This is a genomic window from Verrucomicrobiales bacterium (assembly GCA_016793885.1).
GTDB lineage: Bacteria > Verrucomicrobiota > Verrucomicrobiia > Limisphaerales > UBA11320 > UBA11320.
In genome coordinates, this window is sequence record JAEUHE010000093.1 from 1 (window position 1) to 57671 (window position 57671).

46 protein-coding genes and 1 tRNA gene (1 of these 47 running past the window's edge) are annotated in these 57671 nt (G+C 59.3%); 15 read left to right on the plus strand and 32 right to left on the minus strand.

Annotation, left to right across the window (positions count from 1 at the left end):
• Window positions 1-499 precede the first annotated feature (499 nt).
• The 4 genes from JNN07_10795 to JNN07_10810 are packed head-to-tail and all read right to left on the minus strand — an operon-like array spanning window position 500 to window position 2714.
• Entirely contained in the window at window positions 500-850 is a 351-nt protein-coding gene (locus tag JNN07_10795; GenBank protein MBL9168218.1) for a hypothetical protein, read from the minus strand.
• A 4-nt stretch (window positions 851-854) separates the two neighbouring features.
• Entirely contained in the window at window positions 855-1445 is a 591-nt protein-coding gene (locus tag JNN07_10800) for a PEP-CTERM sorting domain-containing protein (protein ID MBL9168219.1), read from the minus strand.
• Window positions 1446-1474: 29 nt separating this feature from the next.
• Window positions 1475-2110 (minus strand): hypothetical protein, encoded by a 636-nt coding sequence (locus JNN07_10805; GenBank protein MBL9168220.1) that lies wholly within the window; start codon window positions 2108-2110, stop codon window positions 1475-1477.
• 4 nt (window positions 2111-2114) lie between these two features.
• Window positions 2115-2714 carry a hypothetical protein gene (locus tag JNN07_10810; GenBank protein MBL9168221.1) on the minus strand — a complete coding sequence of 200 codons (600 nt, stop codon included), beginning with the start codon at window positions 2712-2714 and terminating at the stop codon, window positions 2115-2117.
• 426 nt (window positions 2715-3140) lie between these two features.
• Between JNN07_10810 and JNN07_10815 the strand changes: the two genes are divergently transcribed.
• Entirely contained in the window at window positions 3141-3284 is a 144-nt protein-coding gene (locus tag JNN07_10815) for a hypothetical protein (GenBank protein ID MBL9168222.1), read from the plus strand.
• A gap of 465 nt (window positions 3285-3749) precedes the next feature.
• Here JNN07_10815 and JNN07_10820 read toward each other — a convergent pair whose 3' ends face one another.
• Both JNN07_10820 and JNN07_10825 read right to left on the minus strand, forming a co-directional pair.
• The gene (locus JNN07_10820; GenBank protein MBL9168223.1) at window positions 3750-4466 is read right to left on the minus strand and encodes a hypothetical protein; all 717 of its coding nucleotides are present in this window, start codon (window positions 4464-4466) and stop codon (window positions 3750-3752) included.
• 84 nt (window positions 4467-4550) lie between these two features.
• Window positions 4551-7292 carry a LamG domain-containing protein gene (locus JNN07_10825; protein MBL9168224.1) on the minus strand — a complete coding sequence of 914 codons (2742 nt, stop codon included), beginning with the start codon at window positions 7290-7292 and terminating at the stop codon, window positions 4551-4553.
• A 566-nt stretch (window positions 7293-7858) separates the two neighbouring features.
• Here JNN07_10825 and JNN07_10830 point away from each other — a divergent pair.
• A complete protein-coding gene (locus tag JNN07_10830) occupies window positions 7859-8080 on the plus strand; it encodes a hypothetical protein (GenBank protein MBL9168225.1) in 222 nt (73 codons plus the stop codon).
• Between the two features lie 52 nt (window positions 8081-8132).
• Here JNN07_10830 and JNN07_10835 read toward each other — a convergent pair.
• Window positions 8133-8207: transfer RNA gene (locus JNN07_10835), tRNA-Met, on the minus strand.
• 502 nt (window positions 8208-8709) lie between these two features.
• Here JNN07_10835 and JNN07_10840 point away from each other — a divergent pair.
• Window positions 8710-10842, plus strand: coding sequence for an SEC-C domain-containing protein (locus JNN07_10840; protein MBL9168226.1), 2133 nt, complete (start codon window positions 8710-8712; stop codon window positions 10840-10842).
• 3 nt (window positions 10843-10845) lie between these two features.
• Here JNN07_10840 and JNN07_10845 read toward each other — a convergent pair whose 3' ends face one another.
• Together JNN07_10845 and JNN07_10850 are read right to left on the minus strand one after the other, a co-directional pair.
• Window positions 10846-12219 carry a tetratricopeptide repeat protein gene (locus tag JNN07_10845; protein MBL9168227.1) on the minus strand — a complete coding sequence of 458 codons (1374 nt, stop codon included), beginning with the start codon at window positions 12217-12219 and terminating at the stop codon, window positions 10846-10848.
• A 153-nt stretch (window positions 12220-12372) separates the two neighbouring features.
• Window positions 12373-15396 (minus strand): hypothetical protein, encoded by a 3024-nt coding sequence (locus JNN07_10850; GenBank protein ID MBL9168228.1) that lies wholly within the window; start codon window positions 15394-15396, stop codon window positions 12373-12375.
• Window positions 15397-15555: 159 nt separating this feature from the next.
• Here JNN07_10850 and JNN07_10855 point away from each other — a divergent pair, with 159 nt between their 5' ends.
• Window positions 15556-17352: a CRTAC1 family protein gene (locus JNN07_10855; protein MBL9168229.1), complete on the plus strand. Its 1797-nt coding sequence runs from the start codon at window positions 15556-15558 to the stop codon at window positions 17350-17352.
• Window positions 17353-17462: 110 nt separating this feature from the next.
• On the opposite strand, the gene JNN07_10860 is transcribed toward JNN07_10855, so the two are convergent.
• The 3 genes from JNN07_10860 to JNN07_10870 are packed head-to-tail and all read right to left on the minus strand — an operon-like array spanning window position 17463 to window position 25049.
• Entirely contained in the window at window positions 17463-20750 is a 3288-nt protein-coding gene (locus JNN07_10860) for a HEAT repeat domain-containing protein (GenBank protein MBL9168230.1), read from the minus strand.
• Window positions 20751-20781: 31 nt separating this feature from the next.
• Window positions 20782-22146, minus strand: a complete 1365-nt coding sequence (locus tag JNN07_10865) for an amidohydrolase family protein (protein MBL9168231.1) — start codon at window positions 22144-22146, stop codon at window positions 20782-20784.
• A gap of 2 nt (window positions 22147-22148) precedes the next feature.
• A complete protein-coding gene (locus JNN07_10870; protein ID MBL9168232.1) occupies window positions 22149-25049 on the minus strand; it encodes an amidohydrolase family protein in 2901 nt (966 codons plus the stop codon).
• Window positions 25050-25203: 154 nt separating this feature from the next.
• On the opposite strand from JNN07_10870, the gene JNN07_10875 reads away from it, so the two are divergent.
• Window positions 25204-25833 (plus strand): hypothetical protein, encoded by a 630-nt coding sequence (locus JNN07_10875; protein MBL9168233.1) that lies wholly within the window; start codon window positions 25204-25206, stop codon window positions 25831-25833.
• 12 nt (window positions 25834-25845) lie between these two features.
• Here JNN07_10875 and JNN07_10880 read toward each other — a convergent pair whose 3' ends face one another.
• Window positions 25846-26568, minus strand: a complete 723-nt coding sequence (locus JNN07_10880) for a translation initiation factor IF-3 (protein MBL9168234.1) — start codon at window positions 26566-26568, stop codon at window positions 25846-25848.
• 330 nt (window positions 26569-26898) lie between these two features.
• Between JNN07_10880 and JNN07_10885 the strand changes: the two genes are divergently transcribed.
• From JNN07_10885 to JNN07_10905, 5 genes are all read left to right on the plus strand, one after another.
• Window positions 26899-27585, plus strand: coding sequence for a CAAX prenyl protease-related protein (locus JNN07_10885; GenBank protein ID MBL9168235.1), 687 nt, complete (start codon window positions 26899-26901; stop codon window positions 27583-27585).
• A gap of 401 nt (window positions 27586-27986) precedes the next feature.
• A complete protein-coding gene (locus JNN07_10890; GenBank protein MBL9168236.1) occupies window positions 27987-29195 on the plus strand; it encodes a type II secretion system F family protein in 1209 nt (402 codons plus the stop codon).
• A 172-nt stretch (window positions 29196-29367) separates the two neighbouring features.
• Window positions 29368-30333: a ketose-bisphosphate aldolase gene (locus JNN07_10895; GenBank protein MBL9168237.1), complete on the plus strand. Its 966-nt coding sequence runs from the start codon at window positions 29368-29370 to the stop codon at window positions 30331-30333.
• Window positions 30334-30490: 157 nt separating this feature from the next.
• Window positions 30491-31756 carry an NAD(P)/FAD-dependent oxidoreductase gene (locus JNN07_10900; GenBank protein ID MBL9168238.1) on the plus strand — a complete coding sequence of 422 codons (1266 nt, stop codon included), beginning with the start codon at window positions 30491-30493 and terminating at the stop codon, window positions 31754-31756.
• A gap of 81 nt (window positions 31757-31837) precedes the next feature.
• Window positions 31838-32281 carry a hypothetical protein gene (locus JNN07_10905; GenBank protein MBL9168239.1) on the plus strand — a complete coding sequence of 148 codons (444 nt, stop codon included), beginning with the start codon at window positions 31838-31840 and terminating at the stop codon, window positions 32279-32281.
• Here JNN07_10905 and JNN07_10910 read toward each other — a convergent pair.
• Both JNN07_10910 and JNN07_10915 read right to left on the minus strand, forming a co-directional pair.
• Complete coding sequence (locus JNN07_10910; protein MBL9168240.1) at window positions 32262-33161, minus strand: TraB/GumN family protein; 900 nt, start codon at window positions 33159-33161, stop codon at window positions 32262-32264. The two genes, JNN07_10905 and JNN07_10910, sit on opposite strands and share 20 nt — an antisense overlap.
• A 21-nt stretch (window positions 33162-33182) precedes the next feature.
• Window positions 33183-34430 (minus strand): LL-diaminopimelate aminotransferase, encoded by a 1248-nt coding sequence (locus JNN07_10915; GenBank protein MBL9168241.1) that lies wholly within the window; start codon window positions 34428-34430, stop codon window positions 33183-33185.
• 247 nt (window positions 34431-34677) lie between these two features.
• On the opposite strand from JNN07_10915, the gene deoC reads away from it, so the two are divergent.
• From deoC to JNN07_10935, 4 genes are all read left to right on the plus strand, one after another.
• The gene (deoC, locus tag JNN07_10920) at window positions 34678-35367 is read left to right on the plus strand and encodes a deoxyribose-phosphate aldolase (GenBank protein ID MBL9168242.1); all 690 of its coding nucleotides are present in this window, start codon (window positions 34678-34680) and stop codon (window positions 35365-35367) included.
• Window positions 35368-35429: 62 nt separating this feature from the next.
• Complete coding sequence (locus JNN07_10925; protein MBL9168243.1) at window positions 35430-37772, plus strand: VCBS repeat-containing protein; 2343 nt, start codon at window positions 35430-35432, stop codon at window positions 37770-37772.
• Window positions 37773-37779: 7 nt separating this feature from the next.
• Window positions 37780-38181 carry a YkgJ family cysteine cluster protein gene (locus JNN07_10930; GenBank protein ID MBL9168244.1) on the plus strand — a complete coding sequence of 134 codons (402 nt, stop codon included), beginning with the start codon at window positions 37780-37782 and terminating at the stop codon, window positions 38179-38181.
• Between the two features lie 31 nt (window positions 38182-38212).
• Window positions 38213-39823, plus strand: coding sequence for a fused MFS/spermidine synthase (locus JNN07_10935; GenBank protein ID MBL9168245.1), 1611 nt, complete (start codon window positions 38213-38215; stop codon window positions 39821-39823).
• 59 nt (window positions 39824-39882) lie between these two features.
• Here the strand turns inward: JNN07_10935 and JNN07_10940 are convergent, their stop codons facing one another.
• From JNN07_10940 to JNN07_10980, 9 genes are all read right to left on the minus strand, one after another.
• A complete protein-coding gene (locus JNN07_10940) occupies window positions 39883-40347 on the minus strand; it encodes a transcriptional repressor (protein ID MBL9168246.1) in 465 nt (154 codons plus the stop codon).
• Window positions 40344-41186 (minus strand): metal ABC transporter permease, encoded by an 843-nt coding sequence (locus JNN07_10945; protein ID MBL9168247.1) that lies wholly within the window; start codon window positions 41184-41186, stop codon window positions 40344-40346. The genes JNN07_10940 and JNN07_10945 overlap by 4 nt, the downstream gene beginning before the upstream one ends.
• Window positions 41179-41973 (minus strand): metal ABC transporter ATP-binding protein, encoded by a 795-nt coding sequence (locus JNN07_10950; GenBank protein MBL9168248.1) that lies wholly within the window; start codon window positions 41971-41973, stop codon window positions 41179-41181. The genes JNN07_10945 and JNN07_10950 overlap by 8 nt, the downstream gene beginning before the upstream one ends.
• On the minus strand, window positions 41974-42996 hold the full coding sequence (locus JNN07_10955) for a zinc ABC transporter substrate-binding protein (GenBank protein ID MBL9168249.1): 1023 nt from the start codon (window positions 42994-42996) through the stop codon (window positions 41974-41976).
• Between the two features lie 198 nt (window positions 42997-43194).
• The gene (gene rpsR / locus JNN07_10960; GenBank protein ID MBL9168250.1) at window positions 43195-43458 is read right to left on the minus strand and encodes a 30S ribosomal protein S18; all 264 of its coding nucleotides are present in this window, start codon (window positions 43456-43458) and stop codon (window positions 43195-43197) included.
• Between the two features lie 5 nt (window positions 43459-43463).
• Window positions 43464-43631, minus strand: a complete 168-nt coding sequence (rpmG, locus tag JNN07_10965) for a 50S ribosomal protein L33 (GenBank protein ID MBL9168251.1) — start codon at window positions 43629-43631, stop codon at window positions 43464-43466.
• A gap of 20 nt (window positions 43632-43651) precedes the next feature.
• Window positions 43652-44245 carry a TraR/DksA C4-type zinc finger protein gene (locus JNN07_10970; protein MBL9168252.1) on the minus strand — a complete coding sequence of 198 codons (594 nt, stop codon included), beginning with the start codon at window positions 44243-44245 and terminating at the stop codon, window positions 43652-43654.
• A gap of 294 nt (window positions 44246-44539) precedes the next feature.
• A complete protein-coding gene (locus JNN07_10975) occupies window positions 44540-45595 on the minus strand; it encodes a hypothetical protein (protein ID MBL9168253.1) in 1056 nt (351 codons plus the stop codon).
• A 107-nt stretch (window positions 45596-45702) separates the two neighbouring features.
• The gene (locus JNN07_10980; GenBank protein ID MBL9168254.1) at window positions 45703-46773 is read right to left on the minus strand and encodes a 3-deoxy-7-phosphoheptulonate synthase; all 1071 of its coding nucleotides are present in this window, start codon (window positions 46771-46773) and stop codon (window positions 45703-45705) included.
• A gap of 169 nt (window positions 46774-46942) precedes the next feature.
• On the opposite strand from JNN07_10980, the gene JNN07_10985 reads away from it, so the two are divergent.
• Complete coding sequence (locus JNN07_10985; GenBank protein ID MBL9168255.1) at window positions 46943-47794, plus strand: amidohydrolase family protein; 852 nt, start codon at window positions 46943-46945, stop codon at window positions 47792-47794.
• On the opposite strand, the gene cheB is transcribed toward JNN07_10985, so the two are convergent.
• The 8 genes from cheB to secA form a co-directional block, all read right to left on the minus strand.
• Entirely contained in the window at window positions 47791-48966 is a 1176-nt protein-coding gene (gene cheB, locus JNN07_10990; protein ID MBL9168256.1) for a chemotaxis-specific protein-glutamate methyltransferase CheB, read from the minus strand. The two genes, JNN07_10985 and cheB, sit on opposite strands and share 4 nt — an antisense overlap.
• Before the next feature lie 78 nt (window positions 48967-49044).
• Window positions 49045-49659 (minus strand): sel1 repeat family protein, encoded by a 615-nt coding sequence (locus JNN07_10995; protein ID MBL9168257.1) that lies wholly within the window; start codon window positions 49657-49659, stop codon window positions 49045-49047.
• Between the two features lie 47 nt (window positions 49660-49706).
• Window positions 49707-51971, minus strand: coding sequence for a methyl-accepting chemotaxis protein (locus tag JNN07_11000; GenBank protein ID MBL9168258.1), 2265 nt, complete (start codon window positions 51969-51971; stop codon window positions 49707-49709).
• A 142-nt stretch (window positions 51972-52113) separates the two neighbouring features.
• On the minus strand, window positions 52114-52623 hold the full coding sequence (locus tag JNN07_11005) for a purine-binding chemotaxis protein CheW (GenBank protein ID MBL9168259.1): 510 nt from the start codon (window positions 52621-52623) through the stop codon (window positions 52114-52116).
• 167 nt (window positions 52624-52790) lie between these two features.
• Window positions 52791-53570, minus strand: coding sequence for a 16S rRNA (uracil(1498)-N(3))-methyltransferase (locus JNN07_11010; protein ID MBL9168260.1), 780 nt, complete (start codon window positions 53568-53570; stop codon window positions 52791-52793).
• Window positions 53571-53582: 12 nt separating this feature from the next.
• Window positions 53583-54707, minus strand: a complete 1125-nt coding sequence (dnaJ, locus tag JNN07_11015; protein MBL9168261.1) for a molecular chaperone DnaJ — start codon at window positions 54705-54707, stop codon at window positions 53583-53585.
• Window positions 54708-54713: 6 nt separating this feature from the next.
• On the minus strand, window positions 54714-55277 hold the full coding sequence (gene grpE / locus JNN07_11020) for a nucleotide exchange factor GrpE (GenBank protein MBL9168262.1): 564 nt from the start codon (window positions 55275-55277) through the stop codon (window positions 54714-54716).
• Window positions 55278-55323: 46 nt separating this feature from the next.
• Window positions 55324-57671, minus strand: partial view of a preprotein translocase subunit SecA gene (gene secA, locus JNN07_11025; protein ID MBL9168263.1) — the 3' portion only. Its footprint extends 742 nt past the window's final position; 2348 of the gene's 3090 nt are visible here — the last part of the coding sequence; its start codon lies beyond the right edge, outside the window; it ends in the stop codon at window positions 55324-55326.

Consider the following 57671-nt stretch of genomic DNA (forward strand, 5'->3'; position numbering starts at 1 on the left):
CCCAGTTGCACCCGGCCGAATCGAGTTTACGTGCGGATCCCTCGTGGGATTCTATTGTTACGGACTGGCAGTTCACTTCCAGTTGCTCTCCACGGACACATTACTGCGCCGCAGTTACTTTCAGTCACAGGCCTGGTGAACATAGGCCTGACAGGGACTCTCACCCTGCTATGTTGGTGCGCTTCACAGTCGCACTAGTGTCGTCCGTCCCTGGACGATTCCCCGCCCTTCCTTCCTTCTACACCCCTAAGGGCCCGCTGGCCCGCGCGCCAACTGGTAGGGCGAGACTTGATCGAAGATCGATCCCATCGAGTTTATAGTTCTGATTTCGCTCGAGCCCTGACCTGCCCAAGGCTTTCAAACTGTGTAGAAATCTACCCCCGATGTGCCGGCACGGCCCACACTACATTGTCATGTCGTCCATGCTGGACGATTCCCCCGCCCCCCTCAGGAGAGCTTAGCGAGCTTCGTGCCTTTGTGAGAGGAACTCGGCTGTCCCCTACTTCATTCTCCTCAAACGAACCGCAAACAACCCAACGGCCACCCCAGCGAGCAGCATTCCCGAAGGCTCCGGAATCGCCAGGCTGAAGTAGGTCAACCCGTTGTAGGTGGATCCAGTCCCCAGATGGGGGGAGCCATCCGCCGCAACCCCCGCCAACTCATGGTTGAACGCTCGAGATTTGCCGCGTTCGCTCGCCTGCTGCCAATCGGAAATCGTCCCCCCTTCGTTGTTGAATACGTATTTCTCCTTACTCACCCCCAGAGGAGTATTGGAGTAGGCCAGCCACCCTTGGGCATGGCTACCGATGGCGGTTAAAGTGAGGAGGAACAAAAGCAGGATGACCTTCATAATCTCACGACCGCCGCCGCGCCATCAGCACAGAACCCAGTCCCAACAAGCCCAGCGCCACCACCGACGGTTCGGGAACGCAGATAACAAAGAAACCGAGGCCATTGGCGATACTGCCAGTGCCCAATTTGGGAGAACCGCTCGCGTCCACTCCTGATAACTCATGGGTGAACAGGTTACTCAGGCCTTTCTCAAACGCTTTATCCCAAGTGGTAACACTTCCGCCCTCGTTGTTCCAAACGCGCAGCTGCAAAGTAACCTTGTCTCCACCGTAGGTGCCCGCGATATCGAGTTTCGACTTACCGTTGATGAGACCCGCGGTGGACCCCGTGCGAAATCCAACCTGCGAGCCGGGAACCGCAGTCAAGCTGCTCTCGGCTGCGCCTTCGCCCATGGCATACCAAAGCTCCGCTGTAAACCCAGCGCCTTCCAGCTTGATGCCGGGATAGAGGCTTCCAAAAGGGAGCGACGGATCGCATCGAAAGATGTACTTCTCCTTCCCCACCCCCAATGTAGTTTGATACGTCAGCGATCCTTGGGCGTGGCTGGCAATGGCAGCGAGGGCGAAGAAACAAGTGAGAGCGAATGATTTCATAGGGTTGGTGGTGGTTGAGTAAGAAAAGCTCAAATCGTTTTGGCGAGCCGCTTTCGGCCAGCAGGAACTCTGAGCAGTCCAACGCTTAACAAGGCGAACAGAACTCCCGAAGGCTCCGGAACCGCCAAGCTGAAGTGGGTGATGCCGTTGAAAATGGATCCAGTTCCCAGATGAATTGAACCGTCCGCCGCAACCCCCGCCAACTCGTGGTTGAAGGTCCGAGATTTGCCCCGTTCGGTCGCCTGCTCCCAATCAGAAATCTTACCCCCTTCGTTGTTCCACACGCGTAGCTGCAAGGTCACCCGATCGCCGCCGAAGGTGCCGACGATGTCGAGCTTGGACTTCCCGTTGAAAAGACCGGCAGTGGCCCCCGTGCGGAACCCAACCTGGGAACCAGGCACCGGACGCAGGCTCGTTTCGGGAAGATCGGGTCCAAGAGCATACCACAGCTCAGCAGTGTAGCCCGTGCCGTCGACTTTACTGAAGCCGGCGTAGTCAGCAAGGGCCCCACCGACTTTGGCCACCGTGGGATTGGCAGGATCGGGTTTGAATACGTACTTCTCCTTGCCCACTCCGCCAGGTGAGGAGGTGTAGGTCAACGATCCTTGGGCATGACTGCCGATGGCAGCTAAGGTGAGGAGGAACGAAAGCAGGGTGATCTTCATGATGCTAAGAACGCCGTCGCGCCATGAGCACGGAGCCCAAACCCAACAAGCTTAGCCCCACCAACGAGGGCTCGGGAATGCAGTAAAGGTAGATGGAGCCCTGCAAGCCGTTGGCGATACTTCCGCTACCAAGTTTTGGTGCACCATTCCGATCCACTCCAGCCAGCTCATGAGTGAACAGGTTGCTCCTGCCTTTTTCAATCGCCTCACCCCACGAGGTAATGCTCCCATTCTCATTGTTCCAAACTCGCAGCTGCAAGGTCACCTTGTCTCCACCGAAGGTCCCTGGGATGTCGAGTTTGGACTTACCGTTGATGAGCCCAGCGGTGGAGCCGGTGCGAAAGCCGACCTGAGAGCCGGGCACAGGGGTTAGGCTGCTCTCCGCAGCTCCCTCACCTAGAGCATACCAAAGCTCGGCGGTAAAGCCGGAGCCATCCACCCTGAAGTACTCAGGGGCCCCAGTGCCTGGCACGTAGGCAGGATTGCATCGGAGGATGTAGCGCTCCTTCCCTACGCCTAACGTGTTCTGATAGGTCAACGATCCTTGGGCGTGACTGCCAACAGCGGCGAGAGCGAACAGACAAGTCAGAACCAGTGTTTTCATAAGGTCGGATGGGGTTTTACTGTTCCTCGGGTTGCTTGGTCTTGAATCGATTCAGGCTCCAAATGCGATTCCTTTGGAGCGTCCTCCACGGATCAGATCCTTGGAGGGGGACTCATTTTTTGGCTTACAGAGTTTACCGTAATCAAGGATCCAAAAAAGTCAATTCAAGGGGGGACGGGGTTCCCGACTCCGTCGGGGCGGCAAAAGCGGCAGAGGGCTGCCGCACTCCATAGGGCCCTCTCCTTCGCGAAGCGCCTTGGACGGCTGTAGCCCTCTACAGCTTTTCGGCGTCCCCGAAGGGGAATTGCGCAAGGATTCAGGCAGAAGGCTTGCACAGAACATGGCTCCCTCACACAATGCGCTCGCGAACGGATTCGCCCTCCCCATGCGTTCACTCGGGAACGAAGCCTACGACACCACTCAGTCATGAACGACCTACTCAACACCGTAATGATCCTGGCCTTCATCGGAGGCCTCGCTGGAATTGTCGCCCTCTGGGTTCAACACACGCTCTCCCGTCAACGCGAGGCCAAGGAGCCGAATCCGGCAACGACCCCGAAGCGGACCTAGCACCTTCAATCCAATCGTCGGCGGGTGGCACGCCTTTCAGGGTGCTGTTAAATAGAGGTCCGACAGTCCGGGGGTGTCACTGCGCTCCACGCCCCGGCTAATCTCTTTGAACCCTGCGGGTTCTAGACGGCGGATCAGCATGCCCACTCCTGCCCCCTGCTCCACCACCATTTACAATTGGACGTAACCCATGCAGGGTGGCGGCGGTTGACGGGGAAACAACGATTCCGTCAAGCGGTCAATTCGGTAACGAAAGTCAAACACATGGGCGACAGGTCCCCAAAATCCAACCAGAAGAAGGACTCGCAGAAGCAGTCCAAAGCGAGCAGCGCCAATAACAAGAAGCAGCAGGCGATCGCCGCCAAGCAGGCCGTCACCAAGAAGAAGTAGTTCTCCCGCTTGCCTCTGTCTCCCCTGGCCGCCGGCCAGGGGAGACAGTTTCCCGTTTCGTCCGATCTCCGAGGATCACTCGTGTTTGCGGGCTTTCAGGACCTTGATTTCCTTGATCGGCTCCGGTTCTTTATAATGCCGCTTCAATCCCACCTCGGTGAGCACCTTGCCCGGCACCTTGACGATGAATTCCGGGAACGTGCGCTCGGTGCGCTTCTGCAGATGTTGCTGGCCAGCCTTGGATTCCCAAAAGCTGTCCTGCACCTTGGTCAAGGCCACCACCGCATCGTCGGGCGTCATCCGCTCGTCGCGCGCGAGCAGCCAAACCAACTCCGGATCAGTCGGCAGGCACACCGGGAACGGCACAAACTTGGGCTTCACCTCGTCGCCCTCGCCGTCTTCCGGCGCCTTGGGTCCTACCTTGATCACGCCCTCAAAGGTCCCCTGCGGCGTGATGACTTCCACGGTCGCAGCTTTCTTGGCCGAGTGCGGCACCACGGACACCATACCTTTGCCGAACGAAGATTCGAACTGTTCCTTCACCTCGCTGAGGCTCGCCGCCTGAAGATCGGGCAGCTCCACCTTCTGACAAAACTTCTCAAAATGCGCGGTACGCTCGGAGTCACCAATCTCCTTTTCGAGGGCGGAATAAATTTTCTGGGCGAGCTTGGCATCCGGCACCGCCTTCGGGAGAACGGATTTCAACAAGCTCAACAACTGGGCTTCATTTTTTGCTTTGGCCATAGATAAAAATTGGGCGGCAGTTGTCGTTGAAGTTGCGTCGGAATGCAACTCTTCGTTGGATGAAAACAGAAAAGGCCGGAGCCCAGGAGGACTCCGGCCTTGATGTAGCTAAGGACGTGCTTCGCAACCGGATTACCGGAGGCGATAGAACTTGGTCGCCGTCGGTGCGGTGATGGTCAGCGGAGAGACGGCTCCGGGGCTGTCGGCGAAACCGCCGGTCACCACCGAGGACTCCTGAAGGACGCCGCCAGTCCAGGTGACGGTCACCTGATTTCCGGAGCGCGCGATGCTCAATGTTCCACCGGAAGAGGTGGCCGCTCCATAGTGGGCCGCCACTTGGCTGGCGGTGAGCGCCTCGCCATAGATGGCAACTTCGTCGATCAACCCCGCGTAGGCTTGTTCCCAGCCATTGCCGGTCGACCCAATGCCCCAGCCTCCGTTGTCGACCGCCAGGGGACCGACCGGGTCCGCCGCCGTGCCCGCAACCGCCCCATTGCGATAAAGCGTCCAAGCGGTGCCGTTGTAAGTGCCAACCAAATGCACCCACTTGCCCGAGCCCAAGTCTTCGGCGGGAACCGCCACCCGGACGCCGTGAGAGTCCGTTCCATCGGAAGTGCCGAAGACGTAATCCACAGTCCCCTCCTCGACTCGGGTATCAATGTGCAGCGAAACCTCCGATCCCGCCAGAATCGCGCCCTCGCGCACCGGCTCCGCCGGATACACGCTCAGGGTGGGCGGACCATGGGAGATGATCCGCGCTACCGCACCCTGCGTGGCGTCGGAGTTGACCCACGCCTCGAGTGTCAGATTGCCGGAACGATTCAGCACGCTGGGGTTGTTCAAGTTCACCCAGGATTTAGCAGTCACGGCCAGGGACGCGTTGTCGCTTTCAAAGCCCGGGAACCCGGGAGCTTGTGGGCCGGCGCCAGGGGTTCCGAGAACCACTACGGCACCATCGGCCTGATCGCCTGCGGTACCGCTGTTCATCACGGGAGCCACCGCCTTGTCATCCAGTCGCAGGTAGGTGACCGGTTGCAAGGCATCGGTCGGCTTGGGCAGGTTAGGATCCGCCTCATAGGCGGCGATCGCCGCTTCAAACGGAGCGGTGAGAACCAGGTTGGCGTACTGAGCTGAGCCCAGGCGATCGATGCCCGCCGCATAGTGGGCCGCGATCTGTTCCGGAGTCAGCAAGGCACCGTAGAACGCCACCTCGTCGATGTCGCCTTCGAACGGATTGTTCCCCAGTCCAGAATTCGCGTTGTAAGAGCCAATGGCGAAATCAGCTGCGTTCGCAGGGTCGCCATCTTCCGGCTGGCTGGAATTAGCGGTGTATTTGCAGTTAGGGTTGGTGGCCGCCAGGACGCCATCGATGTAGAGCGAGGATGTCCCGATCACTGTCTCGGTCCCTTCGAGCACCTCACCGCCGCTCCAAGTCGCCACCACATGCTGCCATTGGCCGATCGTGTACGGATGGTCGGGTCCGCTGGTGACATCCTGCCCACCGCCACCCGTGCCGGTATACATCCGGAAGTTCCAGCCGATCCCCTCGTTTCCGGGAACGCCATTGTAGCTGGCGTTCGGAGCTCGCTGAAAGAACACCCAACCGGTTCGGTTGCTGGACTTGACGTAGCGATTGTTCATCGGACAAGCGCCAGGATTCTGCCGATCGGATGTCGGACGGAACCAAGCCTCGATCGTGAACGGCTGCGAGGCCGGAGGGTTCATCGCCGGGTTATGGGGCAGCTGAGTGGTCGAGGTTCCGTTGCGCCAGTGATAGGTGTAGGCGGTATCGGAGGATCCGGCCAATGCTCCAGCGACCGGATGCACCACTTCGGCAGTGTTGATCCCCGGGGCTTCGGACTGAAGCAGACCCATGTTCACCGCGATGTCCGCTCCTGCGGAGGGGTCGTCGAGGCGCCAGTAACCGACCGGTCCTTCCGACTGGATCAGGCTCTCGTAAGCAACCGTCCGATCCGGGTTGAGGGCGTTGTCGTAATGCGCCTTGATTTGTTCCGGAGTCAGCGCTTTGGCGTAGAACGCAACTTCGTCGACACCACCGCGAAAGGCATTCGCTCCCGCTTCGGTGTTATTGTAGGAACCGATGGCGAGGCCGGCTGCACCGTTCACCGACTCCTCGCCATGATCATCGGTATTCGCTGTGTAGACAACCGCTTCAGGGTCGGTGACGGTCGCACGCGCGGCTTCTTCGCCGTCGATATACATGATCAATTCGCGGCTCTCAGGATTCGAGACATCCCAGACCGTGACCACGTGCTGCCAGACCCCCAGCTTATACGGTTTGCGGCTGGTCACTTGGACGCCGACCGACCCTCCGCTGCCGCTGTACATTCGGAAGTTCCAGCCGATGTCCGTCTGACCATTCTCATACCCGCGGTCATCTGGATTCCGCTGGAAGTAGACCCAACCCTGGCGGTTCGCCACCGCGCCCGAGTAGCGATTCATGATGGGAGCAGGTCCGACAAACCGTCCGGCCACCTTATCGCTGGTGGGCATGAACCACGCTTCGATGGTGAACGATTTGGAAGCATCGGGATTGAGCGCTTCATTCCATGGAACAATCGTCCGTGCGGTGGAGTCAAAATACGCCGCGGCATTGTTTCCGCCGACGACAGCCCCTCCCATGATGCTGCGAACGTTGATATTGGTGGCCGTGCCAGCGGTCCCCAGACTGCCGGAGTTGGCGTTGATTTGAGGCCGCGCGGCTGAATCATTGAACCGATAGTAGCCCAAGGGCTTGTCCTGCTTGACCGCGTCGGGATAGGAGGCCCCGAAAGCGGAAAGCGACAGGAGCGGCAGAGATGCCGAGAGTAGTTGAACCGGGTATCGATGGGACCAAGAGGATCGCTTTTTCATAGTTACGAATGCATCTGAATAAGGAACACGCCAAATTCATACCTAGCCCCAACGGCCCGCTCGTGCCCATCCGGGCTAAGACTAAGAAAGAGACAGGCCACCTGCCGCCCGACTCCCCGAAGCAACCCGGCATGTCCACGAGCTAGACAGTCGCACCAAAGGACCAGAACTCGCTAAATTTGGGACTTACCACAGTAGTCTAGGATAGGGTGAAAAGTCAACGAAAAGGCCGGTTTCGGAGGAAGTTCGTAGCGAGGAAACTATCATTGGAACCAACGCACGACAAACTTCAGGCATTACCTACCTTTTCACCTATTTTCCCTGGTCGTGATGGGAAGGAGCCCAAGTTTTAAAACGCAAAGGACGCAAAGGACGCAAAGGACGCGATGAGGAACCGCAGGAAAGACGAATGTTGAACTCTACTTTCCCCTGCAGACATAGCGGGCCTGGCGGACCGCCAACGCGGTCATTTCCCGCGGTCCGGTGCTGGAACCTTCCATCGCGCCGATGCCAGCGGCAATAAGGTCAGAGGGAACGCCGTGGGATTTCGCCACAGCCGAAATTGCATGTCGTGCGTGTTTGGGAAGCATGGTAATTCCTTGGAAGTGATCGAAGAATTGATCACGGTCGCCAAGGAGCTCGATGCGGCCACCAAACGAGGCAAAGAACCTAGGCCTGACCGACGACGAATTGGCCTTCTTTGGGGAGATGGTATCACGCCTTCCAGGGTGCCGTTGAATCGGGAGATGACCGGCGATCTCTGCTGCGATGCCCCGGCTAATCTCTGAGAACCCTGCAGGTTCTCGGAGGGCTTTATCTCCTGCATGTCGTTTTAGAAATTGGTGCCAGAGGAGGGAATTGAACCCCCGACCAAAGGCTTATGAGTCCTCTGCTCTACCCCTGAGCTACTCTGGCTTAACCAATTCTCATTCAGTATCTTATAAGGATTCTGAAGCCTACTTCGATTCAAACTCATCACCCATCTCGTAACCCTATGCTATCAGGCATGACTTCAGATCATCCTGAAACCACATTGGGATCAGCCACCTCGGCCATTTTCCACAAGGTCGGTGAGAACTTATGCCGTCTCGAAGCAACGAGCGGATATTATGGGTTACTCAAAAGACGGGGCAAGCAGTTTCGTCGTCCTCTGAGGACTATCAGCCTTATGCCGGGCTTTCAGCCCTTGATGGCACGGGGGATGGTTACCTGGGGTTTTCACCACCCCAGGCTGGGATGGGACGCGCCGTTGGTGCTCGAGGCAATCAGTCACCGGCCCGCTGCCAACCCATTGGATCGATAAAAGCCCCACCAGGAACCAATAGCCTCCATTACCCCATTCACCGAACCGAAGTTGGGTGCATCGTTTAGCGATGGCCCAATTGACCTTCCAGGCCTTTTGATATCACGATAAGGCATGAGCGCTGATGTTGAGGCACTGCTGCGAAGGGCTCGGGAACCATCGCCGAATCGGCGGACTCTCCGGGAGATCATACCGTTCCTTCCGCCCGATGAACAAGAACTCGACCGCTTGCTGGCTCGGCTGTGCCGGGAGCAGGATCCAGAAGCCTTCACGAACATCTTCGTGGCGGCGATGGCCGCCGGACGCAAACCATCCGCGCATCATCTGATCGAAGGAGCCCAGTTGCTCCTCAATCCCAGTCCGCTGGGTGTAGCCGTTCACCACACCAGCGGCGACCTCGGCAGTGCCATGGTCGCCGCAGTCCGTCGGGGTCAGATGGGAAGCGAGCGCGAAGCGGTTGCGCTGGTCGCCGCTGCCGCCTGGGGACAACGCCAAAACCCTCCGATCATACCACCGGATCTCGTCTCGTTCGCTCGCCTGCTCACCCGCCGAGAACGACTGAACATCTGGGTGCAGCAGGGGATGATGACCGTTGTGCATATCACCCAGGACCCGGGCCTGAGATCCGTCGTTACGGAGGTCAACGGGTCCATCCCTTCGCACGCGGCGGATGCCTTTGTCCAGGCACTGATCGATCCGGCAAAGACGGACCCTCTCGCACATTGGCACGACAGTGTCGAGCACACCGTCTCCTCTGGATACACGATGAGACGGGCGGTCGAGCGAGTCGGACGTAATGACCCTTGTCCCTGCGGCAGTGGCAAAAAATACAAGAAGTGTTGCCATGAGAAGGATCAGAAACGGCTTCATCAGTCTTCCGAAATAGCCGGGGTCACTCAGGAGGAACTGCGGACCAGCCCAGAGCCTTACCTTAGCGAGCGCCGGATCGAGGACATGCGAGCTCACGAACTAGCGAAGCTCGATCCGCTGAAAATACCAGAAGATCTGCACTCGCTCGTCCTGGAACGGATGAGAATCTTTGAGCAACACGACCTGGCGGTGGGCCTCTTGGAGAAGATTGGGTTCAGAGAGGACCTAGCTTCGTCCTCGGAGCAGCTCTTGATGTCTTTGCTTCAACACTGGAACCAAGGCTTGTTGCAACGCTTCCTGGCGGTGGTCCCGGCCGACTTGGTGCCGGAGGACTTGAACGCCCAGACACGCCTGGTGCTCGCCCCGGATCCCGGTCGCCAACTCGAGGTGCTTCAAGAGGAGATTCTCAAGGCACTCAAAAGTCCTACTCCGGTTCAGGAGTTTGACCATCTCGTGGGAGTCGCGTATGCGCTCCTGGAGGGCCCGCTGGCCCCACTGGGCATCCTGGTGACCCGTGGTTTAGTCGCGCACATCAACCCCTTCGATGCCTGGGGACTCGTCGAGACGCTGAACGAAGCCCGCGATCGACTCAATTTGGCTCCTGAGGATCCATGCGATGACCAGATGGACGCTCTCTTCAGCGAGGAAGACCATGATGGTCTAAAATCCTCCGAGGCTTTGAATTCTGCGTTGGAGCGGCTCGAAGAAAAGTCGGAGGAGATCCGAAGACTGCGAGAATCTCTGGAAAAGCTGCAGTCCGATCTCAACCAACGCACCACACCAGCAGCCACCCCGCCGACTGCACCAGCCCTTTCCACGATCCCCACACCGCCGGTCCGATTCTCATCGACAACCACCCCCCCCGCCGAGGAAGCCGTCTTACGCGAGCTACGTCAGAAGGTCTCGGCGCTCCGGTCCGCCCTCACCGAACGCCACTCCGAGCGCAATGAGCTTCGCAAGGAGCTTCAGGCGACCCGGGAGGCCCTTGAATCGTTACGATCTGAGCCGAGCGAGGAACACCATGCTGTGGAAGCATCTTCTGCAGAGCAAGACGCAGAAACCGAATGGGAGCCGGAAGTCCAATTCACCACTCAGCCAGTGCGCATCTCGGAGTTTCCTCGTCGATTTCAGGAGACTCTTCGAACGTTCCCTCGCGGGGTGGCACGGGCCTGCATTGTCTTGGTAGGCAGGCTGGCGGCGGGCGAGGCGGCGGCGTTTCGTGGGATCACTCGATTGCGAAGCGACCGCAATATCTGGCGCCAGCGAGTGGGGGCCGACCACCGTCTCCTATTGCGACTTCATCCAGAAACCCTCGAAGTGCTCGATCTAATCAATCGACGCGACCTCGAGCGGCGAATCAAAACGTTAGGGGGCTGAACTCTATTGCCTCAGGCTTCTCTCCAGCTTCGCCCGCAGGGATTTGAGCCTGGGATCACCTCCACGCAACGCTTCGGCCTGGTCCAGCAACACGGTCGCTTCCTGATACTGGCCCTGCTGGACGTATAAATCTCCCAGCAACAGATAGGTTTCCAAATGTTCCGGGCTCAAGCGCAACACTTGCTGAAACAACGGTATCGCTTCCTTCTTCTGGCCAGCCCTCGCCAGACAAAAGGCTCGATTGAAAAAGGCGGGGCCAAAATCAGGTTTCAGCACCGTGCATCGTTCAAAGACCTGCGCAGCCTCCCCATAGCGGTCCTGCTTTAGGAGAGACATGCCCAGCTGAAAATGTCCCTGCACGGATCCCGGATCCAACCCCACATGCCGTCGCAACGACTGCTCCGCTTCTTTCAGCTGCCCCGAAAGAATCTGATACCGCCCCGCCACCAGCCACGTCTCGGCCTCTCCGGGGTACTCATTCACCAATCGTTGAACCAGCGATGCAGCCTCAGTCAACTTGCCCGCTGCCAGCAACGTGTGTGCAGGCAAACTGAACACTCGATAGTCGAGCCTCAAGGAGTCCACCTCCGACTGGAAAAGGTCATCGACGGCTTCATCATCGGGCGACTGGCTCGCCTGGCGTCCAGCTTCCTCCGCTGAGGCCAGATTGCCCAGCTGACGCTGGCAGAGAGAGATCAAGGCCCAGGCTGCCTTTCGAGTCCGCGCATCCTGGACGCACTTCTCCCCCAACTGAGCCGCTTCAGAAAATCGTCCCTGCGCCTGCTCGCCCAGAGCACGCAGCAGGATTGCCGGGGTGAATCGCGGATGAGTCACCAACAGCGCCTCCAACTCGGAAAATGCCCCTGCCCATTGACCTCGCTCTGCCAGTGATTTAGCCAACCGATAGCGGGGCATCTCCGGCTGATTGCCGCACAACGCCACCGTTCGGCGCAGCTTGTTCAGCGCCTGCTCCGGGTCCTGACTCTGCAGAAGCAAGCTCTGAAAGTAGGGCCAGCGTGGGTTGGTCGCCTCACGGCGCTCGGCCTTCACAAAGCAAGCCAGCGCCTCGACATCATAGTCGTAGGCATCCAACAACATGCCCAACCGTCCCCAGGCTCCGCCGGATCGTGGATGCTCGCGAACCTCAGCCAATCGCGCGGTCAGAGCTTCGGCCGCCTTGGAGGAAAGCTTCGACGAATCCACCTCCGGCAACGGCAAGACCTCAAAAAGCGAACGCCAAGCCCAAATTGCTCCAACCAGCAATCCCACGACCACCACAACCACCCCAAGCCACTTCCTCCTTCTCGTCTGGTTAGCCGAGCGGGAACGAGCCGCGGTGCGATGCGATGCATCGGTGGTGTGAGGGGAGCGTTTCAATCAGTGTTTAGAAAACCACGGAGCCGCAGTCCACGCCAAGCCGATTCCACCATGAAAACAGGAACGCCCGCCGAACCATGGGCTCAGCGGGCGTCTGGACGATCTGGGTCCCCCTGAGCGAGCCGAACTCGACTCAGGGAATGACGCGTTCAGTTACTCAGCCGACACACGATAGAAACGGGCGGTCGGCGAGGGCTGCAGCAGGGATTCGACATAGGTCGTCTCGCCGGCCGCTCCAGCCACGCCGGTGGCGATCTCCGTCCAGCTTTGGAGATTGCCCGACGCTTCGACTCGATACGTCTTACCCGCCGAGGATTGCCAAACCAAGGTCGCTTTGCCAGCAGCGGCATCGTAGCTTACCGAAGTGATTTTAAGACCACCCGCAGGCACAAACGGAGTTCCGTCGGGTTGAGTCGGGTTGGCAGGAATCCGGGTATCGACCCAGAACCAGGTCACCGAGCCATCCGAGCCGTCTGCACGATCGGAGGGACCTTGTGGGGTAAGCGCAAGGTCGACAATGTCCGTTGGAAGCAAGTTCGCATAAAAGCGCCGGGTTTCCCCGGCCGTATCCGCTCCCGGGATGGTTTTCGAATCGACCAGCTTCCCGTTGATATGGAGCTGGCCGGTGACTCCCCCGCCGGCGGCGTTGTCTTTGCGGACTTGCCAGATGATGGCGACCGGCGTTTCACCCGTGAGTTCCGAAGCGACCCAGCGGCGGATGGCCCAGTGCTCCTCGTTGGGAGCGCTGTTCACGCCGTTGGGGTGAATGCCCTGCGGGGTTTGCCAAGTCCACGGACCCCGGGCCTGGAGATCAAGATCCCAGGAACCAGAGTTCCAAAACTGGTTAACGCCGTCCCAGTCGCCCAAGCCCTCACCGCCGGCATAGGCAATGAACTGAGCGCTGGGGTCATAGTCGATCTCACCGCCATCGGTGGTGAAATTGCGATAACCATTGAACCAGCCATTCTGTCCCTGCACCCCAGAGAACTCAGCGATCGAATTCGCGATGACGAATGTCAGGATATTGTCAGCCGCGTCGTTGGGATTGGTTCCGCTGGCCAACTCATCCGTATCGGAAAAGCCATCGCCATCGGTGTCAGCTTTATTAGGGTTGGTTTGGGGAGTGCCCGTCACCTCGGCTGAATCGCCACGACCGTCGCCATCCGTGTCCGATTTAGTGGGATTGCTCCCGGTGTCGGAGGCGCTCACATAGGTGCCCGTCGCGGTCTCCACCAAATCCGACAACCCGTCTTCATCGGTGTCAGCCTTGAGCGGATGGGAACCGCGAGCCAACTCGCCCACGTTGTTCAGTCCATCGCCATCGTTGTCGCCCGAGCCAGTGAACTGGGTCAAGTTACCAGGGGCGTAGGCAAACTCCCAGGTGTCGGGCAAACCGTCGGCATCGGAGTCGGAAGCGGTGGCAGGCACAAAGAGACTGCCATCGGGCTGACGTGGGATCGGCGGGATCGCGAGGTCAACCTGCAGCCAGAGTACGCTGCCGTCACAGCCATCCGCATCGCCGTTGTCGGTCCCACGCGGAGTCAGAACCAAATCCACCTTATCTGTGGGTTTGGCGTTGATAAACACGGTTCGCACGACGCCCACGGTGTCATTAAAGGCGATGGTCGCTTTGTCGGCGAGCTGGCCATTGACATAAATGCCGCCGGTCACGCCATTACCGCAACCCCCGTTGCCTTTTCGGACATGCCAGCGCAATGCCAGGGGAGTCACCGCCGACAGCTCCGTCGCCTCCCAACGCCGAACTGTCCAGTGAACCGGCGAAGGACCGTTCGGATGGGAGTTCTCCCGGCCAATCTCATCCCACGGCCCAGCCGCAGCCGTTTGCAGATCCCATTGAGAGCCAGTCCAGAACTGAGTCGATCCATCCCAACCGCCTTGTCCTTCACCACCCGCAAACAAGGTGACATTCGCTTCCGGATCATAGCTCACCACAGAGCCGCCATCCCCCGAGGCGTTTCGATATCCATAAGACCAACCCTCCTGCCCCTGGACCCCGGAAAACTCCGTCGAGGAGTTCGCTATCAAGGTCGAAAGCAGATTGTTGGAGGGATCGTTCGGGTCATGCCCCGAATTCACCTCGGCTCCGTCGCTGTCGCCATCCCCATCGGTATCCACCAGCAAGGGATGCGAGGTCGGAGTTCCCAGCACCTCATCGCCGTCCGTGCGTCCGTCCGCATCGGTATCGGTTTTAAGCGGATCGGTACCGGCATCTGTCGCGCTGACGTAGTTGCCGGTATTGGTCTCCGCACCATCGATCAACCCGTCACCATCACTGTCCGCTTTGCTGGGATCCGTATCGATTGCCAATTCCTGCGCGTCCTTAAGGCCGTCGCCGTCGTAGTCGCCCGAGCCACTCAGCTTGGTGAGATCCCCTGGGAAAAAGACATTCTCGAAGAAGTCAGGCAGTCCATCCGCATCCGTGTCCGGCGAATTCGCCGGAATGAAGAGCCGACCATTGGGCTGGCGGGGAACAGAAGGGATGGTGGTATCGATAGTCATCCAGTTGGCTGAGCCATCCGCACCGTCCGCACGATCTCCACTGGGACCGACCGGCGTAAGCACCAAGTCCACAACATCTGTTGGATTCAGATTCGCATAGTAGGTGTGGGTCACCCCCACACCATCGTTAAAGGCAATGGCCGCGAAATCCTTGGCTTCGCCGTTAATCCAAATGCCACCGGTAACTCCGGCGCCGCCACCGAGGTTGGCTTTCCGGGCGTTCCATCGAATGGCGACCGGGGTTACCGACGGAAGTTCGGCGGCCGACCACCGGCGAATGCACCAATGCTCCGCAGCCGGGGCGCTATTGACTCCGTTGGGGTGCAAATCCTCAGCCCGTAACTCAGTCCACGGGCCGGTCGCTGCAGTGTTCAAATCCCAGAAAGTCACGTTCCAATACTGGGTCTCAGCCGCCCAGTCACCCTGCCCTTCGCCGCCGGCGAATTCGATAAAACTGGCGGCAGGATCATAGTTATCCTCCCCGCCGTCAGCTGTATAGTTGCGGTAGCCTATCGACCACCCGTTTTGTCCTTGGACACCGGAAAACTCCGCTTTGGAGTCGGCAATGATCTCAGCATTGGCTGAGGATGGAAGTAGCAGGCCCAAGGAGGCCAAAGCCAGCCCCGCGCAGCCCTTCAAAAGAATACGGACGTTCATAGTACGTAATAGAGTGTGTGATTGAGGAACTGGAATCCTATACTCGAAATCGGGGTCGGTCGTCAATGCGTTAGCCGATCTCCCTAGCCCAGCTGGACAGAACGGGAGACTTAGGTTTGGATACGCGCACTCACCGGTGAAAACAGGCCCGAACTGCCCATGAACGTGAATTCCAGCCGCTCGCCTCAGCCAGCCGCGGAAGAGAGTCGCCGCTCCCGCCGGCGTGGACTCACAGCCACCTCACAGCTCGTCCTCTTAAGTGCAGGCCTCATGACGAGCTGCGGCCCGGCTCCCGAGTCCAAAACCTCGGCGACGGAGAGGACCCGCTCCACGGCTTCGGCTGAAGCCCCCTGGTTCGAGGATGCCACGGAGGCATCGGGGGTCCGTTTCGTCCATGATGTGGGAACCCCAGGCTCCTTTTTCATGCCCGAGCATGTTGGGTCGGGCGCTGCCCTATTTGACTACGACCGTGACGGTCGATTGGACCTCTACCTGATTCACAACGGAGGACCGAAGAACGGAGCGCAAAACCAACTTTTCCATCAAGAACCTGATGGTCGCTTTCGGAACGTCTCCACGAATTGCGGCCTGAACGTGTCAGGCTACGGCATGGGTGCGACGGTCGCCGATGTGAACAACGATGGTTGGCCGGATGTCCTCTTGACTGAATTTGACCGCACTCGACTGTTTCTCAACCAACAGGACGGCACATTCCGACCGGAGGCCGGACACTCTGGAATCGACAACCCGCACTGGGGAACCTCCGCGAGCTTCTTTGACTATGATCGAGACGGATGGTTGGACTTGGTCATCGCTAACTACATCGACTACGCGCCGACCCAGAAGTGCTACGACCAGAGTGGTCGCCTCGAGTTCTGCGGGCCCCAGGGATTTTCTCCCTCGATCAGCCGGCTATTTAGAAACCGCGGCGGCGAGGGAAAGACGGGTGCCGATCGCTTTCAGGACGTGACGGTCAAGTCGGGGCTGGCAGCCCGTCCCGGTCCGGCGTTGGGCGTAGTCTGCCAAGACTTCGATGGCGATAGCTGGCCGGACATTTTCGTGGCGGACGACGGAAAACCCAACCGACTGTTCATCAACAAGCGCGATGGCACTTTCGTGGAAGAAGCCGTATCGCGAGGACTAGCCTATAACGCGATGGGTCAATCGGCGGCAAATATGGGAATAGGTGTGGGGGACGTGGACGCGAATGGGATGTTCGACCTGTTCGTGACCCATCTGACAGAGGAACAACACACGCTGTGGATGCAAGGACCGCAAGGCCTCTTCATGGATCGAACAGCGGGAGTCGGGTTGGCGGAATCGCAATGGCGGGGCACCGCCTTCGGAACCGTGATGGCCGACTTCGACCGCAACGGCGGAATCGACATCGCGTTCGTCAACGGGAGAGTGAAACGGGACAAGTCAGCTCGTTCCGAATCCATCCCCGACGTCGCGCCGTTCTGGAGTCCCTATGCTCAACGCCATCAACTCTTCTCGAATGATGGCAAAGGACGTTTTCGGGACGTCTCCTCGGTCAATATCCCCTTCCACCAGGCCACCGTGGGACGCGGATTGGCATGTGGAGATTTGGACAATGACGGGGACGTAGATTTGGTGCTGTGCAGCATCGGGAGCGCCGCGCGGATACTGCGCAACATCGCCCAGCCCACCGGCAGTTGGCTGTTGGTCCAAGCTCTCGATCCCACCCATGGAGATCGTGATGCCATCGGGGCTGAGATCAGGGTCCGATCCGGCTCCAAGACGTGGTGGCGCGCGATCAACCCGGCGTATAGTTACCTGTGCAGCAACGATCCTCGGGCGCACTTCGGTCTAGGCGACACGAAAGTCATCGATAGCATCTTGGTCTCCTGGCCGAATGGAGCGAAAGAAGTCTTCCCCGGCGTCGCCATCAATCAGCAAATCACTCTCCGGCAGGGACGCGGCCGACCGGAATAGCTGAACATCGCCTGAGGAGGTCCCTCAACAGAGTTTCATCCTGCCTTGGTGACATTCCCTTTCAACGATCAACAAATCCCAATCAAACACGGCTCCCACTGCCCCTCACCCTACGGATCCAGGCTCTTCAAATAGGCATACAAATGTGCGAGATCCGGCGCGGATAGCCCATCGATCAATCCTTCCGGCATGATCGACTCGAGGCTGGTTCGACGCGACAGAATCTCAGACTCGCTCAAGCGCAGAGTGCTCCCGTCAGCCAACCGAAGCAGCAAGCCATCCGCCGAGAAAAACGCAACGATCCCCCGATGTGTGATCCCCTGCTTCGTTTCGATGGTGGTGACGCGATAGGGCTCCGCCACTTCCCGGCCAGGAAACTTGATGTGATCGAAGAGATCCTGGGGTGACATTCGCTTGGTGATGCCCGCTAGGTCCGGACCAAGCTGAGCGGTGACTCCATGACAGTTTGCGCAGGCTCGCGCCCGAAAAGTGATTTCACCCAAGGTGGCATCGCCGCGATCCCAGAGCACGGTGCGCAACAACTCCGCCCAACCGGCCGCAGTCAGCTTCTGCCGCTGCAGGCCAGCCGCCGCCCCCGGGTAGTTGGCCAAGCACCAATCGAAGAGCGGCTGCAATGCGCGACGCAGCAAGGCACCATCGGAACCAACTTCGGGAATCTTGAACGACTGGGAGGTCAAACGGTTGATCAGCTTGAGCGTTGGGGCCACCAGGGCGACCTGACGCGGATCACGGATGGCTTGATCGAGAATGCGCAGCGCTGGTTCCAACGCGGCAGGGGCCGATCCCGGAGGCAGTTTCGTCAGAGCTTCCGCCGAAGCTTGAATCACCTCCGGAGTCAGGGACGACAAGCCTTCCAGAAACTTCTCCCGATCCTGCACATCGGGCTCCCGGGCCAGAGCAGGCAGCAAACTATCCCTGAGCTCCACTTTCTCCCACTGGGCGCTGAACAAGGCGCGCGTCTCCCGAGCTGGAAGCAAGGTGAGAAGCCTAACCAAGCCAGGAGACCAGGCAAATCGGGGATTGGCCTTCGCCGCCGCGAAGAACAATCGAGCGGCGCGTTCCCGATCCGGAAAATCAAAGGCATCGATCATCGGGACGCTCCCGGAGGTAACGAAGCCCGGATATCTCAACAAGGATTCACTCAGCCCGGCATCCCGGCGAATCAGTTGCTCGACCAACTCCTTGAACCGATCCGACCAAGTCTGCTTTGGTCGCTGCTCCAATCCCTGAACTTTCTGGGTGACGGCCACCAAAGCAGCCGCCGACCGCTGGGTCAGGTTGCTGGACGAACCCGCCGGAAGACGTGAGAGAATGATGAGGCGATGCAGATCTTCAGTTGGATCGGTTTGGGGTTTGATGCCGTCCAGCAACCTCGTTGGCACAGCTGGATCAGGATCACGGAGCATTCCCAAGATCCGGGCCGCCTCGGCGAAGAGCAGCGGATCCGGAGACTTCAACATCGGACGCACCGCCTCGAGAATTTGTCGTTCCTGCGTGCTTCCCGGAAGCGGCGGGTGCTGAGGTTCGTAGGCCGAATACAACTCCAGGGTCGGACTTAGAATCCGCCAGTCTCCCATTGCCTGGGACAGGAATGACAAAGCCTGCAGTTGCTCGCCCGGAGTCCGGCAGGTTTTCAGCGCGACGAGGGTGGTCGTGAGCAAAGGGATGCTGAAGGTATTGGTCGGGAATCGCATCGACACCGCCAACGCAGCACTGAGCTGAGCTTGCGCACCCGAACGCATCAGAGTGATATAGTACGCCTGCCAGTTTTCCAACGGGAGGGATTGAGCGAGGCGGGCTGCCAGCAGCCTCAGGCGTTTGTCGGAATGCTCCGCATTCGCCAAGGCGGCGCGGGCCACGCTGGCAGGCGGCATGTTCTCGAGTTGCTCCACGATCGCCTCCAGCGCCGATCGACGGACCCAGGGGTTGGCGTCTCGTGCCAAGGTGAGCAGGATGGGAGCAAAGTCCTTGCAGGGAATCCGCCCCAGCGACCAGGCCAGACGACCTCGTACCGCCGGGGAGCGGGAATTCGTGGCTGTCTGAGCTGTGATGGTCATGAGCCCTCCATGAAGCTCGGTAAGAATCTCGATGGCCCGAACACGCTGAGAATCGGGCAGTCCCTCAGCCAAAACTGCCAGATCAAAGGGCCGTGGCCCTAGACGGGAGGCGCGCGGACGCCAGAGAGCCCGGCTCCAAGCCTCCAAGGGCTGAGGAGCGCGGAGCACCAACTCGACGTCGGTCGCGGCTTGATGAACCCAGTTGCTGGCCATCAGCTGACGATCCGGATCCTGATAGCTGAAGCGATAGACGCCACCGCGGGTCTTGCGCCCTCCGACCGACACCAGCAGCGCGCCATCCGGCGCCACAACCAGGTCCGTCGGGGCAAATCCCGCAGTTCCCATCGGGTCGAGAAACAGCGACGACTCAGCCTGATAGCTCGATCCTTGGGGCTCCAGCGAAGTAAACATGATCCGGCCAAACGTCCAATCGAGCGAGAACAAGCCGTTCTGGTAGATGGGAGGAAACTGAAAATGCCGATACACGGCTACCCCCGTGGGCGATCCCCTCCCCAGGGATTGAAGCCGAGGCACCACCCAGGGGTAATGTTCCGATTGCGCATAGCTTCGCTGGAAGCCCGGCAAACGCCATCCATGGGTGGCGGCGAATTGCACCTGGTACAAGCGAGTAGGCACATACCACGGCAACAGGAACTCCCGCTCCACATCACTGTCGTAGGTGAACAGATCGCCCAGCTGATTGAAGTCGAAATCGTAGGCGTTGCGAAAGCCGTGGGCGATCACCCCCAGGGTTGAAAAATCGTTGGGAAAACGCAGCAGCGTGCCACCCTCCGGATTTCTGACAGGCGAACGAAAGTCATTCACCAGCCCGGCGTGAACCTCCCCGTCGTTGCCCACCATGAGCAGCCAGGATCCATCCGGAGCTTGACGCAACCCGTGGGCGCCATGTTCTCCCAAACGGAGATTCACCAGGCGCACCGGAGCAGCATCCGCGATCCCGTTCCAATCAGCATCCGTCCACCGCCAAAGAGCATCATCCCCTACCGAGTACAGATACGGACCATCAAAGCACAAACCCATGGCGCCACTTCGAGTGTGCCCAAACGGGAGGAACTGATCGGCGGTGCCATCCAGATTCGTATCGACCAGGGTACGAATGTAGCCCGGTCCGCTGACAACCACCCGCCCCAAGGCGTCGAGCGTCATCGCCTGGATGTCATCCGCCAAGTGCTGGTCCGAATAAAGCGCGACCTGAAATCCCCGCGCCACCCGCAAGCCCAACTCGGGATGCGGGATCAGCTCGGCAGCCACGGTGTGGAACGCCCCCAACTGCAGAAGCAACCACAGTAAAGCCCTCATCCCACGCCGGAACACGAACCGATCCGAAGTGCTATTTGGCAATGGGTCTGGCCCGATATTTGTCATAGAGTCGGGTGTGGCGGCTTTCAAGATTCATAGAGCGCCCCGCAATCCACATCTGCCTCACATTCGACCGAATGTCCAGCAAGTCGCCCGTCATGGCTATCAAGGTCGCGTCCTTCCCCACTTCGATGGATCCGATCCGATCCGCGACGCCCAGAATCTTGGCTGGATTCAAGGTAATGGCTTTAATAGCCTCGTCAGCGGGCAGGCCGAATGCGACAGCCTGCGCGGCATGGTGGGCGAGATTTCGAACCTCGGTCTCATTGCTGTCCCCCAATCCCACGCTGATGGCGAGCAGGACACCCGCCTGTTGGAGGAGAGCGGGAGCGCGGTACTGAGTGTCATACGAATCCATATCCCGAATTTGACGGTTGAAGATGTTCTCAAAGATGACCGGGACCTGATTGGAGGCCAGGAGGGAGGCGACCGGCGCGGCATCGCGACCGCCGGCGATCACGATTCTAAGCCGATTCGTCGCCGCCCAGCTCACGGCCGCCTTAATCTCCCGGAGGTCAAGCGCGTGGACGATCACGGGGATGTGGCGTTGCAGGGCGGGCCGCATCGCCTCCCATGGCGGGTTCACCGGAAAGTCCGCTGATGCTTCTCGCGATCGGGCATAAACGGAGGCCTGACGGAAAAAGTCCTCGATGGCGGCCAACTCCAGCCGACGGGCCTTGACGAGTTCCTCCGGGGACTTCCACTTGGAGGCGTCCTTGAAGCGGCTTTTGGGAGTCAAATCGAGATCCATCGACGGCCAGTGGAGATGCAAGGCCAGCGGCTTGCGAAGCGTCATGTCCTCCATGGTCCAGCCATCCAACACCATCAATCCCGAATGCCCCGAAACCACGCCTCCCTCCGGGACAGGAACAAAATGCGTGATCCCGTTGGCACGAGCGACCGGGAGCAATTCAGAATCGGGGTTTACCGCCAGCCAGGAACGAACATCGGGGGTAAATCCTCCCACTTCCGCACTGTCCCGAGTGGCCCGAACGGCATTGATCTCCGTTAATCCCAGCGAAGTCGTGGCTGCCACCAGACCGGGGTAAAGGTGAGTGCCGCCCAGCTCAATCACCTGCGCGCCGTCGGCCTGAACCACCTGGCCCACGGCGGCGATCTTCCCATCCTTGATCCATACCTGACCGGGGCTGAGGGTCGGGCTGGAAACAGGATGGACCGTCGCCCCCTTCAGCAAAAGAGATTCTCCGGGCGCGGAAGCAACACTTGCCAAGAGTGCCGCGGCGGCGCACCCGGCCACGAGCCAATGGCGGAAAAACTGCCGCCCGAGTTGGCCGCCACCTTCGAAACGACGAACGTTGAGAATGAGAACACTCATGGTCAGTGACGCGGCGCCAGGCAGTCCTGGCAGTTGAGGGTCGAAAAAGTTTGGGCGGTTTCCAACGCCCGGCGAAAGAAAGCAGCGCGGGCCGCTTCGGACGAAGGACGAGCGTCGCCGCCACCCGACACCTTCTTGGCCTTGTCCACCAGCGCAGTCCATTCGGCTTGCAATGCCCGAGTGCGTTGCACATCCAAATCGCGGTCAAAGTATTTGCGCCCCTCAATCCAGGTCTGCTGGCAGACCGTGGTCGAGTCGAGCGGCGAACGAGACCAGAGCACAAAATCACCGTCCTTGCCAACTTCCAGCGAGCCGACCCTCGATTCGATGCGCAGTTGGCGGGCCGGGTTCAACGTAACGAACTTCAGTGCCTCCTCGGCAGAAGTGCCACCGTATTTCACCGCTTTGGCGGCCTCAATGTTCATACGCCGGGCAAGATCCGAAGAATCGGAGTTGAAGGAGACCAACACTCCGCGCTGGTGCATCAGACTCCCGGCATGCGGAATAGCGTCGTACACCTCGAACTTATACGCCCACCAGTCCGAGAAACACGAACCGCCTGCGCCATGACGCGCAATCTCGTCGGCAACTTTGTAGCCCTCGAGCACATGCTGAAGGGTCGCCACCTGGATGCCAAACTCTTCCATCACCCGGAGAAAGGCGAGAATTTCGTCCTGTCGGTACGAGTGACAGTGAATCAGCCGTTTGCCCTCCAAGATCTCTCCCAAGGCCTCCAACTCGAGATCACGCCGCGGCGCGCGCGCGCCCTGGCTACGATGTTTCTTCCAAGCCTCCAAATACTGGCGAGCCGCGGTGAATCGATTCGCATAAAAGGTCGGCACCCCCATGCGGGTTTGAGGAAAGCGGGTGACGTTCTTCTCCCCCCAGTTGGACTGCTTCACGTTTTCGCCCAGGGCGAACTTGATACCCTCCGGGGCACCTTGGAACTTTAGCCCCTCGGGGGTGGCGCCGTCGCGAAGCTTGATCACCGCGTTCTGACCGCCGATCGGATTAGCCGAACCATGCAGCTGGTTTGCGACGGTCAATCCCCCCGCCAACTGTTGATACAAGGTGGGGGCTTCCGAGTTGATGACATCGCCGATCCGCACCATCGCCGTGGAAGGCAAGGTAGACTCGTTCACCGATCCGAGAATCATGCTGTGGCTATGAGCATCGACCATTCCAGGCGTAAGATGTCTCCCGTTGCCATCAATCTGGATCACAGCGCCCTCCAACCCCGCCGGCACGGTCACATCGGAGCCCAAGGCCTGAATCTTCCCGTTCACCACCAGGAGCGACGCGTTCTCGAGAACCCCCGCTGGCCCACAGGTCCAGACCGTCGCTCCCTTAATCAGAACGGCGGCCGGCTCGGTCAGCGGACCTCGGTCGGACAGAGGAGCCCGAGCCACGCGTTGCCGTTCCAGATCACGGGTTTTCTCAGGCTTGGGACCGGGCTTGTCGCCTCCTTCTTTCTCCTTGGCTTTGTCCTTGTCCGCCGGCGGTGGGGAAGGTTCTTTCTTGGACAGATAAGGCCGACCATCGATCCAGACCTCGCGGACGCGGGCCTCAGGGTCGAAGTAGCCGGCGCCCTCCACCACGGTCAGGTTGGCCCATTTACCCGTCGCGATGGTGCCCAAACGGTCGGACACTCCGCACAGTTGAGCGGGAACCGTGGTCAAAGCCGCCAACGCATCATTCTCGGATAATCCCCGATCCAGCGCACGACGCAGGTTCTTGCGAAACTCGCCACGATCTCCGAGTCCGAAGGTCGTGAGGAGGATCGATACGCCTTTCTGACGCAACATGGCCGGGTTCTCGGCCGCCCAGTCCCAAGCCCGAAGCTGGTCGAGGGAAACCTGGCGCCAGTCATCTTCCGAGGTGAGCTTGGGCACGACCGGAAACGCCAGGGGTACGATGAGGCGCGCTTCCATGCCTTGAAACAAGTCGGGCCGACGCCACTCCTGCCCGCTGGCCACCAGCGAAAACTCCAAGCCCAGCTCGCGAGCGGTGCGCGCGGCGCGGTCCAGCATGAGCACGCTGCCCGGCTCGATGATCACAGGTTGCTTCTTCGCGAGCGCGGGAGCCAGCGCACCGAGCGAGGGATTGAGCTCGCTCCGACGTGAGCCCTCGTCGCTGGCCGCCCTATCGGCCGCATAGGCCGCGGCGTCAAAGAATGCCTGCCTCCAGGCGGCAATCGCCCCCATTAGGGATCGTGGATAGGCGTTGTCTTTACCGGCCTCAGGATCCAAGGCCACATGCTGAAACACATCCGGACGGATCAGCAACTCATTCGGGTTGCCTTCACCGAGTGCCACCAAGGCACTCTGCCCCCGCAGCAGTCCCTTGTCGGGAACCAGGCAGGCCACGGCAAACCCTTGCTCGCGCAATTCCTCAAAAGCCTTTTTATCCGGGGCGAACCGGTCCGCAACCCGCCGCTCCGGCGTAATCACCGCCAGCTCGTAGCCGACCCCTGGATTGCCCGGATCTGCCTCGGCCCCTGGAACACCGAAAAACTGGATCCCGCGTCCCGATGTCAATGAGCTAGAAGCGCTGCCGACGGGGTCGAACTGAGCAGTATCCAGCGCGGAGCTTCCGGCCGACTGCGGAAGGTAAGACTCGATGAGTCCCGCGTAGACCGTAGCTCCCTGGAGATCCCTGAGCTCGGCATCGGGCGGAATAGTTATGTTTTCTCCCACCGCCTCGATCCGCCCCCGGCGAACCACAATCACGCCGCGGTCCAGCGCGCGTCCCGGTTCCAGGACTACCCTCGCATTGGTCAGTGCATAAGCATCGACCGGGAGCGGACGATGCCCCGGCGGGAGCAGTTGCGCGAGGAGCGAAAGTTCTCCTCCGGCCAGGGCGATCGCCCAGGTGAGGAATCCAGTTCGGAGCCAGCTGTTCATTGACGGGATCATGGCGAGGGCATTCGCGGTTGGCGAGTGAGGAATCAGGTAGCCAAAAGTGAAGGAACGTGGCTCGATGTCCGTCCGATCAAGGCCAGCCTCGTTGGGTCTGCGGGGCTGCCGGATCGAAAGAACTATGAAACAACTGCTGTGGATGGTGGGGATCTTTTGGGGTCTCGCCGAAACTGGGATGGGAACCTGCAGCGCGCAGGAGCCAGCCTACCAGATGGATTTTGAGAAAATCGAGGCCGGTAAGGTCCCGGAGGAATTCCTCGTTCTCGACGGCGCCTTCGGGGTGAGGGAGGAAAGCGGAAACCGATTCTTGGAGCTTCCCGGGGCACCGCTGGAGACCTTCGGGACCCTGTTCGGCCCGACGGCCAAAGACGGCCTTAAGGTGGGGGCCCGCATTTTCGGCACCAGCAAAGGTCGCCGCTTTCCCGTGATGGGAGTAGGGCTCAACGGTGCCGTTCCCTTACGCCTGCAAGTGACTCCGTCCAAGAAGGCGCTGGAGCTTTTCAAGGGTGACGACCTCCTGACTTCAACTCCTTTTCAATGGAGCTCAGGGGCTTGGACCGAGTTTCGCCTGCAGTTGGTGAAGGTCAAAGACGGGGAGTGGAAGCTATCTGGGAAAGCGTGGAAGCAAGGCGAATCAGAGCCGGAGACTTGGACACTGACTCACGGTTTGTCGGAAGCACCAGCGGGTGGCCGGGCTTCCATCTGGGGCAAACCCTTCGCGGAGACGCCCATCCGATTCGACAACCTCGCAGTTTGGAAACTCCCCTGACCCGTATTCCCTTTAACCAGTAGACTCGTTCTGTTCCTCGGCCGGGGGAACCTCTAGGTTCGAAAAAGGCTGATTGAAGTCCGGCTGCGAGTCTGTGCCCACCCGAGGTGAGGAAGGCTGGGCGGGAGCCGACGGTTTTGAGGGACTGGAATGAGCAGGCGCTCGGTCGATCTGTTTGCTGGAGCTATCAGCAGCTGGATCCGCAACCTCCTCTTCTTGCCGGGGATTCTTAGCTCGCTTCGTGCGGGGCAGAGGACTGAGCATCGCCGTAATCCCTTTGCCAATAAGCTTCGGAGGCTGATCCGGGTGGCCGTAGGGGGCCACCTCCGCGATTAGCCGCTGAACTTGCTGGAAACCATATTCCTTGTGGGCCATCTCCCGGCCCCGAAAGCGCAACGTGACCTTGACCTTCATCTCATCGCAAAGGAAGTCGATAGCATGCGCCAGCTTCACGCCGAAATCATGCGGGTCAATCGATGGACTCAGCTGAATCTCCTTAACCTTGTTACTGTGCTGGTGCTTCTTCGATTCCTTCTCCCGCTTGGCTTGCTCGTAGCGGAATTTTCCGAAATCGACCAACCGGCAGACCGGCGGGGTCGCTGTGGCGGCAATCTCGACGAGATCAACCCCTTGCTGACGAGCCATGGTCAGCGCCTCCGGCAGAGTCAGCACGCCGACTTGGCTGCCGTCCTGACCGATGACACGGACCTCGCGGGCACGGATCTTGCCGTTCACCCTAATTTGAGGTCCGCTGGAAAAGTGACGAGGAGGATTGGGCCGGCTCAAGAGGCCCTCACGGGTTGGAGAATGTCCATGACTTATTGGTCATTAGTAGCGTCTAAACAAGCGTCTAAAAGCGTAGTAATCGATGCTGGGTCTCACAATACCTGAGACGGGCAACGTGGTTGATTTTGAAAGTGTAATGGAGTCTTTGGCAAGCCGAAAGTCGGGCCTTTCGGGAAGAATTTTACCGACCCCTCACGGGATCCAAATGCCCCTTCGAAGTCACCCACAGTCTGCTGATCCTTTCTTGCCCTTCCCCGCAAGCCTGGTAGAATAGCGCCCGTGCTCCCCGCAAGCCTGAAAACACCAGCCGCAGTCCGCGCCCTGCCCTTCTTTGTTTGGGTTCTCCTCACCTCCCTCCAAGGCCAATTCGGAGCAGCCTCGGCGTATTGGCTCTACGCCGCCAAGACCCTGATTGGAGCTTGGATGATCTGGTCCGTGCGCGGGCTCATCGCCGAGCTGCGGTGGACCTTCAACGCCATTTCCATCGGCATGGGCGTTCTACTTTTCGCGATCTGGGTGGGCCTCGACGGACACTATCCGCCCCTCGGCCAACTCTTCTCCAAGACCCCCGCCCAACCCGCAGCGCCTTGGAACCCCTTCCAATTCTTTGGCGAGGCCAGTGCCCTGGGTTGGGGCATCATCGGCCTTCGGATCCTGGGAACTTCACTGGTGGTCCCGCCGATCGAGGAAGCCTTTTACCGGTCGCTCATGTACCGCTCTATCGCACAGCCCGATTTTGAGAAGTTTCCCATCAACCAATTCTCCATGAAGGCTTTCCTCATCACGTCGATCATCTTCGGCCTGGTGCACCCCAATCAGTGGATCGCCGGAATCCTCTGTGGCTTGGCCTTTCAGTGGCTGGCCCTGCGAAAAGGGGACCTTGGTGAGGCCATGGTCGCGCACGGCATCACCAATCTGTTGCTCGGAATCTATGTGGTCGTCAAAGGGGCCTGGCAGTTCTGGTAACGCGGCCCAGATCAGCCCCCACCCCCCCTGCCGGCTCTCATCCCTACACCCGTAGCATGAGCAGCCCAAACCCAGGATTCCGTCAGGAATATCGGGTGTCGCTCCGCGACACGATGGCTGGGGGACGACCAAACGGACTGCCTGTCATTCCATGACTTTGGATGGTGTCCCAGGCCAGGACACTGGGCCCCAAGTGGGGGGGGCAGGCCAATCCATCCTGGGCTTGCTGACAGAAAACTCGCCCCGCCTGCACCTTAACCCGGCCTCTCGCAACTCGATTTAAGGTTTGGAGGCGCGAGTGCCGATGGAAGCAAGTGCTGAGTGTGTCTCGTTTTCCGGCGAGCAGAGGATCGACGCGACTCTGGACGAGAACGAAGACCACCCAAGCAAGGGAAGAGCCTATGCCATCATTTGTCTACGTAGCACGAGAGACCGGAAGCGGACGGGAGATCAAGAACACCATCGATGCGGCCACTGAGCAGGCAGCGATCGCGTTGCTCCTGAACAAGAACCTCCTGGTTGTTTCGATCCAGGAGAAGGTGGGCAAGAAGGGGAAGACGGCGGGAGGAGCAGTCAATCTCCAGGATTTAGTCGTGTTCACCCGCCAGCTGGCCACCATGATTGACGCCGGTTTGGCGATGGTACAGTCGCTTCAAGCGCTGGCCGAACAAACCTCGAACAAGATTATGCGGGACGTCATCAAGGACGTCACCAGCCGGGTCGAAGGTGGCGACAGTTTCTCGGAAGCGCTGGCCAAACATCCCAAAGTCTTTAACAAACTCTATGTGTGCATGGTGGGCGCCGGCGAGCGCGGCGGTCTGCTGGCCGAGATCTTGGCCCGTCTCGCCACCTACCTGGAAAACACCGCCCGACTGCGGAAGAAAGTGAAATCGGCGATGATGTATCCGGTGGGTGTCACGCTGGTCGCTTTGGCCATCACTGTCTTCCTGCTGGTGAAAGTCGTGCCGGTCTTCGGCGAAATTTACTCCGGCTTCGGTTCGAAGCTTCCGGGTCCGACACAAACACTGATCGACCTGAGCAACTGGATGCAAAAATGGATCTATCTGATCATCCCGGCCGTAGGCGTTGGGGTGTATGGCTGGATGTTGTGGATCAAAACCGCCAAGGGGCGCGAGTTCTGGGACCGCTACCGCATCCGCCTGCCGATCTTCGGTCACATCGCCCACAAGATCTGTCTAGCGCGGTTCACCCGCACATTGGCATCGTTGGTTCGCAGCGGTGTCCCCATCCTGGAAGTGCTGGGAATCGTTGCCAACACGTGCGGCAACGTCGTCATGGAGAAAGCGATCCGGACCGCAACCGTGGACATCGAGCGCGGTGAGGGACTCGCGATCGCGATCTCGAAGCATCCCATCTTTCCGTCCATGCTCATCCGCATGATGACCGCCGGTGAGCAAACAGGTAAAGTAGAGCAGATGCTCGAGCGAGTTTCGGACTTCTATGACGATGAAGTGGAGACGATTCTCAGCGGACTTACCTCCCTGATCGAACCCCTCTTGATCGTGTTCCTGGGCTGCACGGTCGGCGGTATCGCCATTTGTATGTTCTTGCCCATCTTCAAGATGTCGGAGCTGGTAAACGCAAAGTAAGGGGATGGGGTGAGCAAACTCGGTTGCCCGAGAGGGCGACCGCACCTGGAACGCCAGGCCGGACACGGCCTGGCGTTCTGCTTTTTTTGGTTGGTTTTCTTCAACCGCATCATAACATGCGCGCTCGTTTGAAGCTGAAAGGCCGAAAAGCGGCCTAATAATTGAGAAGAATATGCCACTGACACACACTCGAGATCTTTTTTCCAAGGCCCTCAAGGGGAAGTACGCCCTCGGAGCGTTCAACGTCAACAACATGGAGCTGCTCCAGGCCATCATCGAAGCCTGTGAAGAGGAAAAGGCTCCGGTAATGCTCCAGATCTCCAAAGGTGCACGCCAGTATGCCAACCCGGTGTACCTCAGGAAGTTAATTGAAGCGGCCGTCAGCCTCTCGACGATTCCCATTGCCGTACACCTGGACCATGGCGATTCGTTCGAGCTGTGCAAGGAGTGCATTGATGAAGGGTTTACCAGCGTCATGATTGACGCGAGCCATGAGCCGTTCGAAAAGAATGTCGAGATCTGCAAAAAAGTTGTGGAATACGCCCACAAGCACAATTGCGTGGTCGAGGGCGAACTCGGTCACTTGGTCGGCGCCCAGTTTGACGAGGGTGAAGAGGGTGGATCTTTCTCAACCGGTGGGCACTACACCCATCCCGATGAAGCCGTGCAATTCGTTAAAGAGTCCGGAGTTGATTCCCTCGCGGTAGCGATTGGGAACTCCCACGGCGCCTACAAGTTTAAAGGCGAACAGCACCTCGACCTCGAACGACTGAAAGCCATCAAGGCCGCGCTCATGAACGCGGGCATGGGCGACTATCCGCTGGTGCTCCATGGAGCCTCGAGCGTACCCAAGGATCTGGCTCAGGAGATCAACAAATATGGCGGCAAACTCGGCGAAGACACCGCTGGCGTCTCTGAATCCGACATCGAGGTGGCACGACGAACCGGCTGCACCAAGGTGAACATCGACACCGATCTGCGATTGGCTATGACGGCTGGCATTCGCAAGGTGCTTTGGGAAAACCCGAAGGAATTCGATCCCCGTAAATACCTCGCGCCGGCCCGAAAAATGGTGAAGGAACTCGTGCGCCACAAATTGCGCAACGTCCTTTGCTGCGCTGGCCATGCGTTCGACTAGGCTGCCGGCCGTTGATCTCGCCTAGATCGACTCAACCACACACAGCCTTCGCTTTCGGGGTAACGGGCGCGTAGCCAGTTACCCCGTTTTCATTGTTTATTGGGGCAATTTGCTGTCCCAAATGTCAGTCGCCCATTCGGTCGGAACTCAAGACATCATGGACACCACACAAAACACCCGCATCGTCGTCCTTGGCGCCGGATTCGGAGGACTGGCCTTCTGCCAAGCCCTGCCTCACCCTTCAGCTCAGATCACGCTGATCGACCGGCAAAACCACCATTTGTTCCAGCCCCTGCTGTACCAGGTGGCCACCGCCGGGCTGTCCGCCCCCGACATCGCCCAGCCCATCCGGTCCATCCTTTCGGATCAAACCAATGTGACGGTCTTGCTGGATGAAGTGACCTCGCTCGATTTGAAAAACAAGCAGGTCGGACTGAAGTCGCAAACTCTCGAGTTTGATTTTCTGGTGCTCGCGCTCGGGGGAGTCACCACCTACTTCGGCCACCCGGAGTGGGAGGCCGTGGCGCCTGGGCTGAAATCCTTGGAGGATGCGGTGCGGATCCGCAGGAAGGTGCTGCTGGCCTTCGAACGAGCGGAGATGGAGCGCGACCCCGCGGTCCTGAAACGACTGATGACACTGGTGGTGATCGGTGGGGGCCCCACCGGTGTGGAACTGGCCGGTGCCTTCGCGGAACTTGCTAACAACGTGCTCAAGGCGGATTTCCGGCACATCGACCCCAGCCAAGCACGGGTCATTCTCATCGAAGCCTCCCCGTTCGTGCTGTCCAACTTTCCGCCCGACCTCGCGATGAGCGCCACCGAAACCCTCCGCCAAATGGGCGTGGAGGTGCGCACGGAGCGCAAGGTGAAAAACCTGTCTCCGGGTTTGGTGGAACTGGATGACGGCACCCTCATCGAGGCAGAAAACATTATCTGGGCGGCCGGCGTCGGCGCCAATCCACTCACCCGCACGCTGGGAGTCGAACTCGATCGAGCCGGGCGGATCAAGGTGAACCCGGACTGCAGCATCCCGGGACATCCCACGGTGTTCGCCATCGGCGATCTGGCCGCCATGATGCAATCCGATGGAAAACCGGTTCCGGGTGTCTCCCCCGCCGCGATGCAGATGGCTCGGCACGTGGCTGGAATCATCACCGAGGAAATACGCCACCCGGCAACCGCCCCAGCCGTTCGTCCCCCCTTTCGCTATTGGGACAAAGGATCGATGGCCACCATCGGACGCTCCGCAGCGGTGGCGCAGTTGCGAGACTTTCATCTGACCGGGTTCACCGCCTGGCTGGCCTGGCTTTTCGTGCATCTGCTGTTTCTCATCGGGTTCCGCAATAAAATCAGCGTCTTGGTTCAGTGGGCGTACTCGTACTTCACCTACAAGCGAGGCGCGCGGATCATCACGAAGATTTAGCCTCGGATCGCAACTTGGGGCTAGATCCGGACAATTCCAGACAAGCCAATCCCGCTGACAGGCCATTGATTGAGATTGCGTATGAAACGGAATCTCCTTCTCGCCGGGCTTTTGGTTCTCACCAGCGTTCTGGCATTTGCAGCCACCTTCGAACGGGGCAAACGAGCACAGCCACCCGCCATACGAGAGTTTATGCGCCAGAAGCTAGCCCACTCACAAGCCGTTCTGGAGGGGCTATCCGTGGAGGATTACAGCCAGATCTTGAGCAATGCCAAGAAGCTGATCGCCATGTCCCAGGATGGAAACTGGGCAGTCCTGGGTGGAGCGGAGTATGCCGAGTTGAGTCAGAACTTTCGGCGCAACGCCGAGGCCCTGGTCAAAGCGGCGAACCTCGCCAGCTTGGATGGAGCAACCCTCGCCTACGTGCGGGTGACGATGAGCTGCGTGGAGTGCCATAAATACGTGCGCTCCCGCCAGAACGCGAGCATCCCCAGCGAGAGTACCGTTATTGCTGCGTTACGGTGAACCCTTTGCGACGAAGCATCTCGACCACGCTGTCTTTACCCACCAGGTGCGCACAGCCTACGATCACCACCGCAGGCCGACCTTCCCGAACCAGGGCTTCGATCTTAGGGATCCAGCTCGCGTTGCGGTCCACCAAAAGCCGCTTGTAAAGCTTGGGCTGCCCCTTCAGGGAGTCGTTCATGAGCTTGTCTAAGCCGGCGGCGTCGCCGGTCCTCCAGGCAGTGACCATCTGGTCCATGAGAGGACGAAGCCGGTCCATCTCATCCAGGGTTTGGGAGAGAAAAGCCGCCTCGTCGGCCGGCGCCAGATCCGCGAAGAACGACAATTGAGCCTCCACTGTTTCCAGGCCAATGATCCGCTTCTTCGCTTCTTTGGCTATCGCGTGATAGTGATGGTCGACCCCTTCAGTGGGGTTGTACCCCTGCTCCTGCAGGTCCATCGTGATCAAAGTGACCGCGACCAACCAGGGCCTCATGCCCCCGATCAACTCCATGGGCAAGCCTGCCGCCGTGGCCTTCTTTTTGACCCGAGCGTAGAGTGGGGCATCCAATGTCCCCGCCAAGGTCTTACCTTCCGGATACTGACCGCCCTGAAGCATTTTCATCATGCCCTCAGGCTTGGACATCGCTTCAAGGTCTGTCTCAAAGGCAACGACCTCGGCATTTTTCACGGCGTCCTCGATCGGCTTGGCGAGGGGATAGGAATCCTCCTTGAGGAAATGGACCGAGCCAAGCAGGTGGATCCGGGCGTTTCCCGACCGGACCTCCCACAAGCTCAACTTGCCTCCAACCGGAACGGGATCCTTCGCCGAGAGCCAAAAAACAGCAGCCAGCTGAAGCAGGACTGCCACTGTGACGGAGGATCGGTTGGGCGCGAGCATGAGCGAGTGCCAGATTAGAATTTAGAATTCGAAGGTGACGTCCGAGAGACGGGTCGCCACCTCGCTGAGCACTCGGTTTTCGTCCGCCTGGTCTTTGGCGATAAACGTCACGCTGAAACGCAAGAACGCGCCGGCATCGTCCCAGGGCACAGTGGAGATGAGCTTTTCCGTGATGAGCCATTGGGAAACCTCCTCGGCGTTCTTGAATTCCCGTCGGACTCCGTTTTTGGCCGTGGCCGCACGCGGCGACTTCACATACAGGAAGAAGGATCCCTTGGGTTTACGAGCGTTGAAACCTGCTTTGGACAAGGTCTGAACCAAGGCGCTCATGCGACGGCTATATTTGGCAGCGATCTTCTCGGTAATCTCCGGATGATCGAAGCAGTAGGCCGCCGCATGCTGAATCGCCAGGAACTGTCCGGAGTCTGTGTTGTCCTTCACATCGCCATAGGCCTTGACCAACAGCTCGTTGCCCGCCACGAACCCACAGCGCCATCCGGTCATGTTGAAAGTCTTGCTGCAGGAGTGAAGCTCCACCCCCACCTCCTTAGCGCCCGGGGTCGCCAAGAAACTGAGAGGCTTGCCCTCGAACACCAACGCGGCATAAGCGGCATCGTGGAGAACTACGATGTTGTTCTTCCGGGCGAAATCGACCACCTGGGCGAAAAATTCCGGCGTGGCGCTCGCTCCGGTGGGATTGTTGGGGTAGTTCAACACCAAAACCTTGGAGCGCTTTAGGATGTCCCCAGGAACCGACGCCAAGTCAGGCAGAAAACCGTTGGCTTCGACCAGCGGCAGGTTGTGGACCAATCCTCCATAGTATTTGGAGTGGGTTCCGAAGACGGGGTATCCGGGCGTCGTCATCAGGACATAGTCCCCAGGATTCATCAGTGCCGCCGGCAGGATGGACAGCGCCGCCTTGCTGCCTATCGAGTGCATCACCTCGGTCTCCGGATTGATGCCCTTCACGCCGCAGACTCGGTCCATATAGCGCGCTGCCGATTGCTTCAGCACCGAGTCGCCATTGTCGGCATACCCACGATTTTCCGGTTTGAGCGCCGCGGCGTGCAGGGCCGACACCACTTCGGGAAACGCCATCTCGTCGGGCTCCCCTACCCCCATGTCGATAATCTCAGCGCCGGGATTGGCGGCCAGCGCTGCCCGCTTGGCGCGCTTAATCTTCTCAAACTTATAGATCGCGGTGGATTTGCCGTATTGGTTGCCGCCGATGCGGTCTGCAAACAGATTTTGGATATAGGATTCAGTCATAAATCATAGGGGATCGGGAACCCAGGCTCACCGGAGCCTGCCCGCCACCGGCCGGCATACTACGGCCAAGCCCGGCCGCCTGGCAACCCTGGGGAGTGAGGGGGGAAGATCGGGGTGTCAGTAGAAGCGGGTACCTTGGTGACGTTTACCTTGCGAGCCCCACCCGGAAATAATCATACCTGGCGCAACCTCGGTCGGCCCCAACAAATCCTGGATGGCACCGACCAGTCCAGGCATAGTTGGGGCGATGACAAACTCGTTGAGGCATTCGGAACTCGCCGCCCTGATCGACCACACGCTTTTGAAACCGGAAGCCAGCGCCGCTGACATCGATCGTCTCTGCGACGAGGCCATGGAGCACCGATTCCACTGTGTCTGTGTGCACGGGTCTCGAGTCGCTCGAGCCTATGCACGCCTCGAGGACAGCGGGATTCTGGTTGCCGCGGTGGTCGGATTCCCTCTCGGGGCCATGGATGGGGACGTGAAGCGCTACGAGACCGAGGTCGCCGTTGATCTAGGCGCCGACGAAATCGACATGGTGATCAACATCGGCAAACTGAAGGAGGTGGATACCAAGGCCGTCTTCCGAGAGATCCGGGATGTGGTGGAAGCCGCCGAGGAGCGCCCGGTTAAGGTGATTCTGGAAACCTGCGCCCTTACGGATGCCGAAGTGACCGAGGGCTGTCACCTCGCGGCCGAAGCCGGAGCCAAGTTTGTAAAAACCTCCACTGGCTTTGGCACCCACGGGGCCACAGTGAAGCACGTGCGCCTGATGCGGGAAGCCGTGGGACCTAAAATCGGGGTCAAGGCATCAGGGGGAATTCGGGATCTGGAAACGATCCGCGCGATGATCGAGGCGGGGGCCAACCGGATCGGGACCTCCTCCGGAGTCGCCATTCTCAAGGGCTTGCCCTCCCTCCCCGCCGGAGAATACTGAGCTGGCCAAACCAAGGCCGCGCTGGCACGGTACTCTCCTCAATGGACAGGAAACACCGCCTCATGGATCGGCCGCGCCAGCTCAGCTGTCGCCTTCTTGCTTTGGTTTGTGCTGCGACTGGGCTCGCGCTCGGTGCCACGGCCGCGGAATCCTCTCAGGAAGCCGCTCGCTTTGGCTTCACCGGACCGGAGAATTTTCCGATCGATCCGTTCATCGGCCAACTCCGATCGGCCGACCTCGATGGGGACGGCCTGAACGATCTGGTCATTGCCAACAACTCCAAGGCCAAGATCAGCTTGCTCATGAACCGGACCGGCAAGCCGGCCCTGGACCCTAATGACACCCCGGGTGCCCGACGCGACATCAATGAGCTTCCGCCGGATGCACGGTTCAAGATCGAGAGCCTGACCTCGGAGAAGCGTGTGGCCGGGCTCATGGTGGCGGACCTCAATGATGACAAACTTCCCGACATAGTCTATTTCGGTGAGCCCAAGCCGTACGAACTGGTGGTCCACTACAGCCAAACGAACCTCACCTGGGGCACCCCTAAGAAGTGGCAATTGGATGAAGCTCAACTCACACCCAACAGCCTTGCCGTGGGGGATCTGAACGGTGACAGCAAACCCGACGTGGCGGTGCTGGGGGAGAGCTCGATATCGATCCTCACCCAAACGACGGAGCACGGACTCTCCGAGCCTGAAAAGCTGGCCTTCACCGGCGGCGTCAAGGCCATCGATATCTTCGATATCAACGGGGATGCCCGCCCAGATCTCATCCTCTTGAACTGGGAATCCTCCCATCCGATCCGCGTCCGTCTGCAGGCTTCCAACGGAAGGCTTGGACCGGAACTCCACTTCGCGATGCCCCCCATCCGCTCACTCTCAGCCGATGATCTGGATGGAGATAAACGACCCGAAATCCTGACGATCTCGCAAACCAGTGGGAGAGCACAGATCTCACACCTCGTCCGAAAGCCACCCTCGATGGCCCCCGCCGCCGCGGAAGCGGGAGATTTTCAGATCTTGCCCTTGGCCAAGACAAGCAAAGCCCGTAAGGGCCTGGTCTGGGCGGATGTAAACGGGGACGAACGACCAGACCTGCTGATCGCCCAACCCGATACCGGTCAACTGACCGTCTACATCCAGATGGCCGACGGCAGCTTGGCGCCGTCTAAAAACTTCCCTTGCCTGGCCGGAGTTTCAGAAATCGCGGTCTCCCCGGGAGCCCGCGAGAAATCGGCTGAGATCTTTGTGTTGAGCGGCGATGAACGCCAGATAGGAAGAACCGCATTCACTCAGGAAGGTCGAATGGCCTTTCCTACCCCGCTGCCGATCCCCGGAAAGCCGCTGGCAATGGCCGTAGGATCGCTCACGGCTGGATCGTCGCCGGTCCTGGCGGCCATTGTCGAGGTCGACGACCGGCGTCAATTGGTTACCGGAACGCACCAAGGCGGCTTTCGAACACAAAAGCTGGCCGCTTCCTTTAAGTCCAATCCCGCCAGCCTGCGGTTTGAAGATGTGGATCAGAATGGCCTGACGGACCTAGTCGTTCTGATTCCGTACGAAAAGGTCAAGGTGCTCTTGCAGGTATCGGGCAAAGACTTTGAGGAGATTGACATCGCCCTGCCGGGCGGCGGAGCGGATCAACCCTGGGCCAGCAGCGCCGACGTGGATGGCGATGGTAAGCCCGAGTTGCTCCTCGCGCAAAAGAACTTCCTCCGGGCGGTGGTCCTAAAAAAGCCTGCTGAAGAACTGCCCGGTCAAAGCAACCAGTGGAGCTGGGTGGTGAAGGACCAGGTCAACGGGAGTACCCCCGGTTCCCGCATCGTGGCTGCCACCCCCCTGCCCTCCGCCGGTTCGAGCATCCCGTTACTTTGCCTTCTGGATGCGGACCGCAAGGTTCTCACGCTGTGCGAGCGCGACAAGACCGGAGTCTGGCAGATCCAGCGTAACCTCACTCTCCCCTACACCGAGTTCACTGAACTCCGAGCCATCAACCTGGGCGGCCCTGCGGGCCAGTGCGTCGCGCTCCTGGGCGCCAATGGAGCCGGGTGGCTGTCCTTGGCCGGAACTCGATGGGAGTTCAGCGAGTTGGACGGCTACGAGACGCTGATCAAGGACGGAAGACTGACGGACGCAGTGCTGGGCGACCTGAACCACGATGGGCGGAAGGACATTGTTTTCTTGGAGACCGGACGCAATCACCTCGACATCGTCAGCTACTCCAAAGGGCAGAAATTATCGCCCGGAAATCGCTGGCAGGTTTTTGAGGAGAGAAGCTTCCGCAGTCGCCGGGGAGAAGGAACGGAGCCTCGGGAGGGATTGATCACCGATCTCAATGGTGACGGCAAGTCGGACCTAGCGATCGTCGTGCACGACAGGATCCTGGTTTACTTGCAGGAGTGACGAGCCAATGCCCATCTTCCACGAATGCCAACGGTGCACGGCATGCTGTCGATGGCCCGGCCAGGTACGAGTGTCAGAGGCGGAGATCACTCGCATCGCCACCTTCCTGCTGATGGATGAGCATGAGTTTATTCAGAAACACACGCATCTGAGCGCAGACCGTCGTGGCCTTATCCTGGCGGATCAGCCCAACGGGGCATGCTCATTCCTGGAAGGTGACAACTGCCGGATTCAGCCGGTCAAGCCCCAGCAATGCCGAGATTTCCCGAATCTGTGGAATTTCCCGGGGTTCACCGACAGCTGTCGCGCGATTCCGCGTCTCCTGGACGTGCAAGAATATCGGCGACGCATCTACGCGGCCACCGGGAGAGTGGAGTATGATGACCGAGCGTCGCATCAAGGTTCTTGATGCGCGGTCGAATTCCACCTAGAAAACCCGGGTGCAAACCAGCGTAACACCCACTCCAGCCCCGACCCTGCCAGCCAGCCTTCGAACGTTTCTCTACCTGACAGCGGCGATCAACGGGGCCGCGATCCTGGTGGTAGAGATCCTGGGGGCGAAAATGTTGGCCCCCTATGTAGGCACCTCCCATTTCGTCTGGACGGCCCAAATCTCGGTGACGCTGCTCTCCTTGGCCACAGGCTACTATGTGGGGGGACGCATGGTGGATCGCGCACAAGATCTAGGCCGACTGTATCAGGCGATGTTGTGGGCAGCCGCCTACCTAGCACTCACCATCTCTGTCACCGAGCGGGTGTCGTATTGGTGCATGGACTTCGGAGCCCAGCTCGGCGGCCTGGACGCGAGCATCAAGATCGGATCTATCCTGGCCTCGGGGTTCCTGTTCTTCGTCCCCCTCACTTTGCTAGCCATGACCGGACCCTTCCTCATTCGCATCCTGACCAGCACCTTGAGCGGCGTAGGCGGCCAAGCCGGACGTTTGTCGGCCATCAGCACCCTGGGAAGCGTGCTCGGGGCAGCCCTGATTGGCTATGTTCTCATCCCCCACTTGCCCAACTCGCGAACCATGTTCTTCACGGCGGGCGGCCTCGCCCTCCTCTCCCTGGTTTACTTCTTCTTCTTCGGCCAGCGCCGATCCGCAGTGGCGAAACCCATTCTTCTCGCAGTCGCATCCGTCGGCCTGGGCCTGTATGGCGTCAAGACGGATTTCCGAACGGACTATGGGCGCGGGGTGGAGATCTTTAGGAGCAACTCCAATTACGGCATGCTCCAAGTCATCCAGCTGAAGAACTCGGCCGAACTGTTCTACGTCAACGACTACCTGACCCAGAACATCTACCACACGAATACTCAGCAGAGTGGAGCGATGTTCACCTACATGCTTCACGCCCTGGCCCGGGGTTACAGCCCCAAACTGGAATCGGCACTCTGCATCGGAATGGGCGTTGGAATCGTGCCGAGCCAACTCGCGCGGGAAGGAGTCAAGGTGGAGGTGGTCGAGATCAACGAAGGGGTGGTGCCGATCGCGGAGAAATTCTTCGATCTGAAGCCTGATCAGCTCACCCTGCATATCGGGGACGGCCGACATTTTCTCAACCGGACTACGAATCGATACGACGCCGTCATCCTGGATGCCTTCCTAGGGGATTCCTCACCGTCGCACTTGATGACCCGGGAGGCTTTCGCCTCCATGCGGCATGTGCTCAATCCCGGCGGCTGCATTGTACTCAACTGCTTCGGCTATTTCGACCGTGGGCGAGATTACTTTGTAGGCTCGCTCGAGAAGACCCTTCAGTCGGTCTTCAAGACGGTCAAGATCCACGACTCTGGACGCGGGAATGTATTCATGGCCGCCTCCGACCTGCCTGAGATGACCTTGGTCCCGCCCACCAGCTACGATTACATCCACTCAGATCTCGTGAGCGAGGTGCAGAGGACATTAGTGAACGTCGTCGCCACCGATCCCCAACGCGGAAGGATCCTGACGGATGATTACAACCCGGTGGACTACTATGACGCCGTCAACCGGGAGACGTTTCGTCGGAACATGGCCAAGAGCATGGATCCGGATCGGAAGTCGAGGCTCTAGCACCGAACACTAGCCCGGGCGGCCGCCCGGCAGAACACTATTCTAAGTCCGACGGCCTGCTAGCCCCGGGCGCACTGTGGACAGAGGCCGAAGAATTCCAAACGGTGGGTCACCTTTTTGAAACCGCTCGAGCGAGCGATCCGCTTCTCAACCTCCTCCAAGAGACATTCGTCCAGCTGGAGAACCCGGGCGCATCCGGTGCACACCAGATGATGATGGTGTCCGTCGTCCCCCTCAGCCAAGAGTTCAAATCGGGCTCCTCCCTGACCGAACTCAACTCGCTTGACCATCCCCATTTTCTGCAGCAACTGCATGGACCGATAAACGGTCACCAGATCGCAATCACCCGTCTCCAGCAGGGCATGAATCTCCTTGATGAGCAAGGGGTGCGGGTGCCGACGCATGACGTCCAGGATGGCCTGGCGCGGACCGGTCACTCGACGGGATTCGCGCCGCAATCGGTCGGTCAGCTCAGGAAGCTCCGCCATGGACTCGTGCCGGCAAGAATGCGGGTGCGGTTTCATACGGTGGTTACAGGACTCGCGCCAGGCTGCACCAACCGGCGCAAACGAGAAGCGACCAGAGTCAAAATAAACAGCCCGATAGCTGCCATCACAATAGTCGGTCCCGTGGGAAAATCAAAATGATACGACAGGAACACGCCAGCTACCCCGCTCACCAGCCCCATCGCCATGCTCAGCAACAGATGCTGGCGGAGGTTCCGGCTAATGTTGCGCGCCGAGGCGGGAGGAATCACGATGAGGGCGGTGACCAGCATGACCCCTAACAACCGGATACTCGCAGCCACCGTGAGCGTCAGGATCGCCACAAAAAAGTAATTGAGCCGTTTCACCGGGATCCCGCACACGTGAGCCAAATCCTCTTGGGCAGTGAGCAAGCTCAGCGAGTTCAGCTGCCAGAGAATCGAGGTCGTGACCAGGGCTCCTAGGATCCCGGCGAGCACCAACTCCTGGGTTCCCACCGCCTGAATGTCTCCGAACAGGTAGGAATGCAGTTCGGCTCGAAAACCTTTCAACATCGAGAGAATGATGATGCCCAAGGCCACGGAGCCTGACAGCAGCAAAGCCATGATGGTATCGGTCAAAAGCTCGGTGTTGGTGCGCAGCCAAAACATGGCCAGAGCAATCAACAGGCTGAATGCCACCATGGGCACGGTCGGCTCCTTGAACCCCAGCAGAAAGCCCAACGCAACTCCGGCCAAGGCTGCATGAGCGATCGTGTCACTGAAGAAGGCCATCCGCCGAGCGGTCACGAACACCCCCAACAGTCCGCACAGCGGCGCGAGGCAGGCGGCGGCAATGAGGGCTCTGACCAGGTAGATATTCTCCAGCAAGCTATCCATGCGTGTGGCCGTGATGGTGGTGGTGATAGGGCGAGACGTGCAGACCATACGCCTCCTTGAGCGAATCCGCGTTCATCACCTCCTCCGGAGTTCCCTCGCAGCAGATGGTCCCGTTTAAGGCATAGACCCACGAGGCATGCTTGAAGACCATCGAAAGATCATGTGAAACCAGAACCACGGTCAGTTTGCGGGTGCGATGGATCTCGGCGATCAACTCGTAAAAAGTGCGCTCGCCGGGCATGTCCACCCCGGCAGTAGGCTCGTCCAAAAGCAACAACTCGGGGTTTCCCAGAAGACTGAAAGCAATGAGCACGCGTTGGAGCTGACCACCAGACAGCCCCGAGAGCGGCCGATCCAAGAGGGGCCGGACACCAATCTCGGGCAGTTTGCTAACCAGCTCGCGGTCGATCTGAGCGCGGGTTCGCCAAAACCAATGCCGGGTCTGCTCCAGACGCAGGCACAGAAACTCACGAACGCTGATCATGAAGCTCCGGTCCAGAGTCAGCCTCTGCGGGACATAACCCACACGCTTCAGCGCCTTCGCACGGTTTGATTCCTGAAACAGAATCGTGGATCCGCGCTGGGGCTGCTCCAGCCCAAGCAAGCAACGAAGCAATGTCGTCTTGCCCGATCCATTGGGACCGATCAAAGCCACCAGCTCCCCGGCAGGGATGTCCAATGACACTCCCTTCAGAATGGGTACATCCCCAAAGGAGAGCCAGACGTCCTTAACCGACACTGCCAACGCCGACCCCGGAGCGTGAACTTTGCAATGAGGGCAATCCATTTACTTAAGGTGCTCTTGCAACACCCTCAGGTTCTGGGCCATGGCCCGTTCATAAGAATCAGGCTTAAGCACGCCGTCAAAGGCTGTTTCCATGGTGTCGAGAACCGCCAGGGGAACTCCCGTATCCTGCGCCAACTGACGGGCCAACTTGGCGGGAAATTGAGGCTCGGCAAAGATCACCCGAATGCGCTGCTGCTCGATGACCCTTTTAAGTTCACCCAAATACCTTGGACTAGGCGTGACCTCCGGCGTTTGTTCGATCACTCCTACAATACGCAGCCCATAACGTTTGGCGGCATAGACAAAAGCGTCGTGAAACACCACGACGGGCGCATTGGAGGCCGCCATGAGACCAGTAGCATAATCCCGGTGAATGGCATCAAGCCGTCGCGAAAATCCATCCGCGTTTGCGGCGTAGCCCGAGGCATTGGCAGGATCGGCCTGCTGAAGAGCCCGGAGGATGTTGGTAACGGCATATTTGGCCAGAAGCGGATCTAACCACAGGTGGGGGTTCGCATCCCCCGCATGATCGTGCGCGTGACTATCCCCGCCATCCACGATGTGCAAGGTTGGAACAGAGCGGATGAGCTCGGAGTTAAGCCCCTTCCAGACCTCAACCACCGTAAGCTGCTTGCGACGCACTCGAGACCGAACGAGCTTTTCATGCCAAGACTCTAATTGGAGCCCGTTGAGGACCAGCAAGTCGGCCGTCCGAAGCTTTTTCTCATCACTGGGTGTAGGCTGGTAATCGTGGGGCCCCACGTTCGCGGGAAGCAGATTCGCCACCTGGGCCAAATCCCCTGCAATGTTGGCTGTGAAGCAATAGATGGGAAGAAAGGAGGTCAGCACCTGAAGTCGCTTTGGCGCACCGCCCGCCGCTGGCTCGGCAGCCGCCAGGTTGCCGAGCGCCCCCAAAAACGCGAGCAGCGCACTCAGAGTCAACCAGCGAAGCTCATTCCATCGAGTCGCCTCCAGGGCCAGCTTCCCAGGCTCACGGACGGCCAAATTGCTGTCAGTTTTCATAACAGGTCCTGCCTTCATCCACCCAAACTCACCAACCACCCTCGCCTTTGCTCAGGCATCTCTCATCTCCGACCCGGCATCCATTTCTGCCACACATTCCGCCCTAAGTTCGGCTAGAGATGGAAATTTGCAAACGATTTGCAACGACTAACCCCAAAAAACCCGCAACGGAGTGCGGGTTAAAGTCAGGCTGGCGCCTTACTTCATGAGCAGCATCTGGCGAGACCGCTTAATGGCCCTGTTCAAGGCGCGTTGGTAGTGAGCAGGCAGGCCCGTGTACTTCCGCGGAAGGATACGGCCCTGGTCGGTCACAAACTGACGCAGCAAGGTGGTATTTTTGAAATCAAGCGCGTCGACCGTAAAGTCGATCTTGGGCTTGGGACGGGGAGTCCGCTTTTCCATGGATGGCCGGCCACCTTTGGAGGCGCGGTCCTTACGGTCGGTATTGGTCTTGCGAGGCATAATGCTTACTTAATTTCACGGTGCAAAGTGTGGCGCCGCAGGAAAGGATTGTATTTCTTGAGCTCAATCTTCTCCGTTTGAAGCTTCTTGTTGCGGGTGGTGGTATACCGCGAAGGGGGTTTCCCCTCTTTGCGCGCTTCACTGCATTCGATGGTAACTATTTCTCGAGGCATAAATCGTTAGTTAAAAATCGTTATTCTTTCTCTTTGGCCGGCTTCTCTTCCACTTCATCGTCTTCCTCAATCTCAATCGGGCTGGAGGTATCCACCGTGCCGAGATTTCCCAACTTACGCTGACGCAAGGCTCCTTCTCGCTCCAATTGAGCCTGAGCCTCAACCGTAAACCGAGTCCAGGGAATCGCTTCCAGCCGAGCCTTGGGGATCAACTTCGAAGTCAATTCGCAAGTGCCGTAAGTACCCTTCTCGATCCGTTTCAAAGCCTCTTCGATCTCATAGATCGCATCCTGATCCGATGAAAGCAGACTGAGCGCAAAATCGCGATCGAAATTATCAGTTCCTGAATCAGCCATGTGAAGGCTGTAATTATCCATCTCCTCAGCCGATTCCTTGGCTAACCCATCCATTTGGTTCAGGAGACGCTCACGCAGATCGATCAGGTTTTCATGGTATTTGACCCATTCCGGCTTGATCTTCTTGGCTGGCGAGGGGGCCAACTTGCCCACCCGAGCCCCAGTACCGAGAATCGCCGCTGAGGTCGCATTACCCGTCTTCGGCTTCACTGCGTGGGTCGTATCACCCTTCTTCTCGGTCTTTTTCTTATTTGTCACAGCTATTACGTTCTAGGTGTTACGTCGTCCCTCCTCCCATTTCGGGGAGCCTCATGTCCGTAATTGAGCCTCACGGAGGGTGCGGGAATGTACCAAACGAACTCAAATAATCTACTAAAATGTGAGACTATTTTGGATTCTTGGGGGTCGGATGGCCAGTTTTGGCGTTTAGCCCCCCCGATCCACCGCCTTTCAGGCCAAAGAGGGGGGGATTCCCCGATCCACAGCCAGAGTTTAGCAGCTTCTGGACCGAAAGCAAAACCGGCTCAAATCCAGACAGGCAAACGTAGGCTATCAGCGACTCAGAATCCGCCGAGCCTCGGCGACCGAATCCTTCTCCTGACGCAGAAACAGGGTATAGGTGTTGGTCTGAGCTATCATTTGCCCGGGTCGCAGAGGTTCCAAGGGCGAAAGCAGCTCCAGTTCAACATACGCCAATGGATCAGGGTTCGTATAGACCTCAGCACTGCAGCCCTTATCCGGATAGAAACCCTCCGGGCGGCGGGGCGAATCCACCCGTAGCGCTACGCGCTCCCCCAACCAGATGAGGGTCCCCGCATCGTTGCCGATCTTGTGCGAGGCCTTGGGATTGCGCGTCAGCCGGATCCAATCGTCATCCACCTGAAGGTCCGGGGGCGGAAGCTCCGACTGCAAATCGTAGCCGTTACCGAAGTGGCCAGGCTTAATGCGTGGAACGAGGACTGCAACGGGCTCCCGGAGCTGGGTGATCGACCAAATGGCCACCAGGTTGGTGAGCGATGTCTCGCTGACCTTATGATACCGGGTCACCACGATCATCCTCGCCTGCAAGGGATCCAGGCGAATCTCGCGCTCCCAACGAATGCCATAATGAGCGTCCACTGCAGACTTGAGCAACACCCGATCGCCGACCACTTCCACCTCCACCGACTCCGAATCAAACCCCGGGGGAGGCGGCCAGGCTCGCGGGGTCCACTGCGCCCATTCGGATTGAGGGGCAGGCCACACCTTGTCGCCTCCAAAATTCACCCACTCGGCCGCCAATGGATCAGGGCTTTTCCCGCGTAAGGCCGGATTTTCCCAAAAGGGTCCACTCTCGCCCAGGAAGCGGAACTGCATGATTCGGCCGATGGAGGGCACCACCACCACCTCCGCCTGCTCATTCACCATCGAAAGGGCATTCGTCCACCCTTCATAATTGATCCGTCGGATGCTCACCGAGGACGGGGGGTTCCGATCTCCTAGAAACTCTCGATAGAGCACGGCCAATGGGATCAAAACCAAAACGGCCACGGTAAAGGAGACGAGCTGCTGCCGAAGTGACGGGAGGCCGCTCGTCCCACCCGAAACAGGAGACGGGCTGGTTGACATGGGGAGGAGCCTTGAGGTCTCCGACGGAATGTGCAATCCCAAAGAGAGCCCCAGCCCCCGCAACCGGTCGGCCCCTTCCCCGCCCCGACTCGGAGTCGGCGTGATGGCTAGCGGGTCGCTGCCGGAGCCTGAGCCCGACTCAACACCGTATGGGCATGACGAAGCATCCGCTCAGTGGTATCCCACCCGACACAGGCGTCGGTGATGGAAACCCCGTACTTCAACTCCGACAGATTGGCTGGAATAGGCTGGTTGCCATCATTCAGGTGGCTCTCAACCATCAGGCCGATCACAGCGGTATTGCCCTCCGCGCGCTGCGCAACAGCATTCTGGAGCACCTCCTCCTGACGCGTGTGCAGCTTACCCGAATTGGCATGACTGCAGTCCACCATCAGAGCCGGCCGAAGCTGACTCTTTTTCAGCTGTTCCACGGCCGACGCAATGCTGGCCGCGTCATAATTAGTGGCTAGGCGCCCTCCACGGAGCACCACGTGGCCATCCGGATTGCCGGTTGTCCTGACCATGCTGGTGACTCCATCCGGGTCGATTCCAAGAAAGTTATGAGGGTGCATCGCTGCCTTCATGGCATCGATGGCGATTTGAAGCCCGCCATCCGTACCGTTCTTGAATCCGACCGGCATCGACAGCCCACTGGCCATCTCTCGGTGGGTCTGGGATTCGGTGGTGCGTGCGCCAATCGCTGCCCAGGTGACCAGGTCTGCCAGGTATTGAGGAGTGATCGGATCCAAAAACTCTGTTCCGGCAGGCAGGCCTAGTTCATTGGCCTGGAGGAGGAGTTGGCGGGCGGTTCTCAGTCCAGTCTCGATGTCGTATGTCCCGTCGAGATGCGGATCATTGATCAACCCTTTCCACCCGATGGTGGTGCGCGGCTTTTCGAAATAAACCCGCATCACCAGGAAAAGCGTGTCCTGCAGCTCCGTGCGCAAACGGTTTAACCGCTCGGCATACTCCATCGCCGCGGCCGGATCATGAATGGAACAGGGCCCAATCACGACCAGCAAGCGGGGGTCCTGCTGGTTAAGGATGCGCTGCACGTCGCAACGACCGCTCACAACCGTGCGGTTGGCAGACTCGGTCATCGGCAACGAGAGCTTCAAGGCACTCGGCGCCGTCAACCGCGAGGTCTGACGGACTCGGAGATTATTTGTTGGCTGCATAAGACAATGGGCCCCAACCACTCGGCCTGCGCTGCTAGTCGCCAGGGATGGAACACCCCTAATAAACCACTTTATGAAGGAAAGTGAAACGGGATTTTGTAGCTTTCTGAGGGAGCCAAAAACGGAGCTTGCACCGCCGATCGAGAGCCCTTATCGACACCTCTCGAATATGCGAATCGATGCGCACCAGCACTTTTGGAACCTGAAGCAGTTTCCCCACCCCTGGATTACCGAGAATCTCCAACCGCTGCGCCATAACTTCCTGCCCGCCGACCTCCGTCCGCTTCTGGCTCAGCATCGGCTGGACGGCTCAGTGCTCGTGCAAACCTTTGGATCCTTGGAGGAAACCCGGTGGTTCCTTTCCCTGGCGACTCAACACGAGTTCATCCTGGGCGTGGTCGGCTGGGTTGACCTGCAGGATCCTGGCGTCGGCGACACCCTCGATGCGCTAGCGGATCACCCCAAGCTGGTCGGCATCCGGCACGTGGTCCATGATGAACCCGACCCCCAATGGCTCACGCGCCCGGAAGTGCTTCGAGGACTGGAAGAACTGGCTCGCCGCAAACTTCCCTATGACTTGCTGCTCCGCCCCCCGCACCTCCCGGCAGCCATCGAGGTGGCTCGGCGGTTTCCCACGCTTCCACTCGTGGTGGACCATATCGCCAAACCCAGGATCGCCTCCCTAGGATGGGACGATTGGGCGGAGGCCTTCGCCGCTCTGGCGCGCTTTCCTTCAGTCTACTGCAAGCTCTCCGGGATGATCACCGAAGCGTCCTGGTCCGGGTGGAAACCATCCGATCTGCACCGGTACGTGGATCATGCGCTCCAACACTTCGGCCCTGAACGGTTGATGTTTGGGAGCGACTGGCCGGTTTGCTTGCTGGCGGGAAGCTACGCGAGGGTGGTCGAAGGTCTGGAGGCGAACCTCTCCCCACTCAAGGCTCAGGATCAGGACCGCATCTGGGGAGGAACAGCTCAACAGTTCTACCGGCTTTCCACCGCAGCCGGTCAACTCTTTTAAGCCGCGAACGCGGCCCGGGCGATGCGGGCGCGGTGCTGAATGGCTCCAGCCATGTCCTTCAGTGAAACGACGTGGTGGACCACCCCCAACTCTTGGGCAGCCGCGGGCATGCCAAAGACCACGCAGCTTTTGTCGTCCTGGGCCAGATTGATGCCACCCGCCTCCTTGATCGCCTTCATGCCCAAGGCCCCATCTTTACCCATCCCGGTCAGCAGCACACCGATCGTATGGGGACCGGCGGCAACAGCTGCGCTGCGGAACAGGACATCGACCGCCGGACGTTGATGATGCTCCTCCGGCCCACGATGCAGTCGCACCACATACTGGGTCCTTTCCCACCGGAGCTCCATATGGAACCCTCCAGGGGCCACCAGAACCAGTCCTGGGCGCACGAGATCCCCCTGCTCTGCCTCTCGAACTTCCAGGGCACAAAGGGAGTTCAACCGCTGCGCAAAGGAACGCGAGAAGACGGCCGGGATGTGCTGAACAATGCAAATGCCAGGCATTTCCGCCGGTAGAACCGTCAGAACATCCTTGATCGCCTCGGTGCCGCCCGTGCTCGCCCCGAGAACAATCACCTGACGGGCACTGAAGCGAGCGGTGTCTGAGGCAGCCGTAGTCCGCTTCGTCTCGATACCCACCAGATCAGGCTTCCGCCCTGAGGCAAAGCTTTCGGTGGTGGGTTGGACGAGAGCATCTCCCCGCAGTCGGGGAGCCACTGACGATCCCGAGCCTTTCGTCTGCTGGTTTCGCTTGCGAAGAACAGCAGTTAACTGGCGGAGCGAGATTTGGAGGCGTTCGTTAGAATCCTGCTCGGAAGGCGTGGCCTGCGGAAGCCCGGGAAGAACATCGATCGCCCCCGCCTCAAAAAGCGACAGCGTATACGCCGAACCCAACGAGGCGCTGTCGGAAAGAACCACCACCGGAGCCCCCGTCGCCTGAGCCACGCGACGGAGCAGTAAAATAGCATCCACTCGCGAGGTGCCCGTTTCCAGAACCACCATGTCAGGTTTATGCGGGTTGGCAGGATCCATCAGCACGAGAGGATCCTCGGACTTTCCAACCAAGGCTGTGTCCGGGATGGAAACGAGGTTTTCTGCGACGGACAAACGCCGAGCGGCGGGCCCAGCAACCAAGAAAACTCTTAGAGCCTGTTTAGACGGGGCTGACATAGCCAATATCCGCTACCTGAAGGGAAGCACCCACCCGTCTCGTGACGAGTTTTCACCTCCCATGGGCGCAGATTCGTCCTACGCCGCTGTTTTATGCATCGTTTTTGCAAAGCTGCTGTAAAGCTGGTGAAAGAGAGCTCGGGCCTGGCGCAATTCATCCAACGAGAGCGACTCCACCACGGTTTCAACGGCACCGGCCGCAACGGCGTCGCCCATCTCAGCGCTCAGGCAGAACCAGGCATAGGCTTCCACAAGATCGACGGCCGCCCCTTTCCCCTGGGCGTAAGCCAACCCGAGGTTGAACTGGGCCACCGCATGCCCCTGCTCCGCTGCCCGACGAAACCACTTCAAGGCTTCCGTCTCGTTCTGGGCAACGCCCTGTCCGGTCGCGTAGCGGACTCCCAAGCTATCCTGGGCTCCGGCGTGGCCTTGATCGGCCGCCTTGCGCAACCATTTCACAGCCTCCGAGACATCTTGATCGACCCCCTGTCCATTCAGGTGTCTCACGGCAAGACAGTATTGGGCTTCACTGTTGCCCTGCTCGGCCGCCTTACGAAACCATCGGGCAGCCGAAACCAGATCGGGAACCCCGCCATCGGAGTACTGACGAGCCAGCTGGAGTTGGGCAATCGCCTCCCCCGCCTCGGCTCTACCTTTCAGATCGCTAGTCGCATTCTTTTTTTCATCGGACATGACACCCCACTCCTCTCCTTGTTTACCCCCCACAGCTCACCACTCGCTCAAAAATCGCGGAACGAGCTGTCCAGCGGGTTAGATTCCCCGTGAGCCGCCGCCGCCTGCCCAGGCCCAGAGGCAGCTCGCTTCGAAACCTCCGGCATGGGCAGATCATCCCCCCCACTCGGACGAGTTACCTTTGCGCCATGCGCCGCCGATGCGGAAGTCCCCGAGCTCGGTTTGAACGTGTTGAGGGATGACCCTGAACTTGAACCGGACTTCGATGGACGTGAGCTAGGAACGGCCGCCTGGGGCCGACGCACCGGTTCGGCCGCGCGAGGGGCCGAAGCCTCAACTCCTCCGGCAACTGCTCCCGTCACCAACTGTTCGGCGGCGCGAATGGCTTCACGCTGCGAAATAGATTGTGCTTTCAACTCTTCCGAGGCGCTGGCCGTCTGCTCGGCCGCGGCGGCGGTACCCTGCACGATCTTGTCGACTCGGCTCACCGCCAAATTAACCTGCGATAATCCCGTGCTCTGCTCCTGGGTGGCATTGGCGATCTCATTCATCACCTGATTTACCGACTGGGTCTGGGTGACGATCGCTTGGAAGCTCTTTTCAACCTCCAGAGAGCGTTCCGTGACTTCGGTCAGACTGGTGACCACCCGCTCGCTGGCCCGCACGCCATTGGTGCTCTTCTGGATGGAGTCATCGATTCGTTGAGCCGTGTCCTTCGCCGCCTGGGCGCTGCGCTGAGCCAGGCTGCGAACTTCATCGGCAACCACCGCGAAGCCTAGGCCCGCCTCCCCGGCACGAGCCGCCTCCACCGCGGCATTCAGTGCCAGAATGTTGGTCTGGAAGGCGATCTCATCAATCGTCTTGACGATCTTTGCCACTTCGCCGCCGGAGATCTCAATGTCACGAACAGCGGTTTGCATATGGCCAACCGCACCGCGGATCTGCTCCACGGTTTGTCCCATTCCGCGAAGCTGCTCCGCCCCCTGCTGGGCCGTTTGAAGGGCTTGACCGGAGGACTCGCGGGCGCTCCGCGCATTCTCGGCTGTCCGCTTGGTCATGCTCGCTATCTCCTCAAGTGCGGCGCCGCTCTCTTCGAGCGACGCGGCTTGATCACTGGCTCCTTCGGCGAGGGAATGGCTGGCGGAGGAAATCTGAATCGCCGCGCTCGACACATCATCGGTCAGAACTCGGATCGACTGCAATTGAGCGACGATCGGTCTGGCCAGTGACCGACCGAGCCACCAGGCCGCCAACACCAACCCCACGATGCTCGCACCAAAGACGATCAAGTTGTTGCGCAACGCGGCCAGTGCCACGGCTTGAGCTTGAGCCTCCGGGACACGTAACAGCAAACTCCAACCCAGCCCGGGAAATCCTAAGGCTCCCTTGGAACGCACGAATCCGGAGACGAACTGTCCAGGTTTGCGCTCGTGGGTCTCGTGAACAAAGCCCTGTTCCCCAGTGATCACGCGCTTCGCCGACTCAATTCCAGCGCTCGCCAGGTTGGACTTGAGAAAGGCCTCGCTGTCATGTTGAAACGATTTGTTTCCGCCCCTGGCCATCGGATCGTGGGTCCCTAAAACACGCCCCTTGCTATCCAACAGAGTTAGCTCCGCCTGGTCGAATCCACGCTTGGCGGCATCCTCGTAGGCATCCATCAGTATCTCCTCCACCAAAGAGAACTTGGCCGCATTATACCAGTAGGCAATGACCTTTCCTGCCGCGTCCTTAACCGGGGCCGAAAAACCCATCACGAGCCCCTGGTTGCCACAAGCCTTCTTCACCAACTCGCTCACCGCGAGGTCCTCTACGACGGTGCCGTCCAAAAGATCGCTCTTAAGAAACTTCCCTTCGCTCACCGCCTGAAACCAACTGGCCGACTTAAAATTCTGCTCGTAAAGCCAAGTTGTCTCCAAGGGCTTCCCACCAGAATCCCGGTCGTTGACCGCCAGGACACGCCCCTCTGGATCCACCGCCACCGAGAGATCATACAGCCCATATAAGCCGACGTAACGATTCATCACCTCGGCCACCGGATTCTTGTCGGATCCAACCTTATACCAGGCGTTTTGATCCTGGATTACGGAGTTCAGACCAAACGCCTGCACATCCCCATAACGCTCGAACAGATTGCGATCGATGTCCTCCAGGGAGGCTTGAGCCGCCGCGCGGAAGGAGTCAGCGAGACGTTCGCCGAGTGTGTGGATGGATCGGGTGCTGAGGACACCGATTACCACCAAGGGAATTGCGCCAATCAACACAAAGCTGCAGACCAGCTTGGCGGTCAGGCTCCAGGTCTTCATTCTGTTCATAGGATATTCAAACTTCGTCGGTCCCAGGAGACCTGGCACATCCCACGCACCCGGCAACACATCAAGAGCGTCGACCAGATCTCTTCCTTATGGATATCGGCGATTGGAAAACAATCTTGATCAAATCTTCATGTTCCAGCGATCACGCTGCCGCCGCGGATCGCAGTCCTTTCAACGCCTCCTCGCAGATCACCCGGTCGATATCCAAAAGGGTCTTCACCCCCCCTTTCACTTTCGCGATTCCGAGGATGTAGTCGATGTTCAGACGCACACCAAAGTCAGGCGTCGGTTCGATGTCGGCCGGTGGGATGTTGCTGACCTCCTCGACTGCGTCCACCATTAGTCCCATGAGCGATTTGCCTCGCGCAGCAAGCTCAACCACGATGACGCACGTGCGCTCGCTCTGTGTACCCTTGGGAAGTCCGAACTTCGCTCGCAAGTCAGCCACCGGGACAACCTTACCCCGCAGGTTGATCACGCCGCGCATGTAAGACGGCATGCATGGCACGTGAGTGATCTCGGGCAAACGAATGATCTCCCGCACCTGCAAGATTCCTAGTCCGTAGGATTCCCTTCCCAACGAAAACGTCAGGAACTTTCCACCCTTGCAAGCAACCAACCCCTCCTCTTTCGATCCAACAGCAACGTTCATAGATCCTTTCCTGCCCAGGGCACTCCCCACCGGAACGACGGCTCACACCAGCCCTAGGTCAGTGTTCTATCGGCAGACCACCTCGGGAAGCAGAAGAGATTATTTCGAGAGCTACGCCTCAGAAATCCAGGGAACGAGGTCACCGGGCAGGGGGACGGGGCTCGAGACTAGGACGGCCGAGGGGTAAACCTGGGATCGGCGCAGCAACGAAGCTCATGAGCGAGAAGAGCAACCACCGATACCACCGCTGTAGGACAGCGTAATGTCCACGGCCCCAGAGTAATCGGACAGACACCACGTTCCGCCAGTTTTTGAAGCTCGTCCGGGGTGAAGTCTCCCTCCGGCCCTACCCAAATCTGGATGGATCGCGGGCTGACACCTGATCGCTCCTGGTACTTGGCCAAGACTCCGCGAACCTCGTCGGCCCCGGCGGCCAAAGAGGCCACCAGTGACAGATCGGGCGCAGATTCTTGGGAGAGAAGGGAGGCGAAGGTCGCCGGCACCTGGATCGCCGGAGCCCAGAGGTTCCCGCTCTGCTTCATGGCTTCGCGCGCCGTGGTCTGCCACTTCTCCTGTTTGGACAGGGCTTCCTGCCCCGACAGACGGACAATGCCCCGCTCAGCGATCAGCGGAACAATCTCGGAAACTCCCAACTCCGTGGCTTGCTCGACGATCTCATCGAAAAGCTGTCCTTTGGGAATGGCGGCAATCAGGCAAATTCGACCAACGGGGGCCGGCTGACTGAGCGTGGAAAGGATCTCAAGAACGACACTCGACTTCGTGCTGCTGGTGACCCGACACTGGTAAGACTTGCCAGCTCCGTCGAGCACCACCGCGGCATCCCCCGCCTCCAGACGAAGTACCCGCGCCGCGTGATGCGCTTCAGCCCCCTGAAGCACCAGGTTTCGGTCCTGACACCGCTCCGGAGGAAGGAAGAAGCGGTGCATCAGGGAGAAAGGTCAGCGAAAGAAATTCTTGGCACGCTCGAGAAAGCTCATCCCGATGGGATTCACGGTCTCATCGCACAGGAGCGCAAACTCCTCCAGCTTGGCCCGCTGGGCGGCATTCAGCTTCGAGGGCACCTCAACGATGACCCGCACGTGAAGATCTCCGTGTCCATGCCCGTGAACATTCCGCACCCCTTTGCCCTTCAGCCGGAAAGTGGTGCCGCTCTGGGATCCGGCCGGGATCCGAATATGCGCCTTGCCGGTCAAGGTAGGAACCTCCACTTCGGCTCCTAGCGCAGCCTGGACAAAACTGATCGGAAGCTCGCAATGAAGATCATCACCTTCGCGCTCAAACACGTCGTGAGCCCGAACATGCAAAACTACGTAAAGGTCACCGCCCCCGCCGCCCCGAACTCCAGCCTCCCCTTCCCCGGCCGACCGCAACCGCGTACCCGTGTCGACGCCTGCAGGGATGCGTAGCTTGACCTTGTTCGGACGCTCAACCCGTCCAGCCCCCTCACAACTCTTGCAGGGATTCTCCAGCATCTGTCCCTGCCCGTTGCAGCGAGGACAGTTCTGAGCGATGCTAAAAATTCCTCGCGCCATGACCACCTGCCCTCGTCCGCCGCAGGTCGTGCAGGTCCGCTTGCGCGGAGATCCGTCCGCGCCGGAGCCCGAGCAACGCTCGCAGCTCGAGAGTCGGCTGACCGCGATCTCCTTCTCGCATCCGTTAACCGCCTCCTCAAAAGTCAGTTCCAAGTCATAGCGAAGATCATCGCCCCGCTGCGGAGCCCGTGGATCGGCACGGCGACCACCCAGAAACTCCTCGAAAATGCTGCCGCCAAAAACCTCGCGGAAAATATCCGCCGGGTCATGGAAGCCACCGCCGCCCGCGCTCGCCCGACGCCGTGGATCAAAGGCGTCATGTCCCATTTGATCGTAGGCCGCTCGCTTCTGCGGATCGTTCAGGACCTCATAGGCCTCACCCAGTTCCTTGAACTTCTCCTCGGCCCCTTTGTCCCCGGGGTTTTTATCCGGATGATACTTAATGGCCATCTTGCGATAAGCCTTCTTCAAGTCATCCTCAGTCGCGTTCTTGGGTACCCCCAAGACCTCGTAGTAATCTCGCTTGGCCATTGAAGCTTAGGAGGCAGGCGCCTTCGAAACGATCACTGTCGCCGGCCTTAGCAGGCGTTCGCGCAGCCGATAGCCCTTGCGGAGCTGCTGCAGGACATGGCCTTCGGCAACCTCCGAGGATTCCTGCTGCGAGACCGCTTCGTGGATGTTCGGGTCAAAGGGCTGCCCTAGGGCGTTCACCTCAGCGAGGCCGGCATCCATCAACACCGTACGCAGCTGTTGGTGAATCATGTTGACCCCCGTGCGCAAGGATTCGGCCGTGGCGTTCGAAGCCTGATTGGCAGCCATCAACGCCATCTCGAAGTTGTCCATCACGGGAACAAGCTTTTCGAGCAGTCCCTCGGTGGCGTATTTGAGGGCGTCTTGCCGCTCGCGGGCCGCGCGTTTCTTGAAATTGTCGAAATCGGCGGTCGTCCGCAGCAACGCATTCCAATTCTCTTCGGCCTTGGCGGCCTTGGCTTGCAGAGCCACCCAAGCCTCCGGAGAGAAGTCCGGCTCGGGCACCCCACCCTGGGGATCCGAACCCGTGCCCTCGGACGACGGTGCCGCAGTTGGTTCACGATTTTCCATACGCTTGCTGTCTGAACAATCAATCTGTAATGGGTCTCGAATCGGATCAGTGCTTGCCGCAGCACTGCTTGTACTTCTTGCCGCTTCCACAGGGGCAAGGATCGTTGCGCCCCACTTTCGGCCCGAGCCGAACCGGAGTGGCTTTGGCGACCGCCTCCGAGGCCTCGCTCACCATGTCGCTGGCGTTGCCAGCCCCAGCTCCCGAACCACCCGCAGGGCTGGCTCCGCCACCAAATGAACTGGCCTCCGCATGAATGGTCTGTGCGCGCTGCTGCATGCCCCGGAGGAAATTCTCGAAGGCGCGCAGGCTGGAGGCGCTGCGGAAGATGTTGTGGCAGATCTCCGACTTCACGCCCACCATCATCTCCTCAAACACCTTGAACGCTTCCGCCTTGTACTCAATCAGCGGATCCCGCTGACCATAAGCCCGAAGGCCGATGCTGTTTCGGAGGCTGTCCATGTGATAGAGATGCTCCTGCCACAGGCGATCGATGGCGGAGATCATCGTGATCCTCTCCATCTGATTCAACGCCTTGGTATCCTCATGGCTGACCTTCAGCTCGTACGCCTGGCGCACTTCATCGACCACGAAGCGGCACAACGCAAACTGATGCGCGCTCAGGCCGTCAAATACCGAACCCGCCACCGGCGCTTCCTGCCCCTCCTCCGCCCGTTTCACCAGCTGCTCTTCGGTGACGCCCAGGGGGAAATTCAGGTTTATCCAGTCGGAAAGCCCGCGGAGATTCCATTCACGCGGCTCGGATGTCGGGGCGGTGAACTCGTCGACCTTGGCGATGACCACCTCCTCCATCACATCCATCAACTGGTCGCGCACATCCTCACCATGGAGGATCTCGTTGCGGAAGCCATAGATGACCTCCCGCTGCTTATTCATGACGTCGTCATACTCCAGCGTGCGTTTCCGCTGCTGGAAATTATGCTGCTCGACGCGCTTCTGAGCCTGTTCGATGGATCGATTCAGGAAAGGATGCTCCAGCTCCTGCCCTTCCTCCAACCCCACCCGCTCCATGACTTTCACGATGCGATCGGAACCGAACAAACGCATGAGATCGTCCTCCAGCGAGATGAAAAAGTGCGACGAGCCCGGATCACCCTGACGCGCGCAACGACCGCGCAGCTGCCGATCAATACGACGCGATTCGTGACGTTCGGTGCCGATCACGTGCAGCCCTCCCAGCTCCGCCACCCCAGGTCCGAGCTTAATATCCGTGCCACGGCCAGCCATGTTGGTGGCAATCGTGACCCCGCCCCGCTGGCCGGCCATGGAGACGATCTCCGCTTCCTGCTGATGGAACTTCGCGTTGAGCACCTTGTGAACGATGCCGGCTTCCTTGAGCATGCGAGAGAGCCCTTCGCTGGTCTCCACCGAAACGGTGCCCACCAAGATCGGACGGCCCTGGGCATGCACTTCGCGAATTTCCTTCAGCACGGCAGCGAACTTCTCGCGCCTAGTCTTGTAAACCGTGTCATTGCTGTCCTTGCGGACACAGGGTCGATTGGTGGGAATCACCAGCACACCCAGTTTGTAAATGTCGTGAAACTCGTTGGCCTCGGTCTCGGCCGTTCCCGTCATTCCCGCCAGCTTTTGATACAGACGGAAATAGTTCTGAATCGTGATGGTGGCGTAGGTTTGTGTTTCTTTCTCAACCTCAACCCCTTCCTTGGCCTCGACCGCCGCGTGAAGCCCTTCGCTCCACCGACGACCCGTCATCAATCGGCCGGTGTTCTCATCGACGATGATGACCTTATTGTCCTGCACCACGTAGTGGACATCGCACAGGTAGAGGCTGTAGGCCTTGAGCAACTGCGAGATAACATGGATCTTCTGAGCCTTGTCCTCCATCTGCGTCTGCAACGCGGCTTTGGCGGCCAATCGATCTTGGGCCGTGAGAGAACCGTCCGAATCGATTCGGTGAAACTCAGTGGGCAAATCGGGGAGCAAAAAGGAATCGGCGTCCTTGGGGCTCAAGAAACTCCGCCCCTTCTCGGTCAGATCCGCCTCGTGGCTCTTCTCCTCGATCGCGAAAAAAAGCTCCTCCTTCTGGGCATAAAGCTCCTTCTTGGACTGGTCGGCATGCAGCCGCAACTCCGCCTTCTGCATCAAGGAGGCCAGGGAGGGATCTTCCAAGAGATGCCTAAGCCCCTCAGAACGTGGGTTACCCGTCTTGACCCGGTAGAGAAGCAAACCTAGCTCCATCTCCAGTATGTCAGGATCCTTGGGGTTCGATCCGTCCGCCGGACGCAGTTTTTTGAGCACGTCCTGCGCTTCACGCAAAAACCGGACGCACAGCTGCTCTTGAGCGTGAACCAGGCTCTGAACGACCCCTTTCATCTGGGCGTAGAGCCCGTTGTCAGCGTTGATGACCGCCGGAC

Coding starts and splice junctions, on each gene's coding strand:
- JNN07_10955 (MBL9168249.1), bottom strand. CDS start 42,996: ATGAAAACTGACAGCAATTTGGCCGTCCGTGAGCCTGGGAAGCTGGCC.
- JNN07_10815 (MBL9168222.1), top strand. CDS start 3,141: ATGAACGACCTACTCAACACCGTAATGATCCTGGCCTTCATCGGAGGC.
- rpmG (MBL9168251.1), bottom strand. CDS start 43,631: ATGCCTCGAGAAATAGTTACCATCGAATGCAGTGAAGCGCGCAAAGAG.
- JNN07_10860 (MBL9168230.1), bottom strand. CDS start 20,750: ATGAGGGCTTTACTGTGGTTGCTTCTGCAGTTGGGGGCGTTCCACACC.
- JNN07_10855 (MBL9168229.1), top strand. CDS start 15,556: ATGAACGTGAATTCCAGCCGCTCGCCTCAGCCAGCCGCGGAAGAGAGT.
- JNN07_11010 (MBL9168260.1), bottom strand. CDS start 53,570: ATGCACCGCTTCTTCCTTCCTCCGGAGCGGTGTCAGGACCGAAACCTG.
- JNN07_10875 (MBL9168233.1), top strand. CDS start 25,204: ATGGTGGGGATCTTTTGGGGTCTCGCCGAAACTGGGATGGGAACCTGC.
- JNN07_10830 (MBL9168225.1), top strand. CDS start 7,859: ATGTCGTGCGTGTTTGGGAAGCATGGTAATTCCTTGGAAGTGATCGAA.
- JNN07_10980 (MBL9168254.1), bottom strand. CDS start 46,773: ATGCAGCCAACAAATAATCTCCGAGTCCGTCAGACCTCGCGGTTGACG.
- JNN07_10850 (MBL9168228.1), bottom strand. CDS start 15,396: ATGAACGTCCGTATTCTTTTGAAGGGCTGCGCGGGGCTGGCTTTGGCC.
- JNN07_10905 (MBL9168239.1), top strand. CDS start 31,838: ATGAAACGGAATCTCCTTCTCGCCGGGCTTTTGGTTCTCACCAGCGTT.
- JNN07_10995 (MBL9168257.1), bottom strand. CDS start 49,659: ATGTCCGATGAAAAAAAGAATGCGACTAGCGATCTGAAAGGTAGAGCC.
- JNN07_10865 (MBL9168231.1), bottom strand. CDS start 22,146: ATGAGTGTTCTCATTCTCAACGTTCGTCGTTTCGAAGGTGGCGGCCAA.
- JNN07_10890 (MBL9168236.1), top strand. CDS start 27,987: ATGCCATCATTTGTCTACGTAGCACGAGAGACCGGAAGCGGACGGGAG.
- JNN07_10825 (MBL9168224.1), bottom strand. CDS start 7,292: ATGAAAAAGCGATCCTCTTGGTCCCATCGATACCCGGTTCAACTACTC.
- JNN07_10900 (MBL9168238.1), top strand. CDS start 30,491: ATGGACACCACACAAAACACCCGCATCGTCGTCCTTGGCGCCGGATTC.
- dnaJ (MBL9168261.1), bottom strand. CDS start 54,707: ATGGCCAAGCGAGATTACTACGAGGTCTTGGGGGTACCCAAGAACGCG.
- JNN07_10940 (MBL9168246.1), bottom strand. CDS start 40,347: ATGAAACCGCACCCGCATTCTTGCCGGCACGAGTCCATGGCGGAGCTT.
- rpsR (MBL9168250.1), bottom strand. CDS start 43,458: ATGCCTCGCAAGACCAATACCGACCGTAAGGACCGCGCCTCCAAAGGT.
- JNN07_10945 (MBL9168247.1), bottom strand. CDS start 41,186: ATGGATAGCTTGCTGGAGAATATCTACCTGGTCAGAGCCCTCATTGCC.
- JNN07_10975 (MBL9168253.1), bottom strand. CDS start 45,595: ATGTCAACCAGCCCGTCTCCTGTTTCGGGTGGGACGAGCGGCCTCCCG.
- deoC (MBL9168242.1), top strand. CDS start 34,678: ATGACAAACTCGTTGAGGCATTCGGAACTCGCCGCCCTGATCGACCAC.
- JNN07_10810 (MBL9168221.1), bottom strand. CDS start 2,714: ATGAAAACACTGGTTCTGACTTGTCTGTTCGCTCTCGCCGCTGTTGGC.
- JNN07_10985 (MBL9168255.1), top strand. CDS start 46,943: ATGCGAATCGATGCGCACCAGCACTTTTGGAACCTGAAGCAGTTTCCC.
- JNN07_11005 (MBL9168259.1), bottom strand. CDS start 52,623: ATGAACGTTGCTGTTGGATCGAAAGAGGAGGGGTTGGTTGCTTGCAAG.
- JNN07_10840 (MBL9168226.1), top strand. CDS start 8,710: ATGAGCGCTGATGTTGAGGCACTGCTGCGAAGGGCTCGGGAACCATCG.
- JNN07_10795 (MBL9168218.1), bottom strand. CDS start 850: ATGAAGGTCATCCTGCTTTTGTTCCTCCTCACTTTAACCGCCATCGGT.
- JNN07_10950 (MBL9168248.1), bottom strand. CDS start 41,973: ATGGATTGCCCTCATTGCAAAGTTCACGCTCCGGGGTCGGCGTTGGCA.
- JNN07_11000 (MBL9168258.1), bottom strand. CDS start 51,971: ATGAACAGAATGAAGACCTGGAGCCTGACCGCCAAGCTGGTCTGCAGC.
- JNN07_10930 (MBL9168244.1), top strand. CDS start 37,780: ATGCCCATCTTCCACGAATGCCAACGGTGCACGGCATGCTGTCGATGG.
- JNN07_10800 (MBL9168219.1), bottom strand. CDS start 1,445: ATGAAATCATTCGCTCTCACTTGTTTCTTCGCCCTCGCTGCCATTGCC.
- JNN07_10915 (MBL9168241.1), bottom strand. CDS start 34,430: ATGACTGAATCCTATATCCAAAATCTGTTTGCAGACCGCATCGGCGGC.
- JNN07_10895 (MBL9168237.1), top strand. CDS start 29,368: ATGCCACTGACACACACTCGAGATCTTTTTTCCAAGGCCCTCAAGGGG.
- grpE (MBL9168262.1), bottom strand. CDS start 55,277: ATGGAAAATCGTGAACCAACTGCGGCACCGTCGTCCGAGGGCACGGGT.
- JNN07_10925 (MBL9168243.1), top strand. CDS start 35,430: ATGGATCGGCCGCGCCAGCTCAGCTGTCGCCTTCTTGCTTTGGTTTGT.
- JNN07_10910 (MBL9168240.1), bottom strand. CDS start 33,161: ATGCTCGCGCCCAACCGATCCTCCGTCACAGTGGCAGTCCTGCTTCAG.
- cheB (MBL9168256.1), bottom strand. CDS start 48,966: ATGTCAGCCCCGTCTAAACAGGCTCTAAGAGTTTTCTTGGTTGCTGGG.
- JNN07_10870 (MBL9168232.1), bottom strand. CDS start 25,049: ATGAACAGCTGGCTCCGAACTGGATTCCTCACCTGGGCGATCGCCCTG.
- JNN07_10805 (MBL9168220.1), bottom strand. CDS start 2,110: ATGAAGATCACCCTGCTTTCGTTCCTCCTCACCTTAGCTGCCATCGGC.